The organism is Microbacterium schleiferi (assembly GCF_038150145.1).
GTDB lineage: Bacteria > Actinomycetota > Actinomycetes > Actinomycetales > Microbacteriaceae > Microbacterium > Microbacterium schleiferi_B.
In genome coordinates this window covers 1-57,671 of the sequence record NZ_JBBWSA010000010.1, presented here as the reverse complement: position 1 = coordinate 57,671, position 57,671 = coordinate 1, and the positions used below count along the sequence as shown (strand labels likewise).

The window sequence follows — 57,671 nt, the reverse complement described above, 5'->3', positions numbered from 1 at the left end:
AGGCAATCGTGCAGCACGGCAAGCTCGGCCTCACGCTGGGTGATCGACGATCCGTCGGGCCGCATCCGCCACCGCACGACGACATCGGGGATCGTGTCGAAGGCGGATGCCGACACGAGCATCCGCTGTGCGACGACCTGGTCCTCGTACAGCCGGCCCTCGGGAAAGCGGAGGTCGTCCCATACCCGAGCCCGGCTCGCCTTCGCCCACGCGACGATGCTGCCCGTCGCCGCCGGATGCTCGTCCAGCGTCACCCGGTGGCGTTCTGGCGCCGTCGCCGCGGCAACCCACGGCTGGATCGGTCCGTCGAGATAGGTGCCGTCTGGCTGGGGTCGCAGCCGGGTGTACGCGCCGATGACGAAGTCGCTCCCGGTGCGTTCCAGCGTGCCGATCATGCGATCGAGCGCTGACGGGGTGAACTCGTCGTCAGCGTCAAGGAACCCCACGAAGGGCGTGGTGACCAGGTCCAGTCCGGCGTTCCTCGCCGCCCCCAGTCCCCGTGTGCGGGGCAGCCTCAGGGCGCGGAACCGTTCATCGCGGGCGGCTGCGCGCTCGAAGAGCTCACCGGTCTCATCGGCGGAGCCGTCGTCGATGAGAATCGCACGCCAGTCGCGGCGGGTCTGGTTTCGAAGGGAATCGAGCGCTGCCGGCACGTACGGTGCGACATCCAGACCCGGAACGATGACGGTGATCGCCGGGTCGGTCATACCCCGGATCCTACGGCGGCAACAGCTGCCTCGATGGCCTCGACGATCGGCGCGGCCGAGCCGACGGCGTGGTGACCGAGCGTGACGCGCACTGCGGTGCGGGCTTCGTCCGGTGCGACACCCAGAGCGAGCAGAACGTGCGAGGCCTCCTCGCTCCCGGCTGCGCAGGCCGAGCCGCTCGATGTGACCATTCCCCGCCGCTCGAGCTCGAGCAGCACGGTCTCGCCGTTCACTCCCGCGAAGGTGAAACTCGCCGTCCCGGGAAGCCGGGACGTTGGATGCCCGGTGAGTCGCGCGACCGGCACCCGCTCGAGCACTCCCGCGATCAGGTCGTCGCGCATCGCGGCCACGCGCTTGGCAGCGTCGAGGCGTTCGGCATCCGCGAGCTCGAGTGCGCGCGCGAGGCCCACGGCTCCGGCGACGTTCTCGGTGCCGCTACGCCGCTCCCGCTCCTGTCCGCCACCGTGCAGCACGGGCTCCAGGGGGATGCGGGATCGGATGCCGAGCACACCGATGCCCTTGGGTGCACCGATCTTGTGGCCGGCGATCGAGAGCGCGTCGGCACCGAGGCCGCGAAGAGGGAGCCATCCCGCCGCCTGGACGGCATCCAGATGTAGGGGCACTCGTCCGCTGACGGCCGCGACCAGACCGGCGACATCCTGAACCGTGCCGATCTCGTTGTTGGCGTAGCCGACGCTCACGATCGCGGTGTCATCGCGGATGGCCGCGGCCACGGCATCCGGATCGACGCGTCCCGTCGTGTCGACCGGCACGAGCGTCGCATCGAACCCGTGGATGCGCGTCAGATAGTCGACAGAGGCGAGCACAGACTCGTGCTCGATCGGGGTGGTCACCACGTGCCGGGCGCCCCGCCGCTGCTGCGCTGCTATCGCGACGCCCTTGATCGCGAGGTTGTTTGCCTCGGTTGCACCTGAGGTGAAGATCACGTCGGTGGTCCGGATGCCGAGCACGGCGGCGACCCGCGCGCGGGCATCGGCCAGGGCTCGAGCTGCCTGCTCGCCGATCGTGTGGTGGCTCGACGGGTTGCCGAAGTGCGACGTGAGGTACGGAGTCATCGCCTCCAGTACTTCGCGGCGCACCGGTGTGGTCGCGGCGTTGTCGAGGTAGCTGACGCTCACGACCCGCCGGCGCCCGACTCGATACTGATGTCCAGACCCAGATCGATCGCGGGGGCCGAGTGCGTCAGGGCTCCGACCGAGACCACATCGACACCGGTAGCTGCGATCGCCCCGACGGTCTCGAGCGAGACACCGCCGGATGCCTCGACGACGGCCCGGCCTGCGATCAGCTCCACTCCCGCCCGAAGCTCATCGAGCGAGAAGTTGTCGAGCATGATGATGTCGACCTCAGCCGCGAGAACTGCGGGGATCTGCTCGATCCGGTCCACCTCCACCTCCACGCGCATGGTGTGGGGAAGGCTCGACTTTCCGGCGCGCAGCGCCTCCGTGGTGGAGGCACCCGAAGCTGCCAGGACCGCGAGGTGGTTGTCTTTGACCATCACGGCATCCGAGAGGGAATGCCGATGGTTGTGGCCGCCGCCGCTGCGCACCGCGTGGCGCTCGAACGCGCGCAGCCCCGGCGTCGTCTTGCGGGTGTCTGCAATTCGTGCGCCGGTTCCCGCAACTGCCTCGACATAGCGGGAGGTGAGGGTGGCGATTCCCGACATCCGCTGGGCGAAGTTGAGTCCGACCCGCTCGGCGGTAAGAACGCCGCGGGCGGGGCCTTCAACGGTGGCGAGCACGTCGCCCCCCTCGAAGGTCTCACCGTCGGCGCGATGAAGGGTCACGGTGATTGCGGCATCCGTCAGCGCGAAGGCTGCAGCGAAGACCTCTCCACCGCTGAAGGTCCCGGGCTCCCTCGCGACGAGCTCTGCGCGGGCGCGGGCGGATGCCGGGACGAAGGCCTCCGCCGTAATGTCGCCCCACGGCGCGTCTTCGACCAGCGCCGCCGACACGACCCGGTCGATCTCGGCACGGGTCAGCATCAGCGCACCGTCGCCAGCTCGGCGTCGCGGCGGAAGTGGGCGCCGGCCGAGGTCGTTCGCGCCCGGGCGGCGCTCACGACGTGCTCGGCGACCAGCAGCAGATTCTCGTTCTCGTAGTCGCGCTCGGTCCGCGGTGAGCGCTCCTGCGCTCGCCAGGTGTCGATGACGCCGGCGGCACGGGCGAGCCCCTCTTCGTCTCGCACCAGCGACGCGTTCTCCCACATGAGGTCCTGAAGAGCAGCGCGTGAGAAGGTCGGGGCCGGGGCTGCCGGGCTTCCCGTCACGCCCACCGGCGGAACGAGGTTGATGTCGTCGTGGGCTTCGGCTGGCCACAGGCCGGAGGCGGCATCCGTTGCGATCGCATCCCCGGCGCGGGCACCGAACACGGCGCCTTCCAGGAGTGAGTTCGAGGCCAGCCGATTCGCCCCGTGGACTCCGGTGCGGGCCGCCTCGCCGACGGCATAGAGGCCGGGGAGCGAGGAGCGCCCCTCGAGGTCGGTGACGATGCCACCCATGAGGTAGTGGGCGGCTGGCGTCACCGGCACGGGAATGCGAGCCCAATCCAGGCCTCGCTCACGCATCGCGGCGTCGATCGTCGGGAACCGTTCATGCAGCCATGCCGCGCGGGCATCGGTGTCAGTCGCGGGAATGGCGGTGGCATCCAGCAGCACGGGGCGGCCGTCCTGTTGCCTCATGACCCGGGCTATCGCGCGGGCGACGACATCCCGCGGCGCGAGCTCTCCATCGGGGTGGTCGTCGAAGACGAAGCGGTGACCGTCCTCGTCGATGAGCGTCGCGCCCTCGCCGCGCACGGCCTCGGAGACCAGGAACGCGTCACCGGCCGCGAGGACCGTCGGGTGGAACTGCACGAACTCGAGATCAGCGACGGCGGCTCCCGCTCGAATCGCCGCAGCGATCCCATCGCCGGTCGCTACCGCGGGATTCGTCGAGTGCGCGAACAGCTCGCCGATGCCTCCCGTTGCCAGGACAACGGCATCGGCCCGCAGCTCGTCGGGCGTTCCGGTGTGGTCGCCTCGGGCGTCGCGCAGGATCCGGATGCCGCGCACCCGACCCTCCTCGACGATGAGGTCGACGAGGAACGCGTGCTCGATGACCGTCGCCGCAGTCGCGCGGACGGCGGCGACGAGCGCCCGTTCGATCTCGGTTCCGGTAGCGTCGCCGCCCGAGTGCAGGATGCGGGGGTAGGAGTGCGCGGCCTCGAGGCCCTTTCGGAACTCACCGTGCTCGTCGCGATCGAACGCGACGCCGAGCGCGACAAGCTCCCGGATCCGCTCCGGCCCCTCTGTCGCGAGCACCCGCACCGCTGCCTCATCGCCGAGCCCGGCGCCGGCGACCAGGGTGTCGTGGATGTGGTCTTCGACCCGGTCATCGGGGAACATGACTCCGGCGATGCCGCCCTGCGCGTAGCGCGTGTTGGCGTGCTCCAGGACGTCCTTGGTGACCACTGTCACACGGCATCCGTTTGCTGCAGCGTGAAGCGCAACAGTGAGGCCCGCGATCCCGCTGCCGACGACGATCACGCGCGCTGCGTTGGTCATGACGCCTGCTCCCAGGCGGCAGCCGGGGCTGCCGGGGGCTTGGCTGCCAGCATCCGCTCGAGGGCGACGCGGGCGGGGTCGGCGACGTCGGCGGGAACCGTGATGCGGTTGACGACGTCGCCTGCAACGAGCGACTCCAGCACCCAGGCAAGGTACCCGGGGTGGATGCGGTACATCGTCGAGCACGGGCACACGACGGGGTCGAGGCAGAAGATCTTGTGCTGCGGATGCTCGGCGGCGAGCCGCTGCACGAGGTTCACCTCGGTGCCGATCGCGAAGGTCGTCGGCTCGGTCGCGGCCTCGATCGCCTTACGGATGTAATCGGTCGACCCCGCCTCGTCAGCGGCGTCTACAACCTCCATGGGGCACTCCGGGTGGACGATGACGCGGACCCCCGGGTGCTCGGCGCGCGCCTTGTCGATCTGAGCGACCGAGAAACGGCGGTGAACCGAGCAGAACCCGTGCCACAGGATGACGCGCGCGGCATCCAGGGTCGTGTCGTCGTTGCCGCCAAGGGGCTTGCGAGGGTTCCACATCGGCATCTGCTCGAGCGGCACTCCCATGGCCTTCGCGGTGTTGCGCCCGAGGTGCTGATCGGGGAAGAACAGCACGCGCCGGCCCCGCTCGAAAGCCCACTCCAGCACGGTCCGCGCGTTCGACGATGTGCAGACGATGCCGTGATGGCGGCCCACGAACCCCTTGATCGCCGCCGAGGAGTTCATGTACGTCACCGGGATGACTGGCAGCAGGCCCTCGGCATCCGGAGTATCGAGATCGCCGTAGACGTCGGCGAGCTCTTCCCAGGCCTGCTCGACCTCGTCGATCGAGGCCATGTCGGCCATTGAGCATCCGGCGGCGAGGTTGGGCAGGATGACCGCCTGATCGGGTCCGGAGAGCAGGTCTGCGGTCTCAGCCATGAAGTGCACGCCGCAGAACACGATGGCCTCGGCGTCAGTGCGTGCTTTCGCGGCGTTGGCGAGCTGGAACGAATCGCCCACGTAATCGGCGTGCCGCACGACCTCTTCGCGCTGGTAGAAGTGGCCCAGCACGACCGCGCGATCGCCGAGAGTCTGCTTGGCCGCGATGATTCGGGCGTCGAGCTCTGCCTCCGTGGCCTCGCGGTACTCCCGCGGTAGCTCACCCTGGCGGGGTGCACCGGTCGGGATGACGTCGCCCTCGGAAGCTCCGGGCCCGTAGCCCGGCACCGTGTCGAAGAGCCAGGGAGCCTCGACGAGGTCGGTGTTGCAGGTCTCACCCTGCAGCGACCCCGAGACGATGCCGTGGATCTCGTGGTCGACCGACGGATCGATGGGGCGCGGGGCGAGGGCGATGTTGACAGCTGTCATGAGGTGCTCGATTCGGGCGAGGAGGTGCGGATGCCGCCGGGCCGCACGGCGCTCAGCGGGCCCCGGTCAGCGAGTTCGACATCCTGGTTGTAGCGGTACAGGCGGGCGGGACGATGGCTGCCGGTGCGGAACCGGTCGGTCGGGATGAGGTTTCCGGAGTTTTCGACCTGACGCCGGAAGTTCGCGGGATCGAGGCGCCGATCGAGGATCGCCTCGTAGACCTCACGAAGATCGGCCAGCGTGAACAGGTCCGAGAGCAGGCCGTGGGCGATGCGGCTGTAGCCGACCTTGTTGCGCAGCCGCCACAGGGCGTACGACACGATCTCGTTGTGATCGAAGGCGAGGGTGCCCGGCGCATTCGCATCGAACCAGGCGACGTTCTCGGGAGCATCGCCCGCTGCCTCGTGCGCAGCGCGCTGGGCGTCCACGTCGTCGGCGCGCAGGAGTGCCCAGTAGACAATCGACACGACGCGGGTGGGGGAGCGCTCGACGTCCCCGAACGCGTACAGCTGTTCCAGGTAGCTCGGCGTCAGACCCGTCGTTTCGGCGAGGGTGCGCGAGGCCGCGGCATCCAGGCCTTCCCCTGCGTCGAGCCACCCCCCGGGCAGTGCCCACAGGCACTCATAGGGTTCGCGGGTTCGACGCACGAGCGGCATCATGAGGCGCCCCGACCCGTCGCCGGGGTCGCGGCGGACCGTGAAAATGACGGTCGACACCGCGACGCGGATGGCATCGGTGGATGCTGCGCGCGGCGCGTTGGGGGCGAGGATGGTTTGTGTCATGGTGACTCTAACTGCGGGTTCGATCTTAGAGTCAGAATGACCAGAACCGCAACTCGGGCGGGTTGGAAGAAAACCCCCAGGTTGGTCAAGAGAGCGGTCGACAGACTGGATGCGTGGTCCTGGGCATCCTCACCGACGTTCTCGTCGTGATCCTGCTGCTCGGTGCGCTCGCGTGGGGACTCGCGAGCGGCGTGCTGGCGATCCTCGGATCAGCGGTGGGTCTTGCTGTGGGCGGAGTGGCGGTCTGGTGGCTGCTTCCGATCGTCGCACCGCTGCTTCCCGAATCGGAGTGGCGCGGGCCGGTGCTCATCGCGGCTGTCGTCGCTCTGCTCGTTGGTGGTGCGATTGCTGGCGGTGCGGTTGGCAGCGTGCTGAGGCGCGGAGCCGAGAAATTGCGTCTTCACGTGATCGACCGCCTGCTGGGCGGTGCAGTCGCCGTCGTCGCCACCGCGCTGTCGCTGTCGCTCGTCGCCCACAGTGCCGCCGTCTCGGGCGTGCCGCTGGTCTCGGCAGCCACCTCGTCGTCGCGGGTGCTCGCCACGATCGATGCGCTGACACCGCCACCGGTGAGCGCCGCCCTGGCGCAGTTGCGGCAGACGGTCTTCGTCGACGCCCTGCCCCGGATGGGGACCCTGCTGGATCTTCCCGCCACAGCACCGACAGCCCCGCCGGTCGCGCTGGATGACCCCGCCCTGAGTGCAGCTGCCCAGTCGGTGGCACGCATCTCGGGAACCGCATACTCATGCTCGCGTGGCATGACGGGATCGGGTTTCGTCATCTCCGATGATCGCGTCGTCACGAACGCGCACGTCGTTGCCGGAATGGAGCAGATCGTCGTCGAACTGCCGGGTCGCATCGCGCAGGCAGGCCGTGTCGTCTGGTTCGACCCCGACCAAGATCTCGCCGTCATCGCCGTGGAAACCGAGGACGTCGCCGCACTGCCCGTCGTCGCGCCGCTGCGCGCAGGGGACACCGCCGCAGTTGCCGGCTACCCCTACGGCGGCCCGTTCACCCTGGGGCAGGCGTCGGTGCGGTCGGTGGGCACCGCGCAGGTCCCCGACATCTACGACACCGCCACCGTGAGCCGCGAGATCTACGCGCTCGATGCCCGTGTCGCACCGGGAAATTCCGGGGGCCCCCTGCTCACGGCTGGCGGGGCGGCGGCGGGGGTGGTGTTCGCCCGCGCCGACGACGGGACGGATGTCGGGTACGCCGTGACCTCGGGCGTGCTCGCGCCGTTGGCCGATCAGGCGCCCGCTCTGGTCGAGCCGGTATCGACGGGTTCCTGCACGCCCTGAGGCGCGTCGGCTGGCGGGACCCGGGCGCTGGGATATGCTGGCCGCGCAACTGAAGATCCGGCCACATGACGGGTGCGGGAGAGCCCCGGGTCACACCGGGCACCGAAGGAGCAAGCCTCCCCGCCAATCTCTCAGGTCCGCGTACCGCGCACGTCCGGCCACTCTGGAAAGCGTCATCACCCATGCATCGGGTGGCGGCCGCCGACGGTGAAAGCACAGCATCCGGTTCACTCGGACGCCGCGCGAAACTCTCAGGCCACAGACAGAGGGGGAGTTCACGGGCGCCGAACGGCGTCCCCCGTCCGACGACCGGGAGAACTCATGTCACACCCCGCTCCACCAGATACCGCACCCGTGCCGGCCGAGCCGAGACGCTCGCCGCTCCACGATCGACACGTCGCGCTCGGGGCAGCGTTCACGGACTTCGGCGGCTGGCAGATGCCGGTGCGCTATGCATCCGACCTCGCTGAGCACCACGCGGTGCGGCAGGCTGCGGGCCTGTTCGACATCTCGCACATGGCCGAGTTCCTCGTCACGGGAGAGCCTAGCGGCGCATTCCTCGATTACGCGCTCTCGGGCGATCACTCGGGCATGCGGATCGGCAAGGCGAAGTACTCGCTCGTGCTCACCGAAGACGGCGGCATTGTCGACGACGTCATCGTCTATCGCATCACCGAGGATCGCTACCTCGTCATCGCCAACGCCGGCAACCGGGATGCCGTGGCCGACGCGTTCGCGCTGCGGGCCACGCGGGCGCTGGTGGCGGCATCCTTCCTCACGGAGCCGAGGAGCGACGGCGGCGTCACGTCCTTCGCGGTCATCCCGGGCGTCTCCGGTACTGCACAGATCGAGGACGTGACCGATCAGTTCGCCCTCGTTGCTGTGCAGGGCCCCTCGGCGCAGGAGATCGTGACGGCAACATCCGGCATAGAAGGCGTTTCGCCCGCGCTCGCGGACCTTGGCTATTACGCCTGGGCTGCCGGCTCTTTCGAGGGGGACCCGCTCTTCATCGCCCGTACCGGCTACACCGGCGAGGACGGTTTCGAAATGCTCGTGCCTCATCGCGCGGCGGGAGCGCTCTGGGACGCGCTGCTGGCCGCGGGAGCGCCGCTGGGGCTCGTTCCCGCGGGTCTTGCGGCTCGCGACACGCTGCGGCTCGAGGCTGGCATGCCGCTCTACGGTCACGAGCTCTCGATCGAGACGACTCCCGCCCAGGCGGGGCTCGCGCGCAGCGTCGCCGACGGCAAACCGGACTTCGTGGGCAAGCGGGCTCCGCAAGCCTCGGATGCCGACAATCGCGTGCTCGTCGGGCTCGTGTCCGGCGGCCGTCGCGCCGGCCGCGCCGGGTATGCGGTCGTCGATCCCGCGGCCGACGGCGCCCCTGCCGTCGGCGAGGTCACCTCCGGCGCGCTGAGCCCGACCCTCGGGCATCCGATCGCTCTGGCCTACGTCGATCCCGCTGTTTCCGCACCCGGCACCGAACTGGCGATCGACGTGCGCGGCACCCTCATCCCTGCATCCGTAACGACCCTGCCCTTTTACCGGAGGACGACATGACCGACCTGACGACCCTGAAGTACACCGCCGAGCACGAGTGGCTGCGCCTGGAAGGCGATGAAGCGGTGATCGGGATCACCGATTACGCGGCCGACAAGCTCGGTGATGTCGTCTTCCTCGAGCTGCCGGGCGTCGGCGACGGCGTGTCAGCCGGCCAGGTCTGTGGCGAGATCGAGTCGACCAAGTCGGTCGGTGAGCTTTTCGCGCCCGTTGAGGGGGAGGTCCTCGCCGTCAACCATGAGGCAGTCGATGACCCCTCGGTCGTGAACTCCGACCCGTTCGGTGCGGGCTGGCTCATGAAGCTCAAGGTCACGCCCGCCGACATCGATGCGCTCTTGGACCGTGACTCCTACGTCGCCCTGACCGGCGGCGCTGCATGATCGTCGGATCTTTCGCCGAGCGCCACATCGGAACCGACGCCGCCGCCCAGCGCACCATGCTCGACGCGCTCGGCTACGAGAGCGTCGATGCTCTCGTCGGGGCTGCAGTTCCGGCATCCATTCATGCCGCTGCGCGGGAGGGCTCGCGCATTCCGCTCGCCGCGACAGAAGCCGAGGCGCTGGGGGAGCTGCGGGAACTCGCGTCCCGCAATCGCGTCTCGCGCTCGCTGATCGGCCTCGGCTACTACGACACGGTCACGCCCGCTGTCATCGCGCGGAATGTCTTCGAGAATCCGTCGTGGTACACCGCCTACACGCCCTACCAGCCCGAGATCTCGCAGGGCCGGCTCGAGGCGCTCATCACCTTCCAGACGATGGTGACCGATCTCACCGGCATGGCGACCGCCGGCGCCTCGATGCTGGACGAATCGACTGCCGTCGTCGAGGGCATGCTGCTGGCGCGCCGCGCGTCGAAGAGCGCCTCGTCTGTGTTCCTCGTGGATGCCGATACGCTGCCGCAGACCATCGCGCTGCTGCGTCACCGCGCCGAGGCGCTGGGGATCGAGGTCCGGGTCGTGTCCTTCGATGAGCCCGAGGCCGTTCCCGAGGCTTTCGGTGGCTTCATCCAGTACCCCGGGGCGGCGGGCCGAGTCTGGGATCCGAGCGAGGTCATCGCGGCGATCCACGACCACGGCGGACTTGCCGTGGTCGCCGCCGACCTTCTCGCCCTCACGCTGCTGCGCTCGCCCGGCTCACTCGGCGCCGACGTGGCTGTCGGGACGACACAGCGTTTCGGTGTGCCGATGGGCTTCGGCGGACCCCACGCCGGATACCTCGCGGTCCGGGCAGGGCTCGAACGGCAGCTGCCGGGGCGCCTGGTCGGCGTGTCGGTGGATGCCGACGGTCGCCCCGCGTACCGGCTGTCGCTGCAGACGCGTGAGCAGCACATCCGTCGCGAGAAGGCGACCTCGAACATCTGCACCGCCCAGGTGCTGTTGGCCGTCATGGCGGCGATGTATGCCGTTTATCACGGGCCCGAGGGGCTGAAGCGGATCGCTCAGGGCGTGCACGCGAAGACGGCCCTGGTCGTCGGATCGCTTCGTGCGCGCGGCGTCGAGGTGCTGACGGAACACTTCTTCGACACGATCCAGGTGCGGGTCGCGGATGCCGCCGCCGTTGCCTCAGCGGCGGCGGGGCTCGGCATCCTGCTGCGACGCGTGGATGAGACCACGGTCGGGATCTCGATCGATGAGGTCAGCGCTGCCGATCCGTCGATCGAGGCGGATCTGCTCGCGGCGTTCGGTGCTGCGGGCGAGGTCCACGGGGTGGAGACAGCGGCGGACTCTCTCGCCGGCTCGGCCTTCACTTCGCTGGCCGGGGTGCGCATGTACCCCGAGCCGCTCCGCCGCACTGACGCCTACCTCGCTCACGAGGTGTTCCACGCGCACCGGTCTGAGACAGCCATGATGCGATACCTGAAGACGCTCGCCGACCGCGACTACGCGCTTGATCGCGGCATGATTCCGCTGGGTTCGTGCACGATGAAGCTCAACGCCGCTACCGAGATGGCGGCAGTCTCGTGGCCGGAGTTCGCGCGGATGCATCCGTTTGCTCCGGCATCCGATGTCGAGGGATATCTCGAGCTGATCGATCAGCTCGAAGTGTGGCTGGCTGAGGTCACCGGCTACGACGCCGTCTCGATGCAGCCGAACGCGGGGTCCCAGGGCGAGCTCGCGGGCCTGCTCGCGATCCGCGGCTACCACCGCTCCCGAGGCGACGAGCAGCGCACCGTATGCCTCATTCCCTCGTCCGCGCACGGCACGAACGCGGCATCCGCTGTGCTCGCCGGGATGCGGGTCGTGGTCGTCGCCTGTGATGAGGCCGGAAATGTCGACCTCGACGATCTGCGCGCCAAGATCGCCGAGCATGCCGAGGCGCTCGCCGCCCTCATGATCACGTATCCCTCGACGCACGGCGTGTACGAGCACGAGGTACTGGCGATCACCACCGCGGTGCACGAGGCAGGCGGCCAGGTCTACATCGACGGGGCGAACCTCAACGCACTCGTCGGCTACGCGCGCCTCGGCGATCTCGGTGGCGATGTGTCGCACCTGAACCTGCACAAGACGTTCGCGATCCCGCACGGCGGCGGCGGTCCGGGTGTCGGTCCTGTGGCGGCCAAGGCGCACCTCACGCCGTTCCTGCCCTCGCATCCGATGGCACAGCGGGACCGGCATCCGTCGCTCGTGGATGCCGAGGGCGCGGTGTTCGCCGGGGGGCCGATCTCGGGTGCGCCGTACGGTTCGGCATCCATCCTGCCGATCTCATGGGCATACGTGCGGATGATGGGAGCTGACGGCCTGCGCCAGGCCACCGGCAGCGCGGTCTTGGCGGCGAACTACATCGCAGCCCGCCTGCGCGAGCACTACCCGGTGCTCTACGCGGGCGAGAACGGGCTGGTCGCGCACGAGTGCATCCTGGATCTCCGGCCGCTGCGGGAGGCCACCGGCATCACGGTGGATGACGTGGCCAAGCGCCTCATCGACTACGGATTCCACGCGCCGACGATGTCGTTCCCGGTCGCGGGGACGCTCATGGTCGAGCCGACCGAGTCCGAGGATCTCGGTGAGCTCGAGCGGTTCATCGAGGCGATGATCGCGATCAAGGCCGAAGCCGATGCTGTCGCTGCGGGGGAGTGGCCTGCTGGCGACAACCCGCTCGTGAATGCGCCGCACACGGCCGAGGCCATCGCGGTCGGCGACTGGCAGCATCCGTATTCGCGCGAGCGTGCGGTCTATCCGGTTCGTTCCCTGGTGCGCTCGAAGTATTGGCCCCCGGTGCGCCGCATCGACCAGGCCTACGGCGACCGCAACCTCGTCTGCGCCTGCCCGCCCCCCGCCGCCTTCGCCTAGCCCCCTCTCGTCCGTCCCCTGCCCGCACCGCCCAAACGACTCGCGCGCGAGACTGCAACGTGCCCGCGAGAGGGCCGAACTCAGGTGCTTTCTCGCGGGGCAGCTGCAGCTTCGCGCGCTCGGCCGGCGCGCCGCAGCGAGCGTTGCATCAGCATTAGCTGTGTACCGTCGGCGGGCGCTACTCGTGGAACGCCAGCTTCGATCAGGATGCCGCGGAGTCGGTCGAAGTGAACGACATCAGACCATCCCCAATGAGCGATAGCACGGGCTTCGCGTCGAAGGCGGGCGTCACGATCCGCTCGCGCGCGGAGAGCAGTGACGGGATCGCCAAGTGACCCGTCGTACTTCAACTCGCCATCCGCTTCGCCGACCGTGTGCGTCGACTCCCACCACATGTCGCAGCGGTCCTGCCCGAACCACACCTGCAGTTGAGGGGCGGCGAAGCCGAGCCACTCGACGGCGGCGCGGCTCACGGACTCCAACGGCGACTCTGCATCCCGCACCGCTCTCGAGAGCGGCCATCGCGCTCGCCGCCGCCCGCGCGAGCTCTCGCGTGACTCGTTCTCGTTCAGCAGAGCGTCCACGGTGAGATCCGGGTTCAGGCGGAGCGCTGCATCGGCGACCACAAGCGCGCATACCTCCGGTCGTGAGCGCGCCAGACTCACCACCGTGTCCAGCTCGTTAACCACCAGCAGACCGTCGATCTCAACGACGTCAGGCATCCGGTAATGGGCATGAACCCGGACGCCGGATGACACGCGTGACGTCCCCCCGGGTCCAGTCGTTGCATGGACAAGAAGAGGGTCTCCAAAGACGGGCAGGCCAAGCAGTGCACAAGCCGATTCGTGACTGAACACCGTGTCGGGTCGTAGCCGCGCAACCGCATGAACGCGAGCGAGATACCGGTCCCACGGCGAGAGCTCGCGCCACTCCTCAGCTGGTGCGAAGACACCTCGCCGGACATGATGCAGTTGCCCCTGCCGCACGGCGCGGGTCAGATCATGCCGCTCCCGGCTCATCAGCAGCGGCACGGGAGCAGGTTGCGGGTTCCGTCGGTGAGTCGGCATTGACTCACGATCACTGCATCCCCGGGTCCCTTACTCCGCGTATTTGCACGCTGCGGATTTGTGAGCCGCCGTGTGCGCAGGGGAGGAACGGTCGATGCGAGCGCCAACAAGGTCGTGAGACTGCAACGTGCCCGCGAGACGTGTGGTCGTGAGGGCTGCCTGATGGGCACGTTGCAGTCTCGCGCCGCGCGAGGGGGCGGAAGAGGGTGATCGAGCGGGGGGGGGGGGCTAGAAGACGCCGGGAAAGAGGGTCACCGCGAGGGGGTAGCCGACGAAGGCCACGATATCGATAAGGGTGTGGGCGATCACGAGCGGCATGACCCGACCCCACCGGCGGTAGCACCAGCCGAAGACGACGCCCATCGCGAAGTTACCGATGATCGCACCGAAGCCCTGGTAGGCGTGATAGGCGGCGCGAAGACCGGCGGTCGTCAGGATGATCGCCCACCAGTTCCAGCCGAACCGGCGGAGGCGATCGAACAGATACCCGAGAAAGATGACCTCCTCGGTCAGCCCAGCGCGCAGCGCTGCCAGCATCAGCAGCGGAACTGTCCACCACGCGGCATCCAGCGGCGAGGCGCTCACCTGAAGCGTGATCCCGAGCGCACGGCCTGCGACGTAGAGGGCAAGGCCCGGGATGCCGATCACGGCGCCGAGCAGGAGCGCACGCCCGAGATCGCCACCGAACCGCGAGAAGTCCAGGCCGATCCGCCTCAGGGCGTTGGACCCCGGCTCCCAGAGCAGGTAAATCACCAACGCCACCAGCGCCAACCCGAAGAAGATGCTGAGGAACTGGTACAGCGCGTTCCACAGCGCCTCGGCGTCCCGGTTCGGATTCAGCTGGGTCTGCTGCTGCGCGAGAGTCTGGTTTTCTTGAGCGGCACGGATGAGCGAGCGCGTGAACGACAGGATGCTGTACAGCGCCGACTGACCGACGGTGATCGCCAGGACGATCCACAGCTCCCACGTCAGCCGCGTACGTGTTTGCCCCTCAACCCGCGAAACGTTCAGCACTTCGCTCACAACGGGATGCCGCTTCCGGGGGTGCACCTTGTCAGATTGCCACATGCAACTCCCGCCGAGTTAAGGGTATGTAACTTTTCGGCCTCAGGTTTTGAACAACTCACAGCCCGCGCTTAGGGTTTTTCCATCCGTGCCGGGGTCGATCGTGCCCCGGCACATAACCCCTTGCACAGGAGGAAATGTGAAGATCTCGCGCTTCTTGACGGCGGCAGCCATTGCCGGCGTCGGCGCTCTGGTGATCTCGGGCTGCACCCCGAGCGCCGAGGACGATTCCGGGCTCATCGAGGGTTCGGCGATCTCGGTCGCGTGGAACCAGGCGTTCTACTCGATGAACGGCTTTACCTCGTACGGCAACGCCACCGCGAACAACAACATCAACTACTTGGTGTTGGACGGCTTCAACTACTACGACAACACCCCCGCCCTGGTGAAAAACACCTCGTTCGGCACCTATGAGCTCGTGAGCGAAGACCCGCTGACGGTCACCTACACGATCAACGAGGGTGTGAAGTGGTCCGACGGGACCGCCGTGGACGCTGCCGACCTCTTGCTGAACTGGGCCGCGCTCTCACGTGCGCTCGACACGCCGGACTTCGACCCGGCTGACTTCACCGACCCCGAGACGGGTGAGTTCACCGACGCGTTTCCGACGGACGTCGTCTACTTCGACTCGGGTGCGACTCCGGATGCCGGTCTCGGCCTGGTCAGCCAGACCCCCGAGGTCAGCGAAGACGGCCGCTCCATCACGATGGTCTACGACGCTCCGTTCGTCGACTGGGAGCTGTCGTTCTCGTCCCCGCTGCCCGCGCACGTGGTCGCCAAGAACGCGCTGGGCATCACCGACAACGCCGAGGCCAAGCAGGCAGTGCTCGACGCGATCCAGAACGATGACGCGGCTGCCCTCGCGCCGATCTCGTCCTTCTGGAACTCCGGCTTCAACTTCACGTCGATGCCCTCGGACACAGAGCTCGTCACCGCGAGCGGTCCGTACATGATCACGGACTTCGTTGCCGATCAGTACATCACTCTGAAGGCGAACCCCGAGTACACGGGCGAGAACAAGCCGACCATTGAAGAGATCACGATCCGCTTCATCCCCGACCCGCTGGCTGCTGTTCAGGCCCTGCAGAACGGTGAAGTCGACATTATCTCGCCCCAGGCGACAGCTGACATCAAGACGGCTCTCGACGGTCTCGACGGAGTCACTGTCCTCACCGGTCTCGAGGGCACCTACGAGCACGTCGACCTTCAGTTCGAGAACGGCCGCAACCCCGAGAACATCTTCTCCAACCCCCTCGCCCGCGAGGCGTTCATGAAGACGATCCCCCGCCAGGAGATCGTGGACACGCTGATCAAGCCGATCATCGGTGATGACGCGATTCTGCGTAACTCGCAGCTGTTCGTTCCCGGTGCTGAGGGCTACGACGAGTCGGTGGCCAACAACACCTCGCTGGACTACGAGCAGGTTGACATCGAAGGCGCAAAGGCTCTCCTCGCTGAGTCGGGTGTGACCAACACGGACGTCTGCATCCTGTACGCAGCGAACAACCCGCGTCGTGTCAACGAGTTCGCGCTCATCCAGCAGTCGGCAAACCAGGCTGGCTTCAACGTCACGGACTGCGGTTCGACTGAGTGGGGCGGCCTGCTCGGTACCCCGGGTGCCTACGACGCATCCCTGTTCGGGTGGCAGTCGACGAGCCTCGGCGTTACCAACTCGCTGCCGACGTTCCAGACTGGCGGAATCAACAACCTGAACTTCTACTCGAACGCTCAGGTTGATGATCTGGTCGCACAGCTGAACGTCACGTTCGATAAGGCCGAGCAGATCACGATGCTCCAGGAGATGGACAAGCTGCTGTGGGAGGACTTCTACGGCGTCACCATCTTCCAGTTCCCGAGCGTGACCGCATACAGCGACCGCGTCCAGGGAGTCGATCCGTCCATTCTTGCCCCGACGATCTTCTGGAACGCCTGGGACTGGACAGTGACAAGCGGCGAGTCGACCGAGGGTTGACCGCCAGGGAGGCGCCGGACAGCGGCGCCTCCCACAGAGGGTGCAGGTCCTACCGGGACCTGCACCCTCGCACGTTAGACTTCTGCGCAATCGCGCCGGGCGAGACGGAAGATCCCGCAACTCGCCGACCCTCGGATAGGTAGGCCGCCCTCTTCATGGCTTCATTCATCGTTCGACGCCTTATCGCGTCGGTGTTCGTCCTCCTCGCGGCGACGTTCTTGATGTACATGCTCGTTTCGCTCGCGGGAGATCCGCTCGACGAGCTGCGGACGTCGAACGCGCCGAACAAGCAGGAGCTGATCGATGCACGCATCAAGCTGCTGAACCTCGACGTCCCCGCGCCGCTGCGGTACTTCTTGTGGTTGGGGGCAGTTCTGCGTGGCGACTTCGGCATCAGCATCCAGAACCAGTCGGTCAACGCACTGTTGGCCAACGCGCTCACCTCGACCATCACGCTCGTGACGACCGCGACCGTCGTGGCGATCATTCTTGGACTCGCGGTGGGTATCGTCTCTGCACTGCGTCAGTACAGCGGATTCGACTACGGCGTCACTCTCGTCGCGTTCCTTTTCTTTTCGCTCCCGATCTTCTGGGTCGCGGTACTGCTCAAGCAATACGGCGCTATCCAGATGAACAACTGGCTCGCGGACCCCGCCATAGCCGCACCCGTCATCGTCATCGGCGCACTCCTCTCCGGGGTCGTCTGGATGTCGCTGCTGGGTGGTTCGCTACGTAAGCGCCTTCTCGTCTTCGCGATCGGGACTGTTGCCACTGCTGGAGTGCTCGTTTACCTCTCGGCTACGAGGTGGTTCGCCGACCCGAGCATCGGGATCGTCGTCTTCGTGATTCTTAGCGTCGGCATTGCGGTAGCGGTGACGGCGATCTCAACCGGTTTGCGAAACCGCCGCGCGCTCTACGCCTCGCTTGTCGTCGTCGTCATTGCCATCGCGCTCTACTTCCCGATGATGTACTACCTACTGAGCGGGATGACACTTCCGCTGTTCCTAGGACTCGCTGCCCTCACCATCGTCGTTAGTGGCGCGATCGGATGGCTCTTCGGAGGCAACGATCGCGGTCCTGTCATCCGCACCGCCATCATCGTCGGCGTGCTCACCGCTGGATTGCTGGCGCTCGACAAGTACATGTCGTATTGGAACGCCTACACGAACTCGGATCGGGTCAACGGTCGTCCGATTGCCACTGTCGGCGCCTCGACCCCGGGGCTCGGTGGCAACTTCTGGGTGCAGGGAATCGACCTGTTCACGCACCTGCTGCTTCCAACGATCGCGATCATCCTCATCTCGTTCGCCAGCTACACGCGATACTCGCGTGCGAGCTTGCTCGAGGTCATGAACCAGGACTATATCCGCACTGCGCGCGCGAAGGGTCTCACCGAGCGTACGGTCGTCGTGCGTCACGCGTTCCGTAACGCGCTTATTCCCATCACCACGATCATCGCGTTCGATGTCGGCGCGATCGTCGGTGGGGCGGTGATCACCGAGACGGTCTTCGGGTGGGTCGGCATGGGCCGCCTCTTCGTCGATGCGCTGCGGGTCTCCGACCCCAACCCCGTCATGGCCTTCTTCATTGTGGCTGGCTCTCTTGCCGTGGTCTTCAACCTCATAGCCGACCTCGTCTACGCAGCCCTCGACCCGAGAATCAAGGTGAGTTGAGATGGCCCAGGACACGACCTCTCCGGCATCCGACGCCGCGATCGACCGCGGCACGGAGACCTCCATCGAGCAGCGTGAAACAGAAGGTCTGAGCCAGGGCCAGATCGTCCGACGCCGCTTCTTCCGGCATCGGGCGGCTCTCGTGGCCATGTTCGTTCTCGGGTTCATCATCGTCTTGGCGTTCACCTCGGTTGGCGTGACCCTCTGGGGCCTGCGAATTCCCGGATGGTGGCAGTACACGTGGGATCAGATCCCGCCGATCGAGAACGGCGGACAACCCACGCTGAGCCTGCTACCCGAGTTCCTCGGCGGCGCAGGCATCACGTTCGGCAACCACCCGTTTGGGCAAGACGAGGTCGGCCGCGACATCTTCGCCGTCGTCATGCGCGGCGCTCAGCAGTCGATCATGGTCATGGTCATCGCGGGGGTCGTGGCATCCTTCATTGGCGTCGTCATCGGCGCGGTCTCGGGGTACTACGGCAAGGCAACGGACGCCGTTCTGATGCGGTTCACCGACGTCGTGATCACCATCCCCCTGATCGTGATCGGTTCGGTGCTCGGTCACGCGTTCGGCAGCCTCGGTGCCGCAGTCCTGGGTGTGGTCATCGGGTTGTTCGCGTGGACGACGATGGCGCGGCTCGTTCGGGGTGAGTTCCTCACCCTACGCGAGCGGGAATTCGTCGATGCCGCGAGAGTGTCGGGCGCCCGCGATCGCCGCATCATCTTCCGTCACATCCTCCCCAACGCCGTCGGGGTGATCGTGGTCAACGCGACCCTGCTGATGGCGGGAGCGATCCTGCTCGAGTCCGCGCTGAGCTATTTGGGCTTCGGCGTGCAGGCCCCTGACACGTCGCTGGGCAAGATCGTCTCCGACAACCAGGCCGCGTTCTCTACCCGACCGTGGCTGTTCTGGTGGCCCGGCATCTTCATCATCGCGATCGCTCTGTGCGTCAACTTCATCGGTGACGGGCTCCGCGATGCCTTCGACCCGCGTCAGAAGAAGATGCCGAGTGAGCGGGCGATGGCACGGGCGGCGAAGGCATCCGGTCATGCCCCGGTGGATGTCGACACTACAGCGTCCACGGACGCCCCTTCCGTGACAGTTGCTGGCGAGGCCGTGTACACGGGGGATGTCGTGAACTATCACGATGCTCGTCCGGAAGAACCGGGCGACGGCCAGCACTCGCCACTGGATCCCGAACGATGAGTTTGGCCTTATACGAAAGCGCCCAGGACCGACGCCAGAGCCAGCACGAGCAACGTAGCGATCGCCGGTACGTTGACGGTGTGCCAGTCGGCGCCCGGATCGGCGCCAGCGTCCAACGCGCCGCGGTCGCGAAGCTCCTCCCAGCGTCCGCGTATCACCTGGGCCAGGTTGCCGCTGGGCGTCGAGATCGCGTCGCTGGGTCGCAGGCTCGCGTGTGGTCCTTGAGCGCTCTGACCCACTCCGGCGAAGTCGCTCCGGGACAGACCCGCCGATCGGTGCCGGCTCGGTGCGGGAGCGGCCCACACCGTGATCGCTCGCTGAGCGGTAGTAACGCGCAGCGACCAGCGCGTATCGATGCTCTGGATCGAGGGCCAGGATATGAAGGCGGTGCGGAAGGGGTTGGTGACCGTCACGCCGTGGTCTTGGACCGTCAGGCTCGGTCGCCAGAACAGCACGACAGCCAGCACGGCGACAAAGAGCAGCGGCCACCCGTAGCGCAGTCCGTCGAGCGGGTTCTGAATGGTCATGGCCACGATGCCCAGACCGGCGATCGCGACCGTCGCGCCGGCAAGGATTCGGCCGCCGAGCGGTCGGTAGTGCACATCGATCGACTGCATGAGATCAAGCTTTGCAGACAGGAGTTCTCCCATGAGTGAGTCAGCGCCGGGCACGGCAGCGCAGAAGATCCTGGAAGTCTCGCACCTGGGCGTCGAGTTCTGGGTCGAGGGGAAGTTCTACCCCGCGGCAATCGACATGAACTACGTCGTGAATCGCGGCGAAGTTCTGGCCATAGTCGGTGAGTCCGGCTCGGGAAAGAGCACGTCCTCGATGGCCTTGCTCGGCCTGCTCCCGGAGAACGCTCGGGTAACCGGCTCGATCAAGCTGCAAGACCGGGAACTGCGCGGCGCCGACCCGGCAGAACTGCGTTCGCTCCGTGGGAACGAGATCGCCGTCATCTTCCAGGAGCCGATGACGGCCCTGAACCCTGTCTATACGGTCGGCTTCCAGATCACCGAGGCATTGCGGTCACACGATCGGACGCTCTCGCCTAACGATGCGAAGGAGCGGGCGATCGAGCTCCTTCGCATGGTGGAGATGCCCCGGGCCGAGGAGGCGTTCCACAAATACCCCCACCAGCTGTCGGGCGGTCAGCGGCAGCGAGCGATGATTGCTCAATCGATCTCGTGCGATCCGCTCCTGTTGATCGCCGACGAACCAACGACAGCTCTCGATGTCACCGTGCAGGCCGAGATTCTCGACCTGCTGCGAAACCTCCACAAGCGCCTCGATTCGGCAATCATCCTCATCACCCACGATATGGGGGTCGTCGCGGACCTCGCCGACCGGATCATGGTCATGAAGGACGGCGTTGTTGTCGAGTCGGGGACGGTAGAGCAGATCTTCACGGAGCCGACGCACCCGTATACCCAGGCGCTTCTGAGTGCCGTTCCGCACTTGGGAATCCACAACGCGGTCGAGTCGAGTTCGCCCGCTCAGGTTGATGAGCGCCCAGCCGGAGCAGACACCTCGCACGGGGGCGCCCAGCCCGTGCTCCACTTCGAGGATGTTTCCATCGAGTACCCCAAACGGGGCAGGATTCCCGCCTTCCGCGCCGCGGAGAACATTGACCTTGCGGTTTACCCCGGCGAGATCATGGGGCTGGTCGGAGAGTCCGGATCGGGAAAGACGACGCTTGGTCGCGCCGCCGTCGGACTTCTTCCTATCGCCGAGGGCAAGCTCACAGCGGTGGGCGTCGACATTTCTGACGCGAGCGCGAAGGATCTCTTCTCAATCCGCAGACGCACCGGCATTGTCTTCCAGGACCCGTCATCTTCGCTGAACCCCCGGATGCCCATTGGTCAGTCGATTGGCGAGCCGCTGTTCCTGGCGGGAGAGGCGAAGGGCAAGGCACTCGACAGGCGAGTGGAGACTCTGCTCGACCAAGTCGAACTCCCGACCTCGTATCGCAACCGCTTCCCACACGAGCTGTCGGGAGGGCAGAAGCAGCGCGTGGGCATCGCGCGAGCTCTCGCGCTCGCCCCCGACCTTCTGGTGGCGGATGAACCCACTTCCGCGCTGGATGTTTCTGTCCAGGCCCGATTCCTCGAGCTGCTCCAGGAGCTGCAGCAGGAGCTCAAGTTCGCGTGCCTTTTCATCAGCCACGACCTTGCCGTCGTGGACATCCTCTCGCATCGCATTTCGGTGATGCACTTCGGGAAGATCGTCGAGCAGGGTACGAAGGAGCAGATTCTGCGCAATCCGCAGGATGATTACACCAAGCGCCTCATCGCGGCTGTGCCCGTTCCGGATCCCGCTGAGCAGCGGCAGCGTCGCGAGGCGCGGGCTGCCCTCCTGGCAGAGCAGAAGTCCGCCTAAAGCGGGACAACGCTCCGCTCAGCGGCCTGCAAGCGGTCCTGAGATATCCTGGAAGGCGCCGGCATCCCGGCCGCCTCCCCACCCGCAAGGACTCCCTCATGGCGCATGCCCTCCGTTCGGACCTCCGAAACGTCGCGATCGTCGCGCACGTCGACCACGGCAAGACCACGCTCGTGGATGCGATGCTGCGCCAGACCGGCTCGTTCGGGGAACACGCGCACGTCGAAGAGCGCGCGATGGACTCGAACGACCTCGAACGCGAAAAGGGCATCACGATCCTCGCGAAGAACACGGCGATCACCTACAACGGTGCTCACACCGAGGTTCCCGTGACGATCAATGTGATCGACACTCCCGGGCACGCGGACTTCGGGGGAGAGGTTGAGCGCGGCCTGTCGATGGTGGACGGCGTCGTGCTGCTCGTGGATGCCTCGGAGGGGCCGCTCCCGCAGACCCGCTTCGTGTTGCGCAAGGCGCTGGAGGCGAAGCTTCCCGTCATCCTGCTCGTCAACAAGACCGACCGGCCGGATGCCCGCATCGCCGAGGTCGAGGAGGAATCGCACGACCTGCTGCTGGGCCTTGCCTCGGATCTGCAGGAGGATGTCCCGGATCTCGACGTCGATGCCCTGCTCGACGTTCCCGTCGTCTATGCCTCGGGGCGAGCCGGCGCAGCGTCACGCAACCGTCCTGCAAACGGATCGCTTCCCGACAACGACGACCTCGAGCCGCTGTTCGAAGCGATCCTCGAGCACGTTCCGGCGCCGTCATATGACGACGAAGCGCCGCTGCAGGCGTGGGTGACAAACCTCGATTCGAGCCCGTTCCTCGGTCGTCTCGCGCTCCTTCGTGTCTTCAACGGCACCCTGAAGAAGGGCCAGACTGTGGCCTGGGTGCGTCACGACGGATCCCACTCGAACGCCCGGGTCACCGAACTACTCAAGACCCGCGCGCTCGAGCGCTATCCCGCCGAGTCGGCCGGCCCCGGTGACATCGTCGCGATCGCCGGGATCGAGGAGATCACGATCGGTGAGACGATCGCCGACCCCGAGGACGTGCGTCCGCTGCCGGCCATCACGGTCGATGACCCCGCCATCTCGATGACGATCGGCACGAACACCTCGCCGCTTGTCGGCAAGGTCAAGGGTCACAACGTGACGGCCCGCATGGTGAAGGATCGCCTCGACCGAGAACTCATCGGCAACGTCTCGATCAAGGTCGTCGACATCGGGCGGCCGGATGCCTGGGAGGTGCAGGGCCGCGGAGAGTTGGCCCTCGCCATCCTCGTCGAGAACATGCGCCGCGAGGGCTTCGAGCTCACCGTCGGCAAGCCTCAGGTCGTCACCCGCAAGGGGCCGAACGGGCAGACGCAGGAACCCTTCGAGCACCTCACGATCGACGCTCCCGAGGAGTACCTCGGTGCTATCACGCAGCTTCTTGCCGCGCGCAAGGGTCGAATGGAGACGATGGTCAACCACGGTACCGGCTGGGTGCGGATGGAGTTCGTCGTCCCTTCGCGCGGACTCATCGGCTTCCGCACTGAGTTCCTCTCGATCACCCGCGGCACCGGGATCGCCAACGCGATCTCGCACGGATACGACGACTGGGCAGGACAGATCGTCGCGCGCCAGAACGGTTCGATCGTCGCCGACCGCGCGGGTGTCGTTACCCCGTTCGCCATGATGGCGCTGCAGGAGCGCATGAGCTTTTTCGTGCAGCCCACCGAAGAGGTCTACGAGGGCATGGTTGTCGGCGAGAACACGCGAGCCGATGACATGGACGTGAACATCACGAAAGAGAAGAAGCTCACGAACATGCGTTCCTCGACGGCTGACGAGCTGGAGAGGCTCACGCCGCCGCGACAGCTCTCCCTCGAGGAGAGCCTCGAGTTCGCGCGCGAAGACGAGTGTGTCGAAGTCACTCCCGAGAAGGTGCGGATCCGCAAGGTGATCCTCGATCAGACCGAGCGTGGCCGCGCTGCATCCCGTCTGAAGCGTCAGGACGCCAACGCCTGACCTTCGTGCTCCAGGCGCGGCAAGGCGCGGACGAATCAGCCCTCGAGGATCAGCTCCTGCAGCTGCTCGAGCAGGTGCGCGGGGAGATCCGAGTCCGGTCCCGTAGCGTTGAGCGCGATCGCGACAGCCGTCTGGGACTCCGGGTGGTACATCGCCAGTGCCTGGTAGCCCAGGCCGTTGCCGGTGTGGCCGATCCAGTCGCCGATCCGACCGATGCCGAAACCGTACTCGTCGTAGAAGGGGCTCGCCGGGTCGGGGGAGGTGTCGTGCCACTCCGAGAGTCGACGCTCCTGCGCGGCGTCCGACACGAGCGTTCCTGCGCCGAGCGCCTCGGCCCACGCGGCAAGGTCTCCCGCCGTACCGAACAGGCCGCCGGCGGCAGAGAACGCGCTCGCGCGGACAGCGGGAAGCTCCTCCACGGTGCCATCAGCATCCACCTGGAACGGTGCTGCAGTCCCCTCCGGCGGCAGAGCGTTTCCCGGATACACGACTGACTCGAGCTGTAGCGGCTCCAGGATGCGCGTCGCGACTGCCTCGGGCCAGCTGAGCCCCGAGGCAGTGTCGATGACCTGCCCGAGCAGGACGGTGTTGGTGTTGGAGTACTCGTAGCTGGTCCCGGGCGTGAACTCCTCGGGCACACCGTCGGTGAGACCGTAGAGGGTCGTGTCGCTCCAGCTGCGCGTCCAGTCCACGACCAGCAGGTCAACAAGCCCCGCTTGCGTCGAATAGCTGGGTACCCCTGAGGTCATCGTGGCAAGCTCATCGATCGTCGCAGTCGTCTCGATCCCGGTTCCGGCGGTCGGCGCCAGCGCATCCAGATCAAGGATGCCGTCATCGGCCAGCTGCAGCACCACGGTCGCGACGAACGACTTGGTCACGCTGCGGTAGGCGAACCGTGTCTGATCGGTCACGGGCGTGCCGCTGGCATCCGCGACTCCCGCCGGGTAGACCGTGGTCGCCCCGTCGCGGCGGATCGCGATAGCGCCGCCGGGGACGGATGCCGACTCAAGCGCCGCGGCGAAGGCCTCGCTAACCGGGCTCGAGGGCGGTGCGGCGCTGCATCCGGACGCGACGGTGGCGACGGCAGCCGCGACAGCTCCCGCGAGCATGCGCCCGCGATATCGGGTGTGGCGGGTCATCGTTCCAGCCGAGGGTGACTCCTCAGCGCATTTCGGAGACAAGGACCGCGCTGGTGCCGGCGACGAGGGCCTCGAAGACGTGTGCTGCATCGCCGGGATAACAGAGGTAGTCCCCGGGCTCCAGGTCGAAGGGTGCCTCGCGCGGGCCGACGCGTGCTCTTCCCGACAGGAGGACGACGTGTTCCGTGGTGCCCGTCGGATGTGCGTCCGAGAGCCGCGGCGAGCCTGGTTCGGCGCGGAGGAGGTACAGGTCACGTCTGACGTTCGGCGGGGCAGCCGAGAGCAACAGTGCCTCGTAGGCCGAACCTGCGGCTCGCACTCCGTGGCCATCGCGTGCGCGGATGAGCGTGGGTTCACTCTCGCGGTCCTCTACCAACGCGGCGAAGGGGGCCCCTAGAGCCGTCGCGATCGCCCACAGGGTCTCGACGTTGGGATTGGCCGAACCTGCTTCGATCTGCGAGATGGTGGCCTTGGACACGCCCGAGCGTCGCGCGAGCTCTGCGGCAGAAACTCCCGCGCGGTCGCGTTCGCGTCGGACGGCGGTCGCGATGCGGGACCCCAGACTCATGTCGTTCATTATGCCGAACTATTGTCCACTTGACCGAACGAATTTCTTCTTGCAGGATGGCGAGCATGGAGCCGGTCGAAGGGCTGCCGCAGGGCGACGGAACGGATGCCGCGCGCGGTGCGTGGCGCCAGGGCCTGAGTGTCGCCCTCGCGACGAGTGCCTATGGCGTGTCGTTCGGCGCGCTATCGGTAGCGGCGGGACTTGATGTCTGGCAGACGTGCATCCTCAGCCTCGTCATGTTCACGGGGGGTTCGCAATTCGCCTTCGTGGGAGTGATCTCAGCCGGAGGCCTCGCGGCGATCCCGGCAGCCGTCGCGTCGGCGGCGCTCCTGGGCGTGCGAAACGTTGCTTACGGCATCCGGATGTCGACCCTGCTGCCCCCCGGGCGATTAACCCGGATCGCGGCGCCGCAGTTCACGATCGACGAGTCCACGGCAGTCGCTCTCGCGCAGCCGACGCCGCGCGCACGAACCGTCGGCTTCTGGGTCACCGGCATCGGGATCTACATCGGGTGGAACCTCTCGACCCTCGTGGGTGCGCTCCTGGGCGACGTGCTCGGTGACCCGCGCGCGTACGGATTGGATGCCGCGGCCGCAGCAGCCTTCCTCGCCTTGCTGTGGCCCCGGCTGCGCGGCAGGCAGCCGATCGTCGTGGGCATCGCGGCCGCCGTGGTGGCTACCGTGCTGACGCCGTCGCTGATGCCCGGCCTTCCGGTGCTGATCGCCGCGCTGGTGGCGATCCTGGTCGGCTGGTTCGACTGGGGATCGCGGGCGGAAACGGCTCGGGATGCTCGCCCGGGAGGCCCTGACGAACCCGACGACGTACCAGAACGAGTGGGGCTGCCGTGACCCTGTGGAGCGCGATTGCGCTGGCATCGGTCATCTGCCTGGCGCTCAAGGTGACCGGGTACCTCGTTCCGCCCCGCCTGCTCGAGGCGCCTCGGCCTGCGCGGATCGCCGACCTCCTGACGGTCGCCCTCCTCGCCGCGCTTGTCGCTGTGCAAACACTCGGCGTCGGCCAGCAGATCGTGGTTGATGCCCGCGTCCCCGCCGTACTGGTGGCTGCCGGTCTGCTCCTGCTGCGCGCACCGTTCCTCGTCGTGGTGGTCGCGGCCGCCGCGGTGGCCGCCGCGCTGCGGTGGTGGGGCCTGGCTGTGTAAGGTTGCGCCAGGCGCCGCCGCGCCTGGCTGTGTAGGTTGCGCCAGGCGCTGCCGCGCCTGGCTGTGTGAGGTTTCGCACAGCGGCGCCGCGATACAGTGATGCGGTGCCGCGCTTCTCGTTTCTTCGCCTTGCCGCGTGGGCGGTCGCGTTGATCGTCGGTGCGATCTATGGTGCCGCGGGAACCGTCAGCCATGCCTACCGTCTGTTCGGCATCCCGGTGGGACTCGTGCTGGCGATGGTGGCGGGAGCGGCAGTGATCATCGCGGTGCGCCTTCTGACAGCCGACCGGTGGGCCGCGCTTGCCACCGGGCTTGGTGCCATGGGCATCACGATCGTGCTCTCGGGAACCGGGGCCGGTGGCTCGGTGATCGTGCCGCAGTCGATCCTGGGCGTCGTGTGGACCCTGTGGCTTCCCCTAGTGACGGCCTTCGTCGTCGCCTGGCCTGAGCGTGTCGACCGCGGCCAGCCCGTCCGAGCGGCCGACTAGACTTGCTTTCGTGACGTATGTGATCGCCCTTCCGTGCGTCGATGTCAAGGATCGTGCCTGCATCGACGAGTGCCCCGTCGACTGCATCTATGAGGGGGAGCGCAGCCTCTACATCCACCCGGATGAGTGTGTCGACTGCGGCGCCTGCGAGCCCGTGTGCCCCGTTGAGGCGATTTACTACGAAGACGACCTGCCCGAGGAGTGGCAGGACTACTACAAGGCGAATGTCGAGTTCTTCGATGACCTTGGCTCGCCCGGTGGGGCCGCCAAGGTCGGGGTGATCCCCAAAGATCACCCGATCATTGCCGAGCTGCCTCCGCAGAACCACTGATCCCGGGTTTCGACGGATGGGCGTCGCCGACCTGGCCGATTACCCGTGGGACGCGATGGCGCCCTACGCCGCGCAGGCGCGCTCGCACCCGGACGGGATGGTCGATCTTTCGATCGGTTCACCGGTAGATCCGACTCCTGAGGTGATCGCGCGAGCTCTTGCCGCTTCGACCGACGCTCATGCCTACCCGCAGACCGTCGGCACGCCTCAGCTGAGGGAGGCGATCGTCGACTGGTACGCGCGTCGGCGCGGAGTGCCGGGGCTCACGATCGACGCTGTGCTCCCGACCATCGGGTCGAAGGAACTCGTCGCCCTCCTGCCGCTGCTCCTGGGCCTTGGGCCGGGAGACGTCGTCGTCCATCCGGTTGCGGCATACCCGACCTACGAGGTCGGCGCACGAGTCGTGGGGGCGACGCCGATCGCTTCCGACGATCCGACCCAGTGGCCCCAGAACACGCGGCTGATCTGGGTCAACTCGCCGGGGAATCCCGACGGGGCGGTTCTGAATGCTGCTGCGCTGCGTGTCGCCCGTGACCGGGCGCGAGAGCTCGGTGCGGTGCTCGCGAGCGACGAGTGCTACGCCGAGCTCGGCTGGGATGCGCCCTGGGATCGTGAGGCGATTCCGTCCGCGCTGGACCCCCGCGTCACCGACGGGGACAACACCGGGATCTTGTCGGTGTATTCGCTGAGCAAGCAGTCGAACCTTGCCGGATACCGTGCAGCTTTCGTCGCGGGTGACACCGCGGTCATCCAAGGGATGCTGACAGCTCGTAAACACCTGGGGCTGATGCCGCCCGCACCTGTTCAGGCTGCCATGGCCGCGGCCCTCCGCGATGATACGCACGTCGCCGACCAGCGTGAGCTCTACCGGCATCGGCGCGAGCTGCTTCGACCCGCTGTCGAGGAGGCGGGATTCCGTGTCGAACGAAGCGAAGCCGGACTGTATCTGTGGCTCACGCGCGATGAGGACGCCTGGACCTCCGTCGAGTGGTTCGCGCAGCGCGGCATCCTCGTAGGGCCTGGTGTCTTCTATGGGGCACAGCACACACGCCATGTTCGGTTGTCTTTGACGGCAACCGATGAACGTATCGCCGCCGCGGCGGATCGCCTCCGCCGCGGCTAGCCCGAGGCTGGCTATACCCCGACAGACCCGGCCGGGGCAGTACTGCGAGGGTTCCTCCATCGAAACCGCCAGCGCTTTGGCTGTGCGCACAGTAGGCCGAGTCGACTACTAGGCTGTAGGGGCAGCCCGGGCACCGACGCGTGCTTGGACGGCTCCGCGAGGCGGCGAACCCGTCCCGGTGCCGACGACAGCCCCAGACAATGCAAGGAGGCGCCGTGGACGACGCGCAGACCCCGCAGCAGAAGGCCATCCTGACCGTCGGTGATCGGACCGCCGCATTCCCCGTGCTCCACGGCACAGACGGGGTGCCGAGCATCGACGTTGCAACGCTCACCCGGCAGACCGGGTTCACGGCTTTGGACTACGGGTTCGTCAACACGGCATCGACGAAGTCGGCGATCACCTACATCGACGGGGATGCCGGCATCCTGCGCTACCGCGGCTATCCGATCGAGCAACTTGCGACCCACAGCACGTACCTCGAGGTCGCGTGGCTGCTTATCTACGGTGAGCTCCCGACCGCTGATGAGCTCGCAGAGTTTGATAACCGCATCCGTCGCCACACGCTGCTGCACGAGGACCTCAAGCGCTTTTTCGGTTCGCTGCCCCCGACGGCGCACCCCATGTCGGTGCTGTCAGCGGCGACCGCTGCTCTGTCGACCTACTACGAAGACGAGTCCGACCCCCACAACCCCGAGCACGTCGAGGTCAACACGATCCGGCTTCTTGCGAAGCTCCCGGTCATCGCCGCGTACGCGCACAAGAAGAGCATCGGTCAGGCGTTCCTCTACCCCGACAACTCGATGAGCTTCGTCGACAATTTCCTCAAGCTCAACTTCGGTGTCCTGTCCGAGCTGTATGAGGTCAACCCCGTCGTTTCCCGCGCGCTCGAGCGGCTGCTCATCCTGCACGAGGACCACGAGCAGAACGCGTCGACCTCGACGGTGCGCCTGGTCGGCTCGACCGGCGCCAACCAGTTCTCGTCGATCTCGGCGGGCATCAACGCGCTCTACGGCCCGCTGCACGGCGGCGCGAACGAGGCGGTTCTCTCGATGCTTGCCCGCATCCGTGACTCGGGCGAGAGCGTCGAGCGTTTCGTTGAGCGGGTCAAGAACAAAGAAGACGGTGTCAAGCTCATGGGCTTCGGTCACCGGGTGTACAAGAACTACGACCCGCGGGCCAAACTCGTGAAGGAGTCGGCCGACGAGGTGCTCTCGGAGCTCGGCGTGCACGACCCGCTGCTGGATCTTGCTAAGCAGCTCGAAGAGATCGCCCTCAACGACGACTACTTCAAGGAGCGTCGCCTCTACCCGAACGTCGATTTCTACACCGGCGTCATGTACAAGGCAATGGGCTTCCCCACGCGCATGTTCACGGTGCTGTTCGCGATCGGTCGCCTTCCGGGGTGGCTCGCGCACTGGCGGGAGATGAACGGCGACCCGCAGACCAAGATCGGTCGGCCGCAGCAGCTGTACACGGGCGCACCCGAGCGTATGTACCCGGGCGTCTGAGCGAGCTGCTGCGCGGGCCCGCCGCGAGGAATCTGGCATTCTGAACGGATGCCGAAACTCCTCGTCCGCGTTCCCTCCCCGCTCCTCGCTCAGGGCGAGCTCACACACCTCGACCGAGTCGAGGCGGATGCGGACCTCGCGCTCTCTCAGTGGCGGGACTACGTCTCGGTATACCGCGATCGTGGCTGGCAGATCGTCGACGTTGCTGAGGCCCCGGACCAGCCCGATGGTGTGTTCATCGAGGATGCCCTCGTCGTGTTCGACGACATCGTGGTGATCGGTCGGCCCGGCGCCGAATCTCGACGGGGCGAGATCGCAACGGCCCGGGCGGCGGCAGAGATGCTCAGCCTCCCTGTGCACGAGATCGAGGCCCCCGGCACGCTCGACGGCGGCGATGTGCTCAAGATCGGGCGCACGGTGTATGTCGGGGCGTCATCCCGGACAAACGATGACGGCATCCGTCAACTGGAGGCTCTGCTGAGCCCCCGGGGATGGAAGATCGTCGCCGTGCCGGTGACGCGGGTCCTGCATCTGAAGAGCGCGGTGACGGCGCTTCCTGACGGCACGGTCATCGGCTACGAGCCGCTCGTCGACGACCCATCGGTGTTCCCGCGCTTCCTTCCCGTCCCCGAAGAGCACGGCACTGCGGTGGTCGTGCTCGATGAGGCGACGGTCCTGATGTCGGCAGATGCGCCGCAGACGGCGGCGCTACTGCGCTCGCGTGGGCTCACCGTGATCCAGACACCCGTGACCGAGTTCGAGAAGCTCGAGGGGTGCGTCACGTGCCTCTCGGTCCGCGTGCGTCGCTGAATTGCGTCGTGGAGCTCGGCCCTCAGGCGTGAAGCGCCTCGTTGAGGGTCACCCCGACACCGGCGCGGCGCACTGCCTCGATCGCGCCCGTGAGTGAATTGCGGCGGAACAGGATGCCGTCGCGCCCGGAGAGCTCGGCACCCTTGACGGTCGGGTGCGTGCCGTCGGCACCGACAGGCTCGTCGGCAAGCACGATCTTCGAGCCGGCCGTCACATACAACCCTGCCTCGACGACGCAATCGTCTCCCAGCGAAATGCCGATGCCGGCGTTCGCGCCGAGGAGCGTCCGCGCGCCGATCGAGACGCGGTGGGCTCCACCGCCCGAGAGTGTGCCCATGATCGAGGCGCCACCGCCGATGTCGCTCCCGTCACCGACGATCACGCCCTGTGAAATGCGCCCCTCGACCATGCTCTGACCGAGCGTCCCAGCGTTGAAGTTCACGAAGCCTTCGTGCATCACCGTGGTGCCCGGCGACAGATAGGCGCCCAGGCGCACGCGGGAAGCGTCGGCGATGCGGACACCGGCGGGCACGACGTAATCGGTCAGGCGCGGAAACTTGTCGAGCCCCTGAACCTGGATGCCGGCGCGCTGCAGTCGCGGACGGCGCTGGTCGAGCGCCCGAGGGTCGACGGGGCCGGCATTGGTCCAGGCAACGTTCGGGAGCGCGCCGAAGATGCCGTCGAGGTTCAGATCGTTCGGAGCGACGAGTCGGTGCGATAGCGCGTGGAGGCGGAGGTAAGCATCCGGAGTACTCGAGGGTGCCGCGTCGAGATCGATCTCGACCTCGACCTGCTCGATGCTGACCCCGCGGGTGTCATCCGCGCCCACGGTCTCGGACACAAGAGCTCGCGCAGCCTCGTGAGCGTCCTGGTTATCGGACAGCGCGCCGGATTGGGGGGATGGGTACCAGGTGTCCAAGACCATGCCGTCTGCTGCGACAGTTGCCGCCCCGATGCCGCTGATCATCCGCTGTGCCGTCATCGTTCCAGGGTATCGACTCGCGCTTGCTCGGATTGTTCCTGTGATGCCTCGCCCACCGCACCACGGAAGGCCCTGGCTAGACTCGAGGGGTGCTGGACCTGACCTCGAATTCTGTCGATCTCACCCGCGCGATCTGCGACATCCCCAGCGTCTCTGGCGACGAAGGGCATCTCGCAGACCTGATCGAGGAGGCAGTGCGTGCTCTGCCCCACCTCGACGTCATCCGGGATGGCGACACGATCATCGCTCGTACGAACCTCGGAAGAGCTCGCCGGGTCGCCATCGCAGGACACATCGACACGGTGCCGATCAACCGAAACGTTCCCACCCGAACTGTCGACATCGACGGCGAAGAGTTCATCTGGGGGCGCGGCACCGTCGATATGAAGGCCGGCGTTGCCGTTCAGCTCAAGCTCGCCGCTGACCTCGTCGCGCCCAAGGCTGACATCACGTGGATCTGGTACGACCACGAGGAGGTCGCTGCAGCCCTCAACGCCCTCACTCGCATCGCCGCGACCCGTGCTGACCTGCTCGCCGCTGATTTCGCGATTCTCGGAGAACCCTCCAACGGGCAGGTCGAGGGAGGCTGCAACGGTCACATGCGCGCCATCATCAGGACCCACGGAGTGCGCTCGCACAGTGCGCGTTCGTGGATCGGTGAAAACGCCATCCACAAGGCGGCACCGATCCTCGAGCGGTTGGCTGCTTACACGGCGCGTGAGGTGCCGGTTGACGGCCTCGTGTATCGCGAGGGACTCAACGCTGTGCGCATCGCCGGCGGTGTTGCAGGAAACGTCATTCCCGACCTGTGCGAGGTCGAGGTCAACTACCGCTTTGCCCCTTCGCGCAGCGGCGCCGAGGCTGAGGTGCACGTGCGAGAGGTCTTCGAAGGTTTCGAAGTCGAGGTCATCGACATGGCCGAGGGCGCCCGGCCGGGGCTGGACGATCCCCTGGCGCGGGAGTTCGTCGCTGCCGTGGGCGGTACGGCTCAACCGAAGTACGGCTGGACGGACGTCGCCCGCTTCTCGGCCCTCGGCATCCCCGCCGTCAACTACGGCCCGGGGGACCCGCAACTCGCCCATCACGACGAAGAGCGCGTTGCCGTCGCCCAGATACGGGATGTCGAGCGCGGGCTGCGCGCGTGGCTGACCTGACGACAGCGGCTCCGGCGCAGCCCTCCCGGCGGTCGATCCCGCCGACGCTGACGATTGCGCTCATCTATCTCGCTGCGCGGGCCGTCACGTTCGGCTTTCTGATCCTGGCTGCCGCGTTATCGGCCGAGGGTACACGTTTCGGTGCGGGGGCGAGCGTTCAAGATCTCGTCGTGGGGTGGGATGCCCAGTGGTATTGGTTCCTGGCGGTCAACGGTTACCCCGCCGACCTTCCTCTCACTGACGCGGGCGCTGTCGCCGAGAATCAGTGGGCATTCATGCCGATCTACGCATACCTCGCTGCCGCCATCGCGCCGCTCGTGGGCGGTTGGTGGGGAGTCGCTGCCGTTCTGATATCCCTGGCAGCCGGGTACGGGGCAACCTACGTGCTTTACCGGATGCTACGGGGTCGGATCGGGGGAACGGCTGCTATCTGGGCCGCCACCTTCTTTGCCGCTGGGCCCATGGCGGCGCTGTTCCAGGTGGGCTACGCGGAAGCTCTCTTTCTGCTGTGGCTCTTCCTGGCGCTGTGGGCATTCACAGCGCGGCGCTTTGTGTGGGTGTACCCGCTGGTGATCCTCATGGGCTACACGCGGCCCGGCGTTCTCGCCTTCGCCCTGTTCATTGGCCTCTTCGGCATCTGGCGCTTCTTCTCACGCCGCACGGAGCCGCTTCGCAGACGTGAGGTCGTACACATCGTCGCGCTGGGGGCGCTCGCCACCGTTGTCGGATTCTCGTGGCAGATCATCGCTGCGGTGGTCACCGGGAATCCGGGTGCATACCTTGCGACAGAACTCGCGTGGCGGCGCAACTGGCTTCCGGGCGATGAGGGACACTTCCTCCCCTTCGATGCTTTTGTGCGCGGTGCTGCGTTTTGGGGAGAGGTCTGGGGGTGGGGGGCCGCCGGCGGCGTCATCCTGCTCGTGTTGATTCTGGCCGGGGCGGCCGCGGCGCTGCTGTGGGCGCCTCAGGTCCGGGCGCTGGGACCCGAGATCCGTCTATGGGCTGTCAGCTACCTCGTCTACCTGCTGGCGGTGTTCTTCCCCCAGTCGAGCATCTTTCGACTGCTGGTGCCGCTCTCGCCCCTGTGGGGTGCTTTCGCGGTCCCGCGGTCGCCCGTATGGCGCATCGGCGTGCTCATCGCGTGCCTTGCCGGACAGTGGTGGTGGATCTACAACATGTATGCCCTCGGCAACCGTTTCTGGCAGATCCCCTAAGCTTGATTGGTAGACCACGACGAAAGGGAGCCGCCATGGCAGCCATGAAGCCGCGAACCGGAGACGGACCGATGGAGGCCGTGAAGGAAGGCCGTCTCATCATCGTGCGAGTACCTCTCGAAGGCGGTGGCCGCCTTGTCGTCTCGGTGAACGACGCCGAGGCCAAGGAACTGTACGACGTGCTCGGCGGAGTTGTCGGAGCCGCGTAACGCGCGATCATCTCAACGCGAAAGCGGCCGGTCGGTGGACCGGCCGCTTTCGCGTTGTGCGTGTGGCCTTTAGACCGACGGGAGCGTCGTGAGCTGCAGGAGTCCTTCGCGCGCAGTGTTGAGCGCGCCGAGAACGGCGGGGGACTGCGCGACCTCTTGAATGAGCGAGCGGTACGCGGTCGTGACCTCGTCGCGCTTGACAGGATCGGCGACCGCGCCTCCGGCGAGGACTCGGGGGATGAGTACCGTGCCGCCGGGGCGTACCAAGCGCAGCCCGTGCTCGACATACTCGATGACGCCCTCTGGCTCCGCGTCGACCAGCACGATGTCGTACGACGCTTCGTTCATCCGCGGAAGCACCTCGGCTGCGCGGCCGGTGATGAAGCGGGCGCGCGCCGGCGGCACCTTCGCCTGCGCGAACGCTTGACGCGCCGCGCCCAGATGCTCAGGCTCGACATCGATCGTGGTGAGCGTCGCCTGCGGTGCTCCGCGCAGCAGCCAGAGCCCGGAGACCCCGCCGCCCGTACCGATCTCAACGATGTTCAGCGCTCGCCCGACGGCGGCGATCGTGGCACACTGCACGCCGACCGCGGCGCTGATCGGTTCGGCGCCGAGTTCGAGTGCGGCCTCGCGAGCGCGGGCGATCGCATCGGGTTCGACCGTGACCTCTTCGACGAATCGATTGACCGCGTGATCTCCCATGCACTGCCCTTTCTCTGAGGGGCAAGCCTACGGGCGCGCGCCCGGAATCTCGCTGAGGCGCGAGGGGTAATCTTGAGCCATGTTCAACGGGATCACGATCGAGAAGCTCTTGCTGATCGCTCTGATCGCCGGAATGATCATCGGTCCCCAGCGTCTTCCCCGCTATGCAGCAGCTCTCGGACAGTTCGTGCGCCGAGCTCGTGACTTCGCCCGCTCCGCCGGTTCTCGTGTCAAAGAGGAGATGGGCGAGGACTTCGACGACGTGGATTGGCGCACGCTCGATCCGCGCCAGTACGACCCGCGTCGCATCATCCGGGAGGCACTGCTGGATGACCCGCCGACGCCGCCCGTCAAGCCGCAGTCCGCGACGATGGCGGCGGCTGGAGCCGCTGCTGCTGGAGCGACCACGACGTCGACGAAGGCACCGCCGCTGGCGGTGGGGGAGATCCCGCCGTTCGACGCTGAAGCTACCTGACCCGCATCGGGAGGGGGCGGCCCGACAGTCCACGCCCGGATGCCAAAACCGCCTCCGCGACAGCCTCGATCGCCACTGCGGCGGGGTCAGCGGCATCCCTCACGAGGTGCACGTCGCCAGCGTCGCCGGATGCCCGAACGCCCTGACTCAGCGGGATCGAGCCGAGGAGGGGGACAGGTTCGGCATCCGTCTGCAGAGCCTGGGCGACAAGCTCTCCGCCGCCAGTGCCGAACAGATCGAGCACCGTCCCGTCGGGAAGGGTGAGCGGCGCCATGTTCTCGACGACTCCCAGTACCCGCTGACCCGTCTGGCGGGCCACGAGACCCGAGCGGATCGCAACGTCGGCGGCGGCACGCTGGGGGGTGGTCACCACGACGACCTCGGCGTGGGGCAGGAGCTGCCCGACCGAGATCGCGACATCGCCCGTTCCCGGCGGCATGTCAAGCAGCAGGATGTCGAGATCACCGAAGTGGACGTCGGTGAGGAACTGCTGCACAGTGCGGTGCAGCATCGGGCCACGCCACGCCACAGCGCCAAGCGGCTCTTGCCCTGAGCCGCGCCGCAGGAACATCCCGATCGAAATCACCTTCACCCCGTGCGCGACGGGAGGAATCATGAGGTCATCGATCCGGGTCGGTTGCGGGGGTGCCCCGTCGGGGCCGACAAGACCCAGGATGCCGGGAATCGAGAATCCGTGGACGTCGGCGTCGATGAGCCCAACCCGAAGTCCGCGCGCTGCCAGGGTCGTCGCCAGGAGCGCGGTCAGCGTCGACTTGCCAACACCGCCCTTGCCGCTCGTGACGGCGATCACGCGGGTCAGGGAATCGGGCCCGAACGGCATCGACCGGGCCGGGCGTCCACCGCGCAGCATCTCGGTGAGGCGAGCCCGCTCGTCGGCATCCATGACCCCGATCGCGATCTCCGCTGACGCCACCCCGGGGACTGACAGGGCCGCGGCGCGAACGTCGGATTCGATTCGCGCGGCGGCGGGGCATCCGGCGACGGTCAGGGCGATGTCGACCCGCGCCGCGCCTTCGTCAACCCGAGCGGCCCGAACCATCCCGAGCTCACCGATCGGGCGGCGCAGTTCCGGATCGATCACGGCTCCGACGGCGCGCGTGACCTCGTCTGCGGCAGTCACCGCGCGTCTCCGCTGGTCACACCGAACCACCCTCGCGAGGGAGAGTTGCGCCTGCGGAGGGCTCAGCCTCGGTGGGCTGCGGCTCCGCACGTTCGTCGAGCTTTCTCAGCAACGACTTCAGCTCGGCGCGCAGCGTGTCACGGGTGACGACCTCGGAGGTGACCTCGGTGAGGGCGATGCGCAGAGCGACGATCTCGCGTGCGAGGTACTCGGTGTCGGCGAGGTTCCGCTCTGCGCGCTGACGGTCCTGCTCGATCTGCACGCGGTCGCGGTCATCCTGCCGGTTCTGGGCGAGCAGGATGAGGGGAGCGGCGTAGGAGGCCTGCAGCGAGAGCATGAGCGTCAGGGCAGTGAAGCCGTTGGCGGCGGAATCGAACCGCAGGTTTTCGGGAGCTGCGGTGTTCCACGCGATCCAGGCGACGCAGAACAGTGTGAGAGCCACCAGGAACCAGGGGGTGCCCATGTTGCGGGCGATCCACTCGGTTGCTCGACCGAACCGATCCCGCGAGGGCTGAGGTGTGCGACTGCGAATCGGCATGCTCGACCGACCGCGGGGGGCGTCCAGCCCCCGGGGCGAGCGCGCCATCACAGCTTCACCGGCCCTGTCCAGGGAAACGACACCGGTCGCTGGTCGCTCGAGTGCGAGCGCCAGTCTTCAGGGAGCAGGTAGTCGAGCACATCGTCGACGCTGACGACACCGACCAGGCGGTGGACTTGGTCGACGACCGGCACCGAAACCAGGTTGTACGAGGCGAGGATGCGGGCGACCTCGGCTGCTGTTGCGGTGGCTGCCAGCGGCTCGATGGTGTCATCGATCAGGGAACCGAGCCGCTCGTGCGGCGGGTAGCGCAGCATCCGTTGGAAGTGCACGGTGCCGAGGAACCGCCCCGTCGGCGTCTCGTAGGGGGGCAGGGTGATGAACACCGACGCCGCGAGTGCCGGATGCAGCTCGTGGCGGCGGATGAGCGCGAGCGCTTCGGCGACCGTCGCTTCGGCAGAGAGCACGATCGGCTCGCTCGTCATGAGACCACCGGCGGTGTCGGGGCCGTACTTCAGGAGTTCGCGAACGTCTTCGGCTTCCTCGGGCTCCATGAGATCGAGCAGCGCCTCGCTGCGTCCTGCCGGGAGCTGTCCGAGAAGGTCGGCTGCGTCATCCGGTTCCATCGCGTCGAGGATGTCGGCGGCACGCTCGTCGCCCAACTGCTCGAGAATGTGCGCCTGGTCGTCCTCGGGCATCTCTTCGAGCGCGTCAGCGAGGCGGTCGTCGGGAAGTTCTTCGGCGACCTCGAGCAGTCGGGCGTCGGGAAGATCGAGCAGCGTGTTGGCGAGGTCGGCGGGCTTCAGCTCGCTCAGGGTCGCAACGAGCTGTTCGGCCGACGGCTCTTGCGTCGAATCGAGCTGCTCGGTGACCTCTTCCCAGCTGGCGAGCGTGGTCGGGCCCTTCGTGAACGGGGAAGCGCTGGTGCGGGGACGGCGCAGGAACAGCTGGCCGATGTCCCAGGCGCCGAGCCGGTCGCGCTCGATGGCGGCATCCTCGATGACTGCCTCGCCTGACCCGTCGCGGAAGTACACGCGGCGACCGAGGAGTTCGGCGAGGACCCGCACCTCGCCGCCGCGCTGCTGGAACCGCCGGACGTTGATGAGGCCGGTGGTGATGACCTGCCCCGGGGCGATCGAGGTGACGCGCCCGATCGAGACGAAGACGTTTCGCCGACCGGGAATCTCGACCACGAGCCCGACGACGCGCGGCGGGTCATCAGCGCGGTAGACGACCACGACATCGCGGACGCGTCCGAGCCGATCGCCGGCAGGGTCGAAGACGGCGCAGCCCGAGAGGCGCGCGACAAAGACCCGCTGCGTGTTCACCTGTCCAGCGTAGCCCCGCGCCCGGGCATGCCCTCCTGTGGTTACGAGCGGCGATTCGTGGCGACTCAGCGGATGGCAAGACCCGGCGTGGGAGGATGGACGAATGAGCATGATGGGGGGCCAGTTTGCCCGCAACCTCGAGGACGTCGGACAGACCGTCGCGACCTTCGACAAGTATGAAGCCGCCCAGAAGGCGGTGTCCAAGCTCATCGCCGAAGACATTCCCGCCCGTGAGATCACGATCGTCGGTCAAGGGTTGCGCTCAATGGAGCGGGTCACCGGTCGCCTCGGCTACGCGACTGCTGCTCGCTCGGGCGCGATCAACGGACTTCTCCTCGGCATGCTGTTTTCTGCCGTCTTCGTGCTTGGGATGCCGAACGTGCCCATCCAGGCATTCGTCGGTGTGCTGTTCGTCGGTATCGCTATCGGTATGCTGGCGAGTCTGCTGACCTTCGCCATCGTTCGCCGCCGTCGTGACTTCGCGTCTGTCATGCAGTTCGTCGCCGACCACTACGACATCGCCGTTGCCGGCAGCAGTGCAGGCCGGGCACGACAGGTCTTGGGCCCGCAGGCAGCGCCGGCGGCGCCGCGGACCCAGGTCGTCGCCCCGCCTGCGGAGCGAACCGCGACCCCGCAGGAGCCGCCGCGCTACGGTCAGCGGATCGAGGAGGTCACGCAGCCGGAAGTTCCGACCGAGTCCGCAGCGGATGCCTCATCCGATGCGAGCGCCCCCGACGCCGACCAGGACGCTGCGACCAGGGACGACGACAAGGCGTAGTCGCTCGGTTGCTGCGTCAGCGCGCGAGCCGTGCGATCCAGGCTTCGACCTCGTCGGCGGTGCGAGGGATCCCTGCCGACAGGTTCACGGGGCCCTCGGCGGTCATCAGGACGTCATCCTCGATCCGCACGCCGATCCCGCGCAGCTCTTCGGGCACCGTGAGATCGTCGATCTGGAAGTACAGCCCCGGCTCGATCGTGAACACCATTCCGGGCTGCAGGATGCCGTCGTAGTACATCTCGCGGCGCGCCTGAGCGCAGTCGTGAACATCGATGCCGAGGTGGTGGCTGGTGCCATGGACCATGTACCGGCGGTGCTGGCCGCCGGTGTCGGCAGCGAGCGCCTCGTCAGCGGTCACCGGAAGAAGGCCCCACTCCGCGGTTCGGGCAGCGATGACCCTCATCGCGGCTTCGTGGATCGAGCGGAACGTCACTCCGGGCCGGGCTGCAGCAAACGCGGCATCCGCGGCCTCCCGCACCGTCTCGTAGACCCGCCGCTGGACCTCGGTGAATGTCCCGCTCACCGGCAGGGTCCGGGTGATGTCGGCGGTGTAGAGGCTGTCGAGCTCGACGCCGGCATCGATGAGGATCAGATCTCCCGGCAGCACCGCGCCGTCGTTGCGGGTCCAGTGCAGGTAGCAGGCGTGGGGTCCGGATGCCGCGATCGTGTCGTATCCCTCGCCGTTACCGTCGCTGCGCGCACGCAGGTGGAAGACTCCCTCGACAATCCGCTCCCCGCGGGGGTGCTCGATGACTCGGGGGAGGTCGGCGACGATGTCGTCGAACCCTGCCGCGGTCACGGCAACGGCTTCGCGCATCTGGGCGATCTCATCCTCATCTTTGATCAGCCGCATCTCAGAGACCGCGCGGGTGAGGTCAACGTCGGTGTCCACGACGCGCTGCCCGTCGGCGGGGGCGAACGCGGCGATGTGGTCGGTGCGGATGCCGAGGTCTGCCGCAACACCCGCCAGCGCGGGTCGGGGTCCGATCCAGAACTCCCCGATGGATGCATCGGCGTAGAACTCTGCAGTCGTACGATCGGCCCGCTCGCGGAAGTACAGAACTGCCTCGTGTCCGCCGTCAGGAAGCGGGTCCATCACAAGGATCGCGCCGGGTTCGGCATCCGACCCCCACCCGGTCAGGTGTGCGAAAGCCGAGTGAGCCCGAAACCGGTAGTCGGTGTCGTTCGAGCGCTGCTTGAGTTCACCGGCGGGAAAGACCAGCCGCTCGCCGGGGAAGGCGGCGGACAGTGCGGCGCGGCGTCGTGCCGCGAACACGGCCCGCGACCGGGCGGGGGGGAGTGCCTCGGGGCGCTCAGCCCAGCCCGTCGAGATCGTGTCGAGGAAGCCCTGCGGAAACGGCTGCTTACGATTCGTCGTGCTGTTTTCGGTCGCCGCAGTCGTTGTCGTGGCTTCGCTGTCGCCGGTCGTGCTCATTCCCCCAGTCTCGCACGCGCGGATCTCAGGGGTCCGGGGTGGCTGGCTCCAGTTGCACCACGAGCGGCCGGTGATCGCTTCCGCTGCTGTCGACCGACGACAGCACGAGCGATCCGGTCACCGTCCACGCGCCCGTTGTCATGACGTGGTCGATGGCGGTGCCGAACAGTGGCGGCCACGCAGTGCTCCAGGTGCCGACGGCTCCTGCGCCGCTGGCGGCCGCAGCATCCCGGCAGCGTCCGAGTTCGCCGCCATCGACGCCGAGTCCGCCGAAGTGGTCGAGCGTCGCGTTGAAGTCGCCGGCCATGATGACGTTGTCAGCGGCGCACTGGTCGCCGAGCCAGCGGAGGTCGGCGCGCCAGTCCTCCATGTAGTCGGCGCGGGGCGCGACGGCGTGTGCTGCCACGACGATCGGGCCAACCCCCGAGACGGGCATCGCGACGGCGCTTGGCACCGTGGATGTCGTGCTCGTGCCCTCCACCGACGACTCGATCACGGCGTAATCGCCGAGGTCGGGCGTGATGAGGAGGGTCGTCGACCCGGCATCCCAGGGGGTCGACGGGTCCTTAGCGTGGTGTGCCCACATCGGATGTCCGAGCTCACGCATCTCGATAGCCACCTGCTCGCCCGTCTCGATGGTCGTCTCGGGAAGAGCGACGATGTCGGCATCCATCGCGACGGCCAGGCGTGCGATTTCATCGGCCGATGTCGCCGGTCCCGCGGTGTTCCAGGTCATGACGCGGATGGCGGTGTCGGTCTTCGCGGGAAGGCTCTCTGTGCCGATGCCGCGACCCAGCACGACCGCCCCGTTCGCGACGACACCGACCAGCGCGACGACCAGGACGGTGACCGCGAGCGGACGGATCGAGCGCGCGAAGGACGCGAACAGGGCGATGACGCCGACCGCCGCGAGGGCGAGCACGATCACGCCGCGGAAGGCGATGATCTGCGCGATCGGTGCGAGGCGCTCGACCCGGAAGAAGCCGGGAGTGGTGAGCACCGCGACCACGGCGATCCAGATCACCGCAACGAGGATCCCCAGAGCTCGGCGCACGTCCGCGAGCCTATGACAGCGGTCTGAGAGATAGGTACGAGCCGCGCCGCGGTGAGCTGTGCGTGCGGCGCTAGGCTCAAACGGTGGATGACGAGCGGCTCTTCGAGGGACCCGCTGACCTGCACCTGCATTCAACGCAGTCAGACGGGACCGACGCGCCGGCTGACGTCATGCGGGCGGCGCATCGTCACGGCCTGCGCATTGCAGCTTTGACAGACCACGACACCGCCGCGGGCTGGGCAGAGGCCGCGGAGGCTGCGGCCTCGCTCGGCATGATGTTCGTGCCGGGCATGGAGATGTCGGCGCGTGATGACTGGCGCAGCGTTCATGTGCTCGCCTACCTCTTCGACCCCGACGACGAGCAGCTGCGGGCGATGACCGAGCGAGTGCGGACGTCCCGGCTTGAGCGTGCCCGCATGATCTCGGATCGCATCGCGCGTGACTTCGACCTCGAGTGGGAAGACATCCTCGCGCAGACGTCCGACGGTGCCACCGTGGGTCGCCCCCACATCGCTGACGCGCTCGTCGCTCGCGGACACGTGCAGGATCGCGACGAGGCTTTCCGCGGCATCCTCAGCCCCCGGAGCCCGTACTACGTCGCGCTGTTCGCCCCCGACCCGGTCACCGCTGTCCGGCTCATCGCCGCAGCCGGGGGAGTGCCGATCCTGGCGCACCCAGCCGGGCGGGCAGGGCCGTTCCCGGCGCCGCTGGTGAACCGGATGCTGGATGCGGGGCTTGCCGGCTTCGAACTCGGCCACCGCGACAACACCGCTGCCGGCATCCGCGAGCTGGAGTCGCTGGTCGCCGAGCGCGACCTCATCGTGACCGGCTCGAGCGACTACCACGGCCTCGGCAAGCCGAATGTGCCTGGCGAGCACACGACGGACCCCGCCATGGTCGAGCGCATCCTCGCCGCCGGGCGGGGGAGCGCGCCGGTCTACCCCTAGTTCCAGGCCCCTGCGCCGGGCATAGACCTCACCGAGCTTCGCAGGATTGCGCGAAATCCGCAGTCACGGGCCGCAATCCTGCGAGGTTCGTGCAGTTCTGCGAGGTTCGGATGCCGAACCTGACGGTCACAGGCAACACACAAGCGCCCCCGCCTCGAGAAGAGACGGGGGCGCTTCGCGTGAGCGTCGGATCAGCCGAGGGCCTTGGCCTTCAGCTGGTCGTACTCGGCCTGAGAGATGGTGCCGGCGTCCAGGAGCGCCTTGGCGCGGGCGATCTCCTCGGCCGGGCTGTGCTTGGCCCCGCCGCCGGCGACCGACTGGATGTAGGCATCCTGGGCCTGCTTGATCTGCTCGGCCTCCTTCATGGAGCGCTCGCTCATGCCGCGGCCGCGCGCGATGAGGTACACCAGCGCCGTGATGAAGGGGAGGAAGAGCAGGAAGATGATCCAGACGGCCTTCCACCAACCGTTGAGCTTGTGGTCACGGAAGAGGTCGCCGATGATCGAGAACAGCACGAACAGGTACGCAACGAAGACGAAGATCCACAGGAACCACCAGATGAGGTCCCAGAACGAGCCCCAGAATCCCTGGTACTCGTATCCCGTCGTCACAGCTTCAAGAAATCGCATGACAGCCTTTCGGGGTTTTCGCGGCGCCATGCCGCAGCCATCACCTTAGCGCTGTCGGGTTTCTCGTTTCGAGAGCAACGCCCGCGTCGTTACGCGCAGATCAGGCTGCGTCGGGGCGCGGCCCCCGGCGCCGACGGCGGCGACGTGGTGTCGTGGTGCCGTCGCGGTGCTCGGCGCCGCCACCGTCGTGCGTGCCAGCGCCGTCGGCGGTGCGCGGCGGCGTCTCCGCTGAACCCTGCGACCCGCTCGGGGTCGACGCGCCTGACGAGCCGCCGCGCGAGCGGCGACGACGCGATCCAGACCGTCCGCTCGACGACCCGCTCTCCACCGTCGAGACGGTCTCGGTGCGGGGTGCGGTCACGATGCGGCCCTTCGTTCCCGCGGGGATGTCGAGGTCGGTGTAGAGGTGCGGGCTCGACGAGTAGGTCTCGGTCGGCTCCGGCTGACCGAACTCCAGCGCGCGGTTGATGAGGGCCCATTTGTGCAAGTCGTCCCAGTCGACGAAGGTCACGGCAATACCCGTGCGCCCGGCGCGGCCGGTGCGGCCCGCCCGGTGCAGATAGGTCTTCTCGTCGTCGGGGATGGTGTGGTTGATCACGTGGGTGACGTCGTCGACGTCGATGCCGCGGGCTGCGACATCCGTGGCGATCAGCACATCCTTCTTGCCGGCCTTGAACGCTGCCATTGAGCGCTCGCGGGCCTCCTGGCTCATGTCGCCATGCACCGCCACCGCCGAGAATCCGCGGTCCTGCAGCTCGTCGACGAGCTTCTGCGCTGCCCGCTTAGTGCGGGTGAAGATGACGGTCTTGCCGCGGCCCTCTGCCTGCAGGATGCGGGCAATAACTTCGTCCTTGTCGAGCGAGTGCGCGCGGTAGACGAGGTGACGGATGTTGGCCTGGGTGAGCCCCTCATCCGGGTCGGTCGCCCGGATGTGGATGGGGTTGCTCATGAAGCGCCGTGCCAGGGTCACGATCTGGCCGGGCATGGTCGCCGAGAACAGCTGCGTGTGGCGGACGGCGGGAACGCGCTGGAAGATCTTCTCGATGTCGGGAAGGAACCCGAGATCCAGCATCTTGTCGGCTTCGTCGAGCACGACTTCGGTCGCGTTCGACAGATCCAGCAGGCGCTGCCCGGCGAGGTCGATGAGTCGACCCGGAGTGCCGACGACGATCTGCGCGCCAGCCTTCAGCTGCTCGATCTGACCCTCGTAAGCCTTGCCGCCGTAGATGGCGACCACCGAGGTTGACCGGTTCTTGGTCAGCATGTCGATGTCTTCGTAGACCTGGACGGCGAGTTCCCGGGTGGGGACCACGATGAGCGCCTTCACACCGTGCTCGGGGTCCAGTCCGAGTCGCTGTACGACCGGGATGCCGAAACCGAAGGTCTTGCCGGTGCCGGTCTTTGCCTGGCCGATGATGTCCTGGCCGGGAAGGCCCAGGGGAATGGTCTGTTCCTGGATGGGAAATGCATCCACGATGCCGCGCTCGGCGAGCGCATCGACGATGTCTTGATCTACGCCGAGGTCGGCGAAAGTCGTCACGATAAAAGCCTGTCTGGCAGCCCCTGCTGCCGCTGGTGTCGGATCCACGCCCTTCACTCAGCCGCAGGCGCGGGGCTCCGGGCCTGCGCCGGAGACTGCCTCAGTCTACCGGCGAGCGCTGGATGACCCCTCGGAGCGGCCTCGCCCGGCGGGTCGCCCCGTGCTGGCCCTAGGCTGTGTGCGTGGTCGACTGGAAGTTTTGGCGAAAAAGCCGTCCGCTTGCCGCGACGCTGTCGTTGCGGTCTCGGGGCGACTTCGGTGACGCGCACCGCGTCGATTTCGAAGAGCTCGCTCCCGACATTGACGTGTTCCTCGGCCAGGCCGCATACCTGCAGCTCGGATTCTTCGAGACTTTGAGTGAGCTCATCGCCATGACGCCATCGCTGGAGAAGAAGGAAGCGCTGTCGCGAGCTGCGGGGGCGGCACTGACCAAGCATGAGGCTCTCGTTGACGTCATCCGTGATCGAGGAGATGATCCCACGGCGCTGATGCTGCCCTTCCGGGAACCGCTCGATCAGTTCCGCCGCGCCACCCACGGCGTGCGCCCGCAGGAGACTATGCTGTCGGTCCACATCATCGCCGGCATGCTTGACGACTTCTACCTTGCGCTGGCGGCCAGCTACGGAGACACCGGGCGTCGCGTCGCACGCATTCTCGGTGCGGATGCCGACCGTCAGGCGGTCGTCGAGATTCTCACCGAAACGATCGACAGCGACGACGAGTGGCGCTCATTGCTGGCGATGTGGGGACGACGCCTTGTCGGCGACACGCTGTTGGTGGCGCGTGCGGCCCTGCGGCCCAAGCAGCTTCAACTGCAGGACGAGCAGAAGGTCGAGCCGGTATTCACGCAGCTCATGGCCGCGCACTCCCGACGGATGGACGACCTCGGGCTTGCCGCGTAGTCCGCTCGGATCTGATCAGGCGACGAAGCCGACCCGGCGAGCCTCTTCGGTGCCGACCTCGACGTAGGCAAGTCCTGCCGTGGGGACGATATAGGCGTTGCCGCGCACGTCGGTGAAGGTGACGTGTGTCGCGCCGGAGTCCAGGGCCTGGCCGACGGACTGGCGCACGTCAGCGGCAGAATCGTTCGTCTCGAAGTTCAGCTCGCGACCCGAATTCGTGATGCCGATGCGAATCTCCACGTTCCTGCCTTTCTCATGCCCCCGTACGACCGGTGCCGTAGGTGCATGGCAACTCTACGACACCGGGATGTCCTCGGGGCTGGGTAGCGTCGTCGTTATGGATCGCTCGCAGGCACAGGTCGTCGCGCTGCCCGCAGATGCGAGCGGCCTGGTGGTTGGCGCAGCGGGCACGGGCAAGACATCCGCGATTCTCGAGCGTGCAGCCCGGCTCCTTCGCGAAGGCGAGGTGCTGCCCGACGACCTGCTGATCCTGACTCCAACGCGCCAGACCGCGACCGATCTGCGTGACCGCGTCACCGCCGACCTCGACATCGCAACGCCCGGCCCGTTGGCACGCTCGATCGCGTCGTTCGCCTTCCAGGTCGTGCGTTCACGCGCCGTCGCTGCGGGTGATCCGCTTCCGCAGCTTCTCACCGCTCCCGATCAGGATGCCGTCATCGCGGATCTTCTTGAGGGCGACAAGGCTGACGCCGAGGAGGGGGCGTCCCGGTGGCCGGATTCGTTGGGAACGGCAGTGAGAGGTTCCCGCGCCTTCCGGTCGGAACTCCGGGCCCTGTTCGCGCTCGCCACCGAACTGGGCCTTACGCCCGAAGACCTCGAACGTCTGGGTGCCGACCGCGCCAACGCGGTATGGGCAGCGGCGGGCTCCTTCTGGCGGGAGTACCGGTACGTGCTCTCCCGGCTGCGCCCAGCCCACCGCGACCCGGCCGAGATACTCCGTGAAGCCACCGATGCGCTGCTGCTCGGCGGCATCGCCGCTGTGCCGCGTGTTCTCATGGTCGACGATGCTCAAGAGCTCAGCTGGGGTGCGGTGGCGCTCCTGGAGGCTGCACACGTGCGAGGAGTCGCCGTGCTCGCGTTCGGGGATCCCGACGTCGGATCCGGCGCATTCCGGGGCGCCGGCCCCGAAACTTTTGCCCGGTTGACATCGAGGTTTGCCGATCGGCACGTGTTGCGGCATCCGTACCGCGCCCGTCCCGCCCTCGTGCGGGTTGCCCGCGTCGTCGCAGGATCGATCGGCACCGCGGGCGCGGTCGAGCACCGCCTTGCTCCGGATGCCGAACTTCCTGCTGCGGAGGACGCAGCCGCGGGCGCCGCCGGTGAGATCACGACAATGTGGGCGGCATCGCCGCACGAAGAGCTTGACGGGATCGCGCGGGCACTTCGCTCGTGGCATGTCGCGGAGGGCCTACCGTGGGGCGAGCTCGCCGTCATTGCGCACGACACGCGCCAGGTAGCGAGGCTGACGGCTGAGCTGGCTGCACGCGAGGTTCCGACGCGCGCAGCCAGCGCGGCACGACCGCTCGGAGAAGAACCCGCGGTGCGGGGACTGCTGCACCTGGTGCGTCTGGGGATGATGGCCCCCGCCGAGCGACCTGCCGACGAGGTGGCTGCGGCGTTGACCTCGCCCTTTGGTGGCCTCGACGCCATCGGATTGCGGCGCCTGCGTGCTGTGCTGCGGGCACAGGAATTCGAGGGGGAGAGCAGACGCGCGGCCTCCGAGCTGCTCGCCGAGGCGATGGCTGAACCTGCCGCCCTCGTTCTGATCGACACGCCGCAGGCACGCACTGCTCAGCGCCTCGCGCAGACACTTGCGCAGATCCACGCCGGCGCCGCCCGTGGCGACTCGGCGCATGAGCTGCTCTGGATGGCGTGGGACAGGTCGCAGCTGGCAGGGCCGTGGCGGGAGCGGGCGCGCCTGGGCGGGGCGGAGGGAGCTGACGCTACCCGGTCATTGGATGCCTTGGTCGCACTGTTCGCGGCGGCCAAGCGATCGGCCGAGCGCGAGGACGAAGACCCCGCCAGGTTCTTTGCTGACATCCTCGGCAGCGAGGTGCCGGAGGACTCTCTCGCAGCCGCGCAGCGCCGGGGGGTCGTCGAGATTCTGACCCCGGCGGGCTCGTTGGGTCGGGAGTTCGAGGCGGTCGTGATCGCCGGCGTCCAGGACGGCGTCTGGCCGAATACCCGGCTGCGCGGGAGCCTTCTCGATGGCTGGCGCCTCGCCGACGAGTCCGAAGTCTGGCGTCACGGCGGGACGCCGCTAGCTCTTGACGTTCTCGACCGCCGGCGCAGCGTGCTGCATGAGGAGCTGCGATTGTTCGAGCGAGCGCTCACGCGTGCTCGCGCGCGCCTCCTCGTGACCGCCGTGGACGACGAGGACCAAGCACCCAGCGCCCTGTTCTCGTACCTGCCGGAACCGCCGCCGCGCCGCTCGGACCGGCATCCGCTCACCCTCCGCGGTGCCGTTGCCAGCTTCCGCCGAACACTCATCGAGACGACAGACCCCGCTGCCGCCGAGCACGCCGCAACGCAGCTGGCCGCGCTGGCTCGGGCAGGGGTGCCCGGTGCCGACCCCGCGTCGTGGTATGGCGTGACCGCGCGCACGGGGGAGGGTGGCATCCACGATCTGAGCCGCGCACCCGTCTCGATCTCCCCGTCGCGCGTGGAGGCTTTCGAGGAGTGCGGGCTGGACTGGGCGATTCGTGAGCTCGGTGGTGACTCGCGAACCTTCTCGGCGGGCCTCGGTACGATCTTGCACGCCGCGATGGAGACCGCGCCCGACGGGACCTTCGAACTCCTCGATGCCATCGTCGAAGAGCGGTGGGGAGAGCTCGATTTCGAAGCCGACTGGCTCTCCAAACAGGAACGCCAGTGGGCGACGACCCTCACACGCCGACTGGCGAGCTACCTGCGGGAATTCGCCGCCCGCGGGGGAGAAGTGGTCGGTGCTGAAGCGCGGTTTCGTATCGCGGTCGTCGCAGGCAGCGACGGGCCGTACGTCGAGGCGATCACCGCGCCGGGGTCGCCTCCGGAGGGAACCATCGCGATCATCAGCGGATCGATCGATCGCGTCGAGCGGTGGCTCGAGGATGCCGACCCTCGCGTTGCCGTGATCGACCTCAAGACGGGGCGATCCGAGCCGCGCGTTTCGGATGACAAGGTGGCGACCGACGCGCAGTTGGCGGCCTATCAACTCGCCGTGGGAGCCGGGGCGGTGCCCGGGGCTGAGCAGGGCCAGCTCGTGGGAGCTCGACTGCTGGTGCTCTCGAAGACGCTCAAGGGCTCGGATTACCGGATGGCGCAACAGCTGCCGCTGGACGCTGACACCCGGTCCGCACTACTTCATCGCATCGTCGCGGATGCCGAGGCGATGGCTGCCGACAGCTTCACCGCGTACCCCGACGCGCATTGCAACGACGATCACTTCGCGGTGTGCCGCCTTCATACCGTCAAGCCGGTGAGTGCCCCGTGACCGCGCTCACATCAGGCGGCGCGCACCCTGCGGCCCGCCTGTCGTCACTGCAGATCGCCGAGCTTCTCGAGTTGCCCCCGCCCACCCAGCCGCAGCAGCGTGTGATCGAGGCGCCGCTGTCTCCCGTCCTCGTGGTGGCGGGCGCCGGAAGCGGCAAGACCGAAACGATGGCGGCGCGGGTCGTGTGGCTCGTGGTCAACGGCGTCGTCCGCCGCGACGAGATTCTCGGCTTGACCTTCACGCGCAAGGCCGCGGGCGAGCTTGCCGAGCGGATCGAGCGGCGGCTCGCCCGCATTGATGCTCTGACCCGCGCGGGCAGGATCGAGTCGGCGACCCAGATGGATGCCGAACACCTGCTTCTTCGCCCACGTGTGTCGACCTACAACGCGTTCGCGGACTCGCTCGTGCGCGAGCACAGCGCCAGGATCGGACGCGACCCCGATGCTGCGCTGCTGAGCCCCTCGGCATCCTGGCTGCTCGCGCGGCGCATTGTGATCTCCTCGCGCGATCCACGGCTCGCCGACCGTGAGGACCGGTTCGGCACTGTCGTCGACAGCCTGCAGCGGCTCTCCGGCGAGGTTCTGGATCACGGCGTCGACCTCGACGAGCTGGCCGCGTTCGGCGACCGTGTCGCTCGCACCATCGAGCCAGCCTGCAACCCGGCCTTGGCATCCCCCGGCGACATCGAGAAGTTCCACACGGCGATGAGCGCGCTTCCCCTCCTCGCCGGGCTTGTCCGTGACTACACGCGGGCAAAGGCTGCCCAGGGAACCGTGGACTACGCAGACCAGGTCTCGGGTGCGCTCCAGATCGTGACAGCTGCACCATCGGTTGCCGACGAGGTTCGCGGTCAGTACCGCGTTGTGCTGCTCGATGAGTATCAAGACACCTCGGTCCAGCAGACCCAACTGCTCGCCGAGTTGTTCGCCGACGGTGCCGTCATGGCGGTCGGCGACCCGCATCAGTCGATTTACGGGTGGCGGGGCGCCAGCGCAGACAACCTCGCGTCCTTCCCCGCAGCGTTCGCCCGCACCACCGCCTGCACGAACGTGGCCCTCATGACCAGCTGGCGCAACGACGCGCTCATTCTGGACGCCGCCAACGCGCTCATTGCCGACCACGGCGCTCGCGGCATCCAGATCCCGCCCCTCGAGCCTCGGCCGGGGGCGCCCGCCGGTCACGTGGGGCACGTGTATGCGAACACGATCGATGACGAAGCTGCAGAGGTCGCGGCTTTCTTCGCGCGGTTGCGCGCTGAGCATGAGGCAACACGCAGAGGGCGGGGCGGCGATGCTCATTCGGGTGCCATTCTCTTCCGCACCAAGCGCCACATGACGGTGTTCGCCGACGCGCTTGCAGAGCAGGGGATCCCACACCGCATCCTGGGTCTCGGTGGGCTGCTCTCCACTCCCGAGGTCGTTGACGTCGTCGCCGTGCTGCGCGTGTTGGACGATCCGCGTCAGGGGTCCGCGCTCATCCGCATCCTGTCGGGTCCGCGCTTCGGGGTCGGGCTGTCGGACCTGGCAGCCCTCCGCCGGCTCGCAGACACCCTTGCACGGCGCGGGGCCGATCTCACTCCGCTTGCACCGGAGGTACTCGCACGGATGCGGGACTCGGTTGGGCCCGACGAACAGGCATCGATCGTCGACGCGCTCGACAGGATCCGTTCGCTGCGACCCGACAGCGGACTGCTCTCGGATTTCAGTCCTGACGGCGTCGAGCGGCTTCGGGGCGCGTCCGGCATGTTCCACCGCCTGCGCGGCGTGGTCGGTGGTCCGATCCCCGAAGTGATCCGAGCGATTGAACGCGAGCTGCTGCTCGATATCGAACTCGCGGCGAACGAGACTCGCGGCGGGGCAGGTCTTGCTACTGCGCAGCTGAGATCGTTCCTCGACGAGATCCAGGGGTTCCTCGCCGTCGATGAGCGAGGGTCGCTCTCGAGCCTGCTCGCGTGGCTTGACCATGCCGAAGAGACTGACGAGCTCATGCCGCGCACCGAGCCGCCCGAGCCGGGCGTCGTTCAGCTGCTCACCATCCACGGTGCCAAGGGATTGGAATGGGACGCCGTCGCGGTCGTGCGGATGGTGCAGGACGAACTGCCGGCGCGGCCCCGGTCGACGCAGGGATGGATGGGGTACGGCACGCTGCCCTATCGGTTCCGCGGTGATCGTGCCGCACTTCCGGCGCTCGCGTGGGAGGGGGCGACAGACCGAAAGGCGCTACGGACTGAGATCACGCAGTTCAAGGCATCCGTCAAAGATCACCTCGCCGCTGAGGAGCGACGGCTGGCCTACGTCGCAGTGACCCGGGCGCGCAGTGATCTGCTGTTGACCGGCTCGCGGTGGGGAGGGCAGCGCGACCAGCGCGGTCCCAGCGTCTTCCTCGATGAGATCGGGGCCGCCCTGGGGTGGGAATCCACCGGCTCGACTGACGACAGCGCGAATCCCTACGAGGACCGCCGTGGGCCCGCGGTGACCTGGCCCATGGACCCGCTCGGGACACGCGCCGACCGGGTCCATCGCGCGGCGCAGCGAGTGCGACACATTCTGGATCGGTGGCAGACGGAGCGCTCCGTCGAGCCGGACATCGATCCTGAGGTTGTGCAGCTGCTGGCAGAACGCGACGAGCGTGCCGCGCTGCATCGTACCGCCAGCGAGGGACCCCGCCGGGTCGCTGCTTCACGCTTCAAGGACTTCGTCGTCGATGCCGGCGCTGCGCTTGACGATTTCGTCCGTCCCATGCCGGAACGGCCGTACCGCGCGACGACGCTCGGGACGCGCTTCCATGCCTGGGTCGAGTCCCGGTCGGGCAAGACGGGCAGCGGATCGTCCCTGGACGATGCGCTGTGGGAGCTCGACCTCGACGACGAGGGCATCGACCTCGGCAGAGACGACGCTAGCGCCGCGGAGTCGGAGGACGCGGCCCTGACCCGGCTCCAGGAGACATTCCTGCGCTCCGAATGGGCGGGGCTCGCTCCGATCGAGGTGGAAACAGAGATAGACATGTCCCTGCGCGGTGCGACGGGGGTGGAGCAGATCATCTGCAAGCTCGATGCGGTCTACCGGCGTGAGGATCGCGGCGGAAGGATCGAGATCGTCGACTGGAAGACCGGTGCCCCGCCGCGATCGGAAGCCGACCGGAGCAACCGGATGCTGCAGCTCGCGCTGTATCGCCTCGCCTATCACAAGCGCACGGGCGTGCCCCTGGACGAGATCGACGTGGTGCTCTACTACGTCGCCGACGATCTCACGATCCGGTCCGACCGCGTCTACTCGGAACCGGAGCTTGCCCACCTCTGGAACGCCGCGCGCGCCGCGCGGGCCGGCTCGTCAGCGTCAGAACCGTCCTCGGACCTGAACAGCGCCGACGAGGCTGTCGCCGGAAGGATGATGGGAGCCGTGACGAGGTCGGACGACACAGCGCTCTCACGCTCGCTCTCCAGCGCTGGCACTGACTCGTCATCCGCTGCTGACGAGTCACCTTCTGCATCGGGCGTGTCGGACGACTCGTTGATCTGAGCGTCGTCGTCGGCGGGGAGCCACATCGCGAGTTCTTCCGGATCGTACGCGTCTGTGTGCATCGACGTGTCTGCAGGCTGCGCCTCGGTACCAGCGAGCGCTGCCGACGTGTCGGGAACGCTACCCAGCACCGCCATGGCATCGTCCATACCCGACGTCGTCCGAACAACCAGATCGTCCGCACCGACGGTGTCGGCCAGCGACGAGAGCAGTGCTTCGGCGTCGGCCACGATCGCGCGATCGTCAGCGTCGTGGCCGTGCACGAGCCACGTCGCGAACTCGAGCTCTGCGTGCAGGCGAGCACGGGAGCGCAGCAGACTGTCTGGGGCTCGGCTGCTTGCGGCGACGTAGGCGTCCAGGACATCGCCGGCCGCCGCGGGTGCCGAAGCCAGCCACTGCAGGTCGACTGCCGGATCGCCGACCGCGACGGCGTGCCAATCGGCGACGCCGACCACGGTGGGAACCCCGCCCTGATCGGCGAGGAAGAAGCTGGAGGATGACGCGCCGCCAAGGACCACGGTCGGTTCGAAGCGCCAGAGGTCATCGTCGGCGATTGCTCGACGCCACCTCGACACCAGGGCGCGCGGCATCCGCTTGGTGTGCTCGGCCCGGTCAACAAGGCGCGATGCTTCGTCTCTGACCTGCTCCGCCGAACGAACGACCAAGCCCGCCTCGCGAGCCCACGACACGGGGAGGGCGTGTGTGGCGGCGAGAGCGTCGGCCAGTGCTGGGGCAACGCCGGGGCCGGCGGGGACCTCGCCGGGGTCGACGCGGTAGCCGGCGATGAAGCTTGTGATCACGGCTGTGTCGTCGGCAAGGGGCACTTCGCCCAGGAGTTCGGGTGCAGCGTACGGCAGCAAGGCGCGCACGCCGGGCGTGAGCGCCCGCAGAGCCCGTGCGTCGGCGCGGAGGTCGTCAGCAGCCTCGGCGTCCGTTGCCACACGGATGACGACCTGGGCGCCGGTGTCGAGGGTCGCTTGCACGGCATCCACGCGGCCCGTCGAGTTCTCGGTCAGCGGGGCCACGGCGACGATGTCGGCATCCGGCGCGACGGCTGAGACCGCCGCGGCTAGAGTGAACAGGGTGCGCGCCATGTGCCCAGGGTAGGTCTGGCAAGCGCCGCAGCCGTCGCGCCACGCCCTTGAGGGAGGTCCTCGTTCTCATGCGCTCCTTCGCCGTCCCGCCACTGGCCCGCGGCGGGTTCGACCGAGCTGAGCACCGCAGAACGGCGATCGGATCCGCGCCGGATGACGCAGCTCTCGTGCTTCCGGTGCACCGCGACAACGCTCCGGTGATCGCTCGCGATGGAGATGCGCCGGCCTTGCAGTGGTGGCCGAGCGCCGACCCCGCCCTGGCGGGAGCCGACGGCGAGTACGCGTTCCTCGGTGCCGGACCCGATGGCACCGACCGCTGGGTTCTCGCCCTCCGCGAGGTTCCGTCGGGGCTGGATGACGGGGTCTCCTGGGCGTCGCTGCGCGTCATCGGGGGGGAGCTCGGCGACGCCGACGGCGGGGCTTTCGTTGCGGCAGTGAGTCTTGGGCGCTGGCTGCTTGATTCGGCGCACTGTCCCCGCTGCGGGTCGATGAGCACGCTGCAGTCCGGCGGCTGGTCGCGGCGCTGCCCCTCGTGCGAGCAGGACCTCTTTCCCCGCACTGATCCCGCCGTCATCGTCGCTGTCACCGACCCTGCCGGCACCCGGCTGTTGCTCGGGTCCCACGTTGCCTGGGGAATGGGGAGGTTCTCGTGCTTTGCCGGGTTCGTCGAGGCCGGCGAATCCCTCGAGGCGGCGGTCACCCGAGAGATTCTCGAGGAGGCTGGCGTCCGCATCGAGGACATGACCTACGTTGCATCCCAGGCATGGCCCTACCCGCGCTCGCTCATGGTCGGCTTCAGCGCAGTCACCAGCACCGAGATCCCCGTCGCCGATGGCGAGGAGATCATCGAGGTCCGCTGGTTCGATCGCGTTGAGATCGGGGCCGCACTGGCGCGCGAGTCGGATGTGCAGCTTCCCGGGCCCAGTTCCATCGCGCGCACCCTCATCGAGCAGTGGTATCGGTCGGCGCAGCAGTGAACGCGCTCGACGGTCTTGACGAGCAGCAGCGGGAGGCGGTGACAGCGCTGCGCGGGCCGGTGTGCGTGCTCGCCGGCGCCGGCACCGGCAAGACACGCGTGATTACCCGGCGGATCGCGCACGGCGTCGACACTGGAGCGTACTCGCCGGGTCGTGTCATGGCGCTCACGTTCACCAGCAAGGCCGCTGGTGAGTTGCGAGGCAGGCTCCGGATGCTGGGCGTCGACGGGGTGGCGGCCCGTACCTTCCACAGCGCAGCCTTGGCCCAGCTCAACTACTTCTGGCCCACGCTTGCCGGCGATCGGCCGCCGGCGATCATCGACAACAAGGTGCGGGTGCTCGCGCACGCTGCCGACGGCATCGGCCTAGAACTGGACACGCCGACGCTGCGCGACGTCGCCGCCGACATCGAGTGGCGCAAGGTCACGATGCGCACGATCGACGAGTACGCGCGCATTCGAGCGGGCGCCACCGTCGGAAGGCTGCCGGTCTCGACGGCAGCTGAGCTTCACCGGGCCTACGAGGCACTCAAGGACGAGCGTCGACAGATGGATTTTGAGGACGTGCTCCTGGCGTGCGCCGGGATGCTTGAGAGCGAGGCCCACGTGGTGGCCGCCGTCCGCGAACAGTACCGGCACTTCACCGTCGACGAGTATCAGGACGTGTCTCCGCTCCAGCAGCACCTGCTCGAGCTATGGGTGGGGGAGCGGCGCGATCTCTGCGTGGTCGGTGACGCGAGCCAGACCATCTATTCGTTCGCCGGCGCAGACCCGAGATTTCTCATCGAGTTTCCACGGCGGTGGGACGACGCCCGCGTTGTCGAACTGCACCGCAACTATCGTTCGGATGCCGCGGTGCTGGCCGTGGCCAACGATCTCATGCGAGAACGCCCGGGGGCCGTGCACCTGACGGCGGCGGCGGCGAAGACAGCACCGTCGTCCCCGCCGACCGTGTCGACCTATCGGGACGAGGCCGACGAAGCGCGGGGCGTGGCCCTGCGCATCGCTGAGCAGCTGCGGGCGGGCGCGGATCCGGCATCCATCGCCGTCCTCTACCGCACCGGAGCGCAGTCTGCGGAGATCGCGGCGGCGCTGGCCGACGCCGGGATCGCGACAACGGTGCTGGGCGGTCGCCGATTCTTCGACCTTCCCGAGGTGCGCCAAGCGGTGCTGGCGCTGCGCGGCGCGTCGGTCGCACCGTTGGAGCGAGGCTTCATCGACGCCGTCCGCGACATCCTCCGATCCCTGGGCATGACCGACCAAGCGCCTCCCGCGGGCGGAGCCGTGCGTGAATCGTGGGAAGCGCGCGCGGCGATCCTGCGGCTTGCCGAAGAGGCACCGGCCGGAACGACCATGCGTTCGTTCACCGACGAGCTCATGTCCCGCGCCCGGGCGCAGGACGAACCGACCCTTCGTGCCGTCACGCTCGCGACCCTGCACGCAGCCAAGGGCCTGGAGTGGGACCACGTGTACCTCGTCGGTCTTGCCGAAGGGTTGCTGCCGATCGCATACGCCACGCACTTCGACCAGATCGACGAAGAGCGGCGCCTTGCCTACGTCGGCATCACGCGGGCACGGCGATCCCTGTCGCTGTCGTGGTCAGCGGGATCGCGGGGGCGCTCGCCGTCGCGTTTTCTGCAGGAGATCCGCACGAGCACTCGGGATGCTGCTCCCACCGCCGGCGCTCGGCGCCGTCAGTGAGCGTCAGACGCAGACTGAGCCCGCTACGTCCCGCCAGCAGCAGCCTTCCCGTGTGAAGTGCTGCTTCGGCGGCGAGGGATGCCGGACCCGCCGGATCGCCGCGTCCGACCAATTGCGCCGCCACCAGCGGCCATGCTGGATCCCGGTCGCGTTCGTGAGCTGCTACGCAGACCAAGCACGCGCTCTGGCCCGGCAGGACGAGCGGGCCGACATCTGCCTCACCAGCTCCCAGGACGATCCCGATGTGCGGGATGTCCTCGCGCATCCAGGTCGCAGCTCGCCGAGGATGCAGGCCGTGCGCCGCAATCATCACGACTGCATCCTGCTCCCGCGACGTGTCCAGCGATGCGTCGATCCCGAGGTCCTGCAGTCCGTCGCGGAAGCGCGTTCCATACCGGGCCGCAGGATCATCGACGACCTCCACTCCGACGCGCAAGGCGGTCCCGCTGCTGACGATGACGGGCCTCAGTCGGCCGAGCAGCGCTTCCACGTCGGCAGCCGCGACTCCCAAGGATCGGGCGAGCGCGCTCACGCCGACCTCCGGGATGCCTTTGCCCAGCTCACGGATCACCTGAAGTTGCCAGAGTGCCGGGTCGTCGAGTCGCACGCGATCACTCCTGCCGAACTGAAGCATCGTCGGGGTTCGCCACAGGGGCGGGTAGGCGGGGTCGATGCGTAGCATGTCCCGATTGTCCGGGGCGGGTGGGCAGCGGCGGTGGCGCTGTCCACAGAAATTTCCCGGCGCGGCAACGAGCGCTCCTGGGGAGGAGCGGTTGACGCGCGGGCGCAGAACGCGCCCTCTTGCGGGCCTAGA

At 67.5% G+C, this 57,671-nt stretch carries 48 protein-coding genes and 2 riboswitches (1 of these 50 running past the window's edge); of the genes, 27 read left to right on the top strand and 21 right to left on the bottom strand.

Features of this window, described 5'->3' with window-relative positions; all coding sequences use genetic code 11:
• The 6 genes in view from AADH62_RS12030 to AADH62_RS12005 are tightly spaced (each overlapping or abutting the next) and all read right to left on the bottom strand, a layout consistent with a single transcriptional unit that may run on beyond the window.
• A protein-coding gene (locus tag AADH62_RS12030; RefSeq protein ID WP_341579669.1) for a glycosyltransferase family 2 protein crosses the window boundary here: on the bottom strand, positions 1-707 show its 5' portion. 187 nt of this gene lie to the left of the window's left edge; only the first 707 of its 894 coding nucleotides appear in the window; it begins with the start codon at positions 705-707; its stop codon lies beyond the left edge, outside the window.
• Positions 704-1,846, bottom strand: a complete 1,143-nt coding sequence (locus AADH62_RS12025) for a cysteine desulfurase family protein (RefSeq protein ID WP_341579668.1) — start codon at positions 1,844-1,846, stop codon at positions 704-706. Before AADH62_RS12025 ends, AADH62_RS12030 begins: the two co-directional genes overlap by 4 nt.
• On the bottom strand, positions 1,843-2,712 hold the full coding sequence (gene nadC / locus AADH62_RS12020) for a carboxylating nicotinate-nucleotide diphosphorylase (protein WP_341579667.1): 870 nt from the start codon (positions 2,710-2,712) through the stop codon (positions 1,843-1,845). Before nadC ends, AADH62_RS12025 begins: the two co-directional genes overlap by 4 nt.
• On the bottom strand, positions 2,712-4,271 hold the full coding sequence (nadB, locus tag AADH62_RS12015; RefSeq protein WP_341579666.1) for an L-aspartate oxidase: 1,560 nt from the start codon (positions 4,269-4,271) through the stop codon (positions 2,712-2,714). Before nadB ends, nadC begins: the two co-directional genes overlap by 1 nt.
• On the bottom strand, positions 4,268-5,617 hold the full coding sequence (gene nadA / locus AADH62_RS12010; protein WP_341579665.1) for a quinolinate synthase NadA: 1,350 nt from the start codon (positions 5,615-5,617) through the stop codon (positions 4,268-4,270). Before nadA ends, nadB begins: the two co-directional genes overlap by 4 nt.
• The gene (locus AADH62_RS12005; protein ID WP_341579664.1) at positions 5,614-6,399 is read right to left on the bottom strand and encodes an NUDIX hydrolase; all 786 of its coding nucleotides are present in this window, start codon (positions 6,397-6,399) and stop codon (positions 5,614-5,616) included. The genes nadA and AADH62_RS12005 overlap by 4 nt, the downstream gene beginning before the upstream one ends.
• 113 nt (positions 6,400-6,512) lie before the next feature.
• Between AADH62_RS12005 and AADH62_RS12000 the strand changes: the two genes are divergently transcribed.
• The 4 genes from AADH62_RS12000 to gcvP all read left to right on the top strand — a co-directional run bounded on the left by AADH62_RS12000 (position 6,513) and on the right by gcvP (position 12,546).
• Complete coding sequence (locus tag AADH62_RS12000; protein ID WP_341579663.1) at positions 6,513-7,697, top strand: MarP family serine protease; 1,185 nt, start codon at positions 6,513-6,515, stop codon at positions 7,695-7,697.
• Between the two features lie 65 nt (positions 7,698-7,762).
• Positions 7,763-7,854, top strand: a riboswitch (glycine riboswitch).
• A gap of 1 nt (position 7,855) precedes the next feature.
• A riboswitch (glycine riboswitch) is annotated at positions 7,856-7,970 on the top strand.
• Between the two features lie 48 nt (positions 7,971-8,018).
• On the top strand, positions 8,019-9,254 hold the full coding sequence (locus AADH62_RS11995) for a glycine cleavage system aminomethyltransferase GcvT (RefSeq protein WP_341579662.1): 1,236 nt from the start codon (positions 8,019-8,021) through the stop codon (positions 9,252-9,254).
• Positions 9,251-9,634 (top strand): glycine cleavage system protein GcvH, encoded by a 384-nt coding sequence (gene gcvH, locus AADH62_RS11990; protein WP_341579661.1) that lies wholly within the window; start codon positions 9,251-9,253, stop codon positions 9,632-9,634. Before AADH62_RS11995 ends, gcvH begins: the two co-directional genes overlap by 4 nt.
• Positions 9,631-12,546: an aminomethyl-transferring glycine dehydrogenase gene (gcvP, locus tag AADH62_RS11985; protein WP_341579660.1), complete on the top strand. Its 2,916-nt coding sequence runs from the start codon at positions 9,631-9,633 to the stop codon at positions 12,544-12,546. The genes gcvH and gcvP overlap by 4 nt, the downstream gene beginning before the upstream one ends.
• Positions 12,547-12,626: 80 nt before the next feature.
• Here gcvP and AADH62_RS11980 read toward each other — a convergent pair whose 3' ends face one another.
• Together AADH62_RS11980 and AADH62_RS11975 are read right to left on the bottom strand one after the other, a co-directional pair.
• Positions 12,627-13,268, bottom strand: a complete 642-nt coding sequence (locus AADH62_RS11980) for a hypothetical protein (protein ID WP_341579659.1) — start codon at positions 13,266-13,268, stop codon at positions 12,627-12,629.
• A 573-nt stretch (positions 13,269-13,841) separates the two neighbouring features.
• Positions 13,842-14,681, bottom strand: a complete 840-nt coding sequence (locus AADH62_RS11975; protein WP_341579658.1) for a CPBP family intramembrane glutamic endopeptidase — start codon at positions 14,679-14,681, stop codon at positions 13,842-13,844.
• A 136-nt stretch (positions 14,682-14,817) separates the two neighbouring features.
• Here AADH62_RS11975 and AADH62_RS11970 point away from each other — a divergent pair, with 136 nt between their 5' ends.
• The 3 genes from AADH62_RS11970 to AADH62_RS11960 all read left to right on the top strand — a co-directional run bounded on the left by AADH62_RS11970 (position 14,818) and on the right by AADH62_RS11960 (position 19,530).
• Positions 14,818-16,650 carry an ABC transporter family substrate-binding protein gene (locus AADH62_RS11970; protein WP_341579657.1) on the top strand — a complete coding sequence of 611 codons (1,833 nt, stop codon included), beginning with the start codon at positions 14,818-14,820 and terminating at the stop codon, positions 16,648-16,650.
• A gap of 155 nt (positions 16,651-16,805) precedes the next feature.
• Positions 16,806-18,323, top strand: a complete 1,518-nt coding sequence (locus AADH62_RS11965; RefSeq protein ID WP_341579656.1) for an ABC transporter permease — start codon at positions 16,806-16,808, stop codon at positions 18,321-18,323.
• A gap of 1 nt (position 18,324) precedes the next feature.
• Positions 18,325-19,530 (top strand): ABC transporter permease, encoded by a 1,206-nt coding sequence (locus AADH62_RS11960; protein ID WP_341579655.1) that lies wholly within the window; start codon positions 18,325-18,327, stop codon positions 19,528-19,530.
• An 8-nt stretch (positions 19,531-19,538) separates the two neighbouring features.
• Here the strand turns inward: AADH62_RS11960 and AADH62_RS11955 are convergent, their stop codons facing one another.
• On the bottom strand, positions 19,539-20,147 hold the full coding sequence (locus AADH62_RS11955) for a PH domain-containing protein (protein WP_341579654.1): 609 nt from the start codon (positions 20,145-20,147) through the stop codon (positions 19,539-19,541).
• Positions 20,148-20,178: 31 nt separating this feature from the next.
• Here AADH62_RS11955 and AADH62_RS11950 point away from each other — a divergent pair, with 31 nt between their 5' ends.
• Together AADH62_RS11950 and typA are read left to right on the top strand one after the other, a co-directional pair.
• Positions 20,179-21,906 carry an ABC transporter ATP-binding protein gene (locus AADH62_RS11950; RefSeq protein ID WP_341579653.1) on the top strand — a complete coding sequence of 576 codons (1,728 nt, stop codon included), beginning with the start codon at positions 20,179-20,181 and terminating at the stop codon, positions 21,904-21,906.
• Between the two features lie 98 nt (positions 21,907-22,004).
• On the top strand, positions 22,005-23,918 hold the full coding sequence (gene typA / locus AADH62_RS11945) for a translational GTPase TypA (protein WP_341579652.1): 1,914 nt from the start codon (positions 22,005-22,007) through the stop codon (positions 23,916-23,918).
• A gap of 35 nt (positions 23,919-23,953) precedes the next feature.
• On the opposite strand, the gene AADH62_RS11940 is transcribed toward typA, so the two are convergent.
• Positions 23,954-25,057 carry a serine hydrolase domain-containing protein gene (locus AADH62_RS11940; protein WP_341579651.1) on the bottom strand — a complete coding sequence of 368 codons (1,104 nt, stop codon included), beginning with the start codon at positions 25,055-25,057 and terminating at the stop codon, positions 23,954-23,956.
• Between the two features lie 22 nt (positions 25,058-25,079).
• Positions 25,080-25,625, bottom strand: a complete 546-nt coding sequence (locus AADH62_RS11935; protein ID WP_341579650.1) for a helix-turn-helix domain-containing protein — start codon at positions 25,623-25,625, stop codon at positions 25,080-25,082.
• A gap of 65 nt (positions 25,626-25,690) precedes the next feature.
• Between AADH62_RS11935 and AADH62_RS11930 the strand changes: the two genes are divergently transcribed.
• The 7 genes from AADH62_RS11930 to ddaH all read left to right on the top strand — a co-directional run bounded on the left by AADH62_RS11930 (position 25,691) and on the right by ddaH (position 31,047).
• Positions 25,691-26,473, top strand: a complete 783-nt coding sequence (locus AADH62_RS11930) for an AzlC family ABC transporter permease (RefSeq protein WP_341579649.1) — start codon at positions 25,691-25,693, stop codon at positions 26,471-26,473.
• Positions 26,470-26,784 carry an AzlD domain-containing protein gene (locus AADH62_RS11925; RefSeq protein WP_300592133.1) on the top strand — a complete coding sequence of 105 codons (315 nt, stop codon included), beginning with the start codon at positions 26,470-26,472 and terminating at the stop codon, positions 26,782-26,784. The genes AADH62_RS11930 and AADH62_RS11925 overlap by 4 nt, the downstream gene beginning before the upstream one ends.
• 104 nt (positions 26,785-26,888) lie before the next feature.
• Positions 26,889-27,272 (top strand): histidinol dehydrogenase, encoded by a 384-nt coding sequence (locus AADH62_RS11920; RefSeq protein WP_341579648.1) that lies wholly within the window; start codon positions 26,889-26,891, stop codon positions 27,270-27,272.
• 10 nt (positions 27,273-27,282) lie between these two features.
• Entirely contained in the window at positions 27,283-27,603 is a 321-nt protein-coding gene (gene fdxA / locus AADH62_RS11915) for a ferredoxin (RefSeq protein WP_300594868.1), read from the top strand.
• 16 nt (positions 27,604-27,619) lie between these two features.
• Positions 27,620-28,726 carry a succinyldiaminopimelate transaminase gene (gene dapC / locus AADH62_RS11910; protein ID WP_341579647.1) on the top strand — a complete coding sequence of 369 codons (1,107 nt, stop codon included), beginning with the start codon at positions 27,620-27,622 and terminating at the stop codon, positions 28,724-28,726.
• Positions 28,727-28,941: 215 nt separating this feature from the next.
• A complete protein-coding gene (locus AADH62_RS11905) occupies positions 28,942-30,237 on the top strand; it encodes a citrate synthase (protein ID WP_341579646.1) in 1,296 nt (431 codons plus the stop codon).
• A 48-nt stretch (positions 30,238-30,285) separates the two neighbouring features.
• Positions 30,286-31,047 (top strand): dimethylargininase, encoded by a 762-nt coding sequence (ddaH, locus tag AADH62_RS11900; protein WP_341579645.1) that lies wholly within the window; start codon positions 30,286-30,288, stop codon positions 31,045-31,047.
• A gap of 22 nt (positions 31,048-31,069) precedes the next feature.
• Here ddaH and dapD read toward each other — a convergent pair whose 3' ends face one another.
• Positions 31,070-32,029 carry a 2,3,4,5-tetrahydropyridine-2,6-dicarboxylate N-succinyltransferase gene (dapD, locus tag AADH62_RS11895; protein WP_341579644.1) on the bottom strand — a complete coding sequence of 320 codons (960 nt, stop codon included), beginning with the start codon at positions 32,027-32,029 and terminating at the stop codon, positions 31,070-31,072.
• 89 nt (positions 32,030-32,118) lie between these two features.
• On the opposite strand from dapD, the gene dapE reads away from it, so the two are divergent.
• From dapE to AADH62_RS11880, 3 genes are read left to right on the top strand one after another with little or no spacing between them, the layout of a single operon-like run.
• Positions 32,119-33,183 carry a succinyl-diaminopimelate desuccinylase gene (gene dapE, locus AADH62_RS11890; protein ID WP_341579643.1) on the top strand — a complete coding sequence of 355 codons (1,065 nt, stop codon included), beginning with the start codon at positions 32,119-32,121 and terminating at the stop codon, positions 33,181-33,183.
• Positions 33,171-34,397, top strand: coding sequence for a hypothetical protein (locus AADH62_RS11885; RefSeq protein ID WP_341579642.1), 1,227 nt, complete (start codon positions 33,171-33,173; stop codon positions 34,395-34,397). Before dapE ends, AADH62_RS11885 begins: the two co-directional genes overlap by 13 nt.
• A 35-nt stretch (positions 34,398-34,432) precedes the next feature.
• Complete coding sequence (locus AADH62_RS11880) at positions 34,433-34,606, top strand: DUF3117 domain-containing protein (protein ID WP_076490128.1); 174 nt, start codon at positions 34,433-34,435, stop codon at positions 34,604-34,606.
• Between the two features lie 69 nt (positions 34,607-34,675).
• Here AADH62_RS11880 and AADH62_RS11875 read toward each other — a convergent pair whose 3' ends face one another.
• Positions 34,676-35,308 carry an O-methyltransferase gene (locus tag AADH62_RS11875; protein ID WP_292727213.1) on the bottom strand — a complete coding sequence of 211 codons (633 nt, stop codon included), beginning with the start codon at positions 35,306-35,308 and terminating at the stop codon, positions 34,676-34,678.
• 79 nt (positions 35,309-35,387) lie between these two features.
• On the opposite strand from AADH62_RS11875, the gene AADH62_RS11870 reads away from it, so the two are divergent.
• Complete coding sequence (locus tag AADH62_RS11870) at positions 35,388-35,783, top strand: Sec-independent protein translocase TatB (RefSeq protein ID WP_341579641.1); 396 nt, start codon at positions 35,388-35,390, stop codon at positions 35,781-35,783.
• On the opposite strand, the gene AADH62_RS11865 is transcribed toward AADH62_RS11870, so the two are convergent.
• From AADH62_RS11865 to AADH62_RS11855, 3 genes are read right to left on the bottom strand one after another with little or no spacing between them, the layout of a single operon-like run.
• On the bottom strand, positions 35,776-36,924 hold the full coding sequence (locus AADH62_RS11865) for a P-loop NTPase (RefSeq protein ID WP_341579640.1): 1,149 nt from the start codon (positions 36,922-36,924) through the stop codon (positions 35,776-35,778). The genes AADH62_RS11870 and AADH62_RS11865 overlap by 8 nt on opposite strands.
• Before the next feature lie 16 nt (positions 36,925-36,940).
• On the bottom strand, positions 36,941-37,510 hold the full coding sequence (locus AADH62_RS11860) for a DUF1003 domain-containing protein (RefSeq protein WP_341579639.1): 570 nt from the start codon (positions 37,508-37,510) through the stop codon (positions 36,941-36,943).
• Positions 37,510-38,790, bottom strand: coding sequence for a magnesium transporter MgtE N-terminal domain-containing protein (locus tag AADH62_RS11855; protein ID WP_341579638.1), 1,281 nt, complete (start codon positions 38,788-38,790; stop codon positions 37,510-37,512). The genes AADH62_RS11860 and AADH62_RS11855 overlap by 1 nt, the downstream gene beginning before the upstream one ends.
• 103 nt (positions 38,791-38,893) lie before the next feature.
• Between AADH62_RS11855 and AADH62_RS11850 the strand changes: the two genes are divergently transcribed.
• Positions 38,894-39,568 (top strand): general stress protein, encoded by a 675-nt coding sequence (locus AADH62_RS11850; protein WP_341579637.1) that lies wholly within the window; start codon positions 38,894-38,896, stop codon positions 39,566-39,568.
• A 16-nt stretch (positions 39,569-39,584) separates the two neighbouring features.
• Here AADH62_RS11850 and AADH62_RS11845 read toward each other — a convergent pair whose 3' ends face one another.
• Complete coding sequence (locus AADH62_RS11845; RefSeq protein WP_341579636.1) at positions 39,585-41,003, bottom strand: aminopeptidase P family protein; 1,419 nt, start codon at positions 41,001-41,003, stop codon at positions 39,585-39,587.
• Positions 41,004-41,028: 25 nt separating this feature from the next.
• The gene (locus AADH62_RS11840) at positions 41,029-42,057 is read right to left on the bottom strand and encodes an endonuclease/exonuclease/phosphatase family protein (protein ID WP_341579635.1); all 1,029 of its coding nucleotides are present in this window, start codon (positions 42,055-42,057) and stop codon (positions 41,029-41,031) included.
• 83 nt (positions 42,058-42,140) lie between these two features.
• On the opposite strand from AADH62_RS11840, the gene AADH62_RS11835 reads away from it, so the two are divergent.
• A complete protein-coding gene (locus tag AADH62_RS11835; RefSeq protein ID WP_341579634.1) occupies positions 42,141-43,004 on the top strand; it encodes a PHP domain-containing protein in 864 nt (287 codons plus the stop codon).
• Positions 43,005-43,195: 191 nt separating this feature from the next.
• On the opposite strand, the gene AADH62_RS11830 is transcribed toward AADH62_RS11835, so the two are convergent.
• Together AADH62_RS11830 and AADH62_RS11825 are read right to left on the bottom strand one after the other, a co-directional pair.
• Entirely contained in the window at positions 43,196-43,633 is a 438-nt protein-coding gene (locus tag AADH62_RS11830) for an SHOCT domain-containing protein (RefSeq protein WP_341579633.1), read from the bottom strand.
• A gap of 100 nt (positions 43,634-43,733) precedes the next feature.
• A complete protein-coding gene (locus AADH62_RS11825; RefSeq protein WP_341579632.1) occupies positions 43,734-45,173 on the bottom strand; it encodes a DEAD/DEAH box helicase in 1,440 nt (479 codons plus the stop codon).
• Positions 45,174-45,355: 182 nt separating this feature from the next.
• On the opposite strand from AADH62_RS11825, the gene AADH62_RS11820 reads away from it, so the two are divergent.
• Positions 45,356-46,075: a ferritin-like fold-containing protein gene (locus tag AADH62_RS11820; protein WP_341579631.1), complete on the top strand. Its 720-nt coding sequence runs from the start codon at positions 45,356-45,358 to the stop codon at positions 46,073-46,075.
• 15 nt (positions 46,076-46,090) lie between these two features.
• On the opposite strand, the gene AADH62_RS11815 is transcribed toward AADH62_RS11820, so the two are convergent.
• Positions 46,091-46,315, bottom strand: a complete 225-nt coding sequence (locus tag AADH62_RS11815; RefSeq protein ID WP_341579630.1) for a DUF3107 domain-containing protein — start codon at positions 46,313-46,315, stop codon at positions 46,091-46,093.
• A gap of 97 nt (positions 46,316-46,412) precedes the next feature.
• Between AADH62_RS11815 and AADH62_RS11810 the strand changes: the two genes are divergently transcribed.
• The 4 genes from AADH62_RS11810 (at position 46,413) to AADH62_RS11795 (ending at position 56,857) form a co-directional block, all read left to right on the top strand.
• Complete coding sequence (locus AADH62_RS11810) at positions 46,413-49,568, top strand: ATP-dependent DNA helicase (protein ID WP_341579629.1); 3,156 nt, start codon at positions 46,413-46,415, stop codon at positions 49,566-49,568.
• The gene (locus AADH62_RS11805) at positions 49,565-53,086 is read left to right on the top strand and encodes an ATP-dependent DNA helicase (protein ID WP_341579628.1); all 3,522 of its coding nucleotides are present in this window, start codon (positions 49,565-49,567) and stop codon (positions 53,084-53,086) included. Before AADH62_RS11810 ends, AADH62_RS11805 begins: the two co-directional genes overlap by 4 nt.
• Before the next feature lie 1,162 nt (positions 53,087-54,248).
• Complete coding sequence (gene nudC / locus AADH62_RS11800; protein ID WP_341579627.1) at positions 54,249-55,157, top strand: NAD(+) diphosphatase; 909 nt, start codon at positions 54,249-54,251, stop codon at positions 55,155-55,157.
• Positions 55,133-56,857, top strand: coding sequence for an ATP-dependent helicase (locus AADH62_RS11795; protein ID WP_341579626.1), 1,725 nt, complete (start codon positions 55,133-55,135; stop codon positions 56,855-56,857). The genes nudC and AADH62_RS11795 overlap by 25 nt, the downstream gene beginning before the upstream one ends.
• The last annotated feature ends 814 nt before the right edge of the window (positions 56,858-57,671 follow it).

What these genes read in the sequence shown, in the direction of transcription:
- nadC (WP_341579667.1), bottom strand. Translation starts at nt 2,712, where the DNA reads ATGCTGACCCGTGCCGAGATCGACCGGGTCGTGTCGGCGGCGCTGGTC.
- nadB (WP_341579666.1), bottom strand. Translation starts at nt 4,271, where the DNA reads ATGACCAACGCAGCGCGCGTGATCGTCGTCGGCAGCGGGATCGCGGGC.
- nadA (WP_341579665.1), bottom strand. Translation starts at nt 5,617, where the DNA reads ATGACAGCTGTCAACATCGCCCTCGCCCCGCGCCCCATCGATCCGTCG.
- AADH62_RS12005 (WP_341579664.1), bottom strand. Translation starts at nt 6,399, where the DNA reads ATGACACAAACCATCCTCGCCCCCAACGCGCCGCGCGCAGCATCCACC.
- AADH62_RS11995 (WP_341579662.1), top strand. Translation starts at nt 8,019, where the DNA reads ATGTCACACCCCGCTCCACCAGATACCGCACCCGTGCCGGCCGAGCCG.
- gcvH (WP_341579661.1), top strand. Translation starts at nt 9,251, where the DNA reads ATGACCGACCTGACGACCCTGAAGTACACCGCCGAGCACGAGTGGCTG.
- gcvP (WP_341579660.1), top strand. Translation starts at nt 9,631, where the DNA reads ATGATCGTCGGATCTTTCGCCGAGCGCCACATCGGAACCGACGCCGCC.
- AADH62_RS11980 (WP_341579659.1), bottom strand. Translation starts at nt 13,268, where the DNA reads ATGCCTGACGTCGTTGAGATCGACGGTCTGCTGGTGGTTAACGAGCTG.
- AADH62_RS11975 (WP_341579658.1), bottom strand. Translation starts at nt 14,681, where the DNA reads ATGTGGCAATCTGACAAGGTGCACCCCCGGAAGCGGCATCCCGTTGTG.
- AADH62_RS11965 (WP_341579656.1), top strand. Translation starts at nt 16,806, where the DNA reads ATGGCTTCATTCATCGTTCGACGCCTTATCGCGTCGGTGTTCGTCCTC.
- AADH62_RS11960 (WP_341579655.1), top strand. Translation starts at nt 18,325, where the DNA reads ATGGCCCAGGACACGACCTCTCCGGCATCCGACGCCGCGATCGACCGC.
- AADH62_RS11955 (WP_341579654.1), bottom strand. Translation starts at nt 20,147, where the DNA reads ATGCAGTCGATCGATGTGCACTACCGACCGCTCGGCGGCCGAATCCTT.
- AADH62_RS11950 (WP_341579653.1), top strand. Translation starts at nt 20,179, where the DNA reads ATGAGTGAGTCAGCGCCGGGCACGGCAGCGCAGAAGATCCTGGAAGTC.
- typA (WP_341579652.1), top strand. Translation starts at nt 22,005, where the DNA reads ATGGCGCATGCCCTCCGTTCGGACCTCCGAAACGTCGCGATCGTCGCG.
- AADH62_RS11940 (WP_341579651.1), bottom strand. Translation starts at nt 25,057, where the DNA reads ATGACCCGCCACACCCGATATCGCGGGCGCATGCTCGCGGGAGCTGTC.
- AADH62_RS11935 (WP_341579650.1), bottom strand. Translation starts at nt 25,625, where the DNA reads ATGAGTCTGGGGTCCCGCATCGCGACCGCCGTCCGACGCGAACGCGAC.
- AADH62_RS11930 (WP_341579649.1), top strand. Translation starts at nt 25,691, where the DNA reads ATGGAGCCGGTCGAAGGGCTGCCGCAGGGCGACGGAACGGATGCCGCG.
- dapC (WP_341579647.1), top strand. Translation starts at nt 27,620, where the DNA reads ATGGGCGTCGCCGACCTGGCCGATTACCCGTGGGACGCGATGGCGCCC.
- ddaH (WP_341579645.1), top strand. Translation starts at nt 30,286, where the DNA reads ATGCCGAAACTCCTCGTCCGCGTTCCCTCCCCGCTCCTCGCTCAGGGC.
- dapD (WP_341579644.1), bottom strand. Translation starts at nt 32,029, where the DNA reads ATGACGGCACAGCGGATGATCAGCGGCATCGGGGCGGCAACTGTCGCA.
- AADH62_RS11880 (WP_076490128.1), top strand. Translation starts at nt 34,433, where the DNA reads ATGGCAGCCATGAAGCCGCGAACCGGAGACGGACCGATGGAGGCCGTG.
- AADH62_RS11875 (WP_292727213.1), bottom strand. Translation starts at nt 35,308, where the DNA reads ATGGGAGATCACGCGGTCAATCGATTCGTCGAAGAGGTCACGGTCGAA.
- AADH62_RS11870 (WP_341579641.1), top strand. Translation starts at nt 35,388, where the DNA reads ATGTTCAACGGGATCACGATCGAGAAGCTCTTGCTGATCGCTCTGATC.
- AADH62_RS11860 (WP_341579639.1), bottom strand. Translation starts at nt 37,510, where the DNA reads ATGGCGCGCTCGCCCCGGGGGCTGGACGCCCCCCGCGGTCGGTCGAGC.
- AADH62_RS11850 (WP_341579637.1), top strand. Translation starts at nt 38,894, where the DNA reads ATGAGCATGATGGGGGGCCAGTTTGCCCGCAACCTCGAGGACGTCGGA.
- AADH62_RS11845 (WP_341579636.1), bottom strand. Translation starts at nt 41,003, where the DNA reads ATGAGCACGACCGGCGACAGCGAAGCCACGACAACGACTGCGGCGACC.
- AADH62_RS11830 (WP_341579633.1), bottom strand. Translation starts at nt 43,633, where the DNA reads ATGCGATTTCTTGAAGCTGTGACGACGGGATACGAGTACCAGGGATTC.
- AADH62_RS11810 (WP_341579629.1), top strand. Translation starts at nt 46,413, where the DNA reads ATGGATCGCTCGCAGGCACAGGTCGTCGCGCTGCCCGCAGATGCGAGC.
- nudC (WP_341579627.1), top strand. Translation starts at nt 54,249, where the DNA reads ATGCGCTCCTTCGCCGTCCCGCCACTGGCCCGCGGCGGGTTCGACCGA.